This window comes from Salegentibacter maritimus (assembly GCF_016236915.1).
GTDB classification, from domain to species: domain Bacteria; phylum Bacteroidota; class Bacteroidia; order Flavobacteriales; family Flavobacteriaceae; genus Salegentibacter; species Salegentibacter maritimus.
In genome coordinates this window covers 115,343-173,013 of sequence record NZ_JAEHOK010000006.1, presented here as the reverse complement: position 1 = coordinate 173,013, position 57,671 = coordinate 115,343, and the positions used below count along the sequence as shown (strand labels likewise).

Below are 57,671 nucleotides of genomic sequence, written 5' to 3'. Positions count from 1 at the left end.
AGACGAGAATGTTATAAAAAGCTTACTGGAACAAGGAGCCCGGATAGATGTTTTTGGAGTGGGCACCAACCTCGTTATTGGCAGCCCCGATGCCGCCTTAGACGGGGTTTATAAATTGGCCTACTCTCACGGAAAGCCAAGAATTAAAATATCAGAGAGCATCGCCAAGGTTACGCTTCCGCATAAAAAACAAGTGTATCGCTTAAGGGATTCTGAAGGGAATTGCGTAGGGGCAGACCTGGTGAGCCTTTTTGAAGAGGAGGAGATTGAAAATATGATCCACCCTTTTGAGCCTTATAAGCAAATGAAGGTGGGGGCTTTACAAAAAGAACCGCTACTTAAGCCGGTAATGGAAAAAGGAAAGAACAAATTAACACCTAAAACGCTTCAGGAAATTGCTGAGTATAGTAAAAGAAGGCTGGCAGAGCTTTCTATAGAATATAAACGATTCAATAATCCGCATATTTATAAGGTAGGGATTAGTGAGGCCTTAAAAGAGGAACGTGATAAATTGATTGCTGCTTACCAAAAATAGTATACATGAAAACACTAATTATTGTAGATCCGCAAAACGATTTTATGCCCGGTGGTTCCCTTCCGGTTCCGGGGGGAGATGAAATTATACCGATCATAAATAAACTTCAGGAAAAATTTGACCTGGTAATTGTCTCCCAGGATTGGCACCCAAAAGGGCACGCTAGTTTTGCCAGCAGTCATAATGGGAAAAATGAGTTTGAAACCATAGACCTTCATGGAACCCCACAAGTGATGTGGCCAGACCATTGTATACAAAATACCGGGGGAGCCGAATTTCATAAAGATTTACAAACGGCTAAAATTGAAGCTATTTTTAGAAAAGGAACAAGTTTAGAAATAGACAGTTATAGCGCATTTTATGATAACAGGCATTTAAAATCTACGGGGCTTTCCGGCTATTTAAAAGAGAAAAATGCAAAAGACCTCTATTTCTGTGGGCTTGCCGCCGAAATTTGTGTGTATTTCACTGCTAAAGATGCTATAAAAGAAGGTTTTAAAGCTACTATTATAGAAGATGCTACGAGAGCGCTAAATGCGGAAGACTTTGAAAAAGCAAAAGTAGCATTAAAAGATTTGGGAGGTAAAATTACCACTGCTGCGGCTATTGAAAGTTAATGTAATATACATAGCCTACATTAATCCAAAGAATATAGTCGTTAAACTTATTTTGAGGAGCATTAATGTTTAGTCCGTCAATCCAGTCACTTCCGTAATATTGTCCCCGGGCTTCCAGTAAAAGGTCGTGCCTAAATCCCAATCGATAGCGAACTCCAAGGCCGGCTACGATAGAATAGGTGGTGCCGCGGTCAAAATTCATTCCACCAATAAAAGTTGGAAATACGTTGTTGGGGTCGGTTAGTGGGCCTAAATCAGAATAGGCATCTGCTTTATAAGATACAAAATGTCCTCCCAGGCTTATGTAGGGTGAAAACATATATCCCGAATGGGTGAAATCCCGAATTCTAAAGGGATGGTATTCCAGGTGGATCCCACCTTCAATAATCTCACTTTCTCCGTGCATAGCTCGCAACAATTCACCTCCCCTTGATGGTTTACTGGCTACGGGACCAAAATGCTCTAGTTTAGAATAAAAGTAATCCAATTCATTTCTAATTCTAAAATGGTTGATAAAAAAGGAGGCCGTTTGCGAATAATGGCAATCGGTTTTATAAGCAAAATTTATATAATGGGAAATTCCTATTCCGTAGCCCGCGTTATTCAGGTTGTTTCTTACGTTCCAGCGTTCACCGTAATCTGTAAAAAATGAAGCCGGACCTGCCTTAACGGCAATTTCGTGCGCAATTCCAAATTGGGAAAATCCCTTCACCTGAAAGAGGAATAAAAAAACACTAAAAGTTAAAAATTTTTTGTAATTGAACATTACCTCAGGCTTGGACGAATAACAAATATATAAAAACTACATTAAGAAAAATTATAATATATTCTGTTTCTAATTTGCTACATTAAGGCCGTTAATATGGTTTGAAAAGATGAAAATTTGAGGTCAGGTTTTAGATAACCTATATATTTGCAGACTAAACACAGTTTTTTTATAAATTATTTGAACTATTACACAGTATGGAACAAAATATAAAAGATTTTCTCGATAAAGTATCGGAAAGAAATCAAAATGAACCGGAATTCTTGCAGGCAGTGCACGAGGTTGCTGAAACTATCATTCCTTTTATAGAAAAGAATAAAAAGTATCAAAACAAGCAATTGCTGGAGCGCATGGTAGAACCGGAACGAGTTATTATGTTTAGGGTTACCTGGTTAGATGATGAGGGTAATATTCAGGTAAATCGTGGCTTTAGGATTCAAATGAATTCAGCCATAGGACCCTACAAAGGAGGACTGCGTTTTCATCCTTCGGTAAATCTAAGTATACTGAAATTTCTAGCTTTCGAGCAGGTATTTAAAAATAGTTTAACCACATTGCCCCTTGGTGGTGGAAAAGGTGGATCTGATTTCGACCCTAAAGGAAAATCAGATAATGAAGTGATGCGTTTTTGCCAAAGTTTTATCACAGAGCTCTATCGCCATATTGGTGCCGATACCGATGTTCCTGCTGGTGATATTGGCGTTGGTGCACGGGAAGTAGGATATATGTTTGGGCAATATAAAAGGCTACAAAATGAATTTACCGGAATCTTAACCGGAAAAGGGCTTTCTTATGGTGGTTCTCTTATTCGTCCTGAAGCTACAGGTTACGGGAATGTATATTTTGCACAAAATATGCTTAGTACAAAAGGAGCGTCTTTTAAAGATAAGACCGTTGTAATATCGGGTTCTGGTAACGTAGCTCAATATGCCGCCGAAAAAGCCCTTGAATTTGGTGGGAAAGTAGTGACCCTTAGTGATTCTGGTGGATATGTGTATGATAAAGATGGCATAGATAAAGAGAAGCTTCAGTTTGTTATGGAGCTTAAAAATGAAAGACGTGGTAGAATTAGCGAATATGTAAAGGAGTATCCTTCTGCAGAATATTTTGAAGGTAAAACTCCGTGGGAAGTTTCCTGTGATGTAGCACTTCCTTGTGCAACGCAAAACGAACTGGAAGAAGCAGATGCAAAGAAATTGGTAGCCAATGGTTGTATTTGTATTGGTGAAGGAGCCAATATGCCCTGTACGCCCGAAGCCGTAGAAGTGTTTAAAAACGCCAAAATCCTTTTCGCCCCGGGTAAAGCTTCTAATGCCGGTGGGGTTGCTACTTCAGGATTGGAAATGAGTCAAAATGCAATACGCTACAATTGGACTTCAGAAGAAGTAGATGAAAAGCTCCACGAGATTATGAACAATATTCACGAGCGTTGTGTAGAATTTGGAACAGAAGAAGACGGTTATATAGACTATGTAAAAGGCGCTAATATTGCTGGTTTTGTAAAAGTGGCCGATGCTATGCTCGCTCAGGGCGTAGTGTAAATCACGCTCATTAAAAGTATAAAAAAGAGGCTGTCTGGAACGTTCTTAAAATCGTTACCCTGAATTTATTTCAGAGCCTGCTCTGAAATTTATTCGGAGGTCTAATTTACTGATAATCAAAATATCTTAGAAGCTGAAACAAGTTCAGCTTAACGAAACTAGACATTTCAGGCAACCTCTTTTATTTATCTTCGAAAAGCATAAATTTTTTAAAAATGCTTGTTACTACCCCGGCAATTATAATTAGTGCCTTAAAATATGGCGAGGCCGATTTAATTGTGAAAGCCTATACGTATAGCGATGGTTTAAAAACCTATATGTTAAAAGGCGTGCTTAAATCTAAAAAAGGCAAATTTAAAGCTTCGCAATTTCAACTGCTCACCCAATTGGAAATTGTGGCCAACCATCGCAATCAGGGGAAGATGGAATATCTTAAAGAGGCCAAAGTTAAGCACACTTATACAAGCTTGCATACCAATATGGTAAAGGGTGCTATGCTTATGTTTTTGGCCGAAGTCTTAAAAAATGCCATTCGTGAAGAAGAAGCCAACCGCGAATTATTTGAGTATCTGGAGACTTCTTTGATGTGGTTGGATTTGCATGACCAAATAGCTAACTTTCATCTCCTTTTTCTTTTAAACCTTACGCGATACCTTGGTTTTTATCCCGATGCCGATGCCAGGGAACTCGATTATTTCAATCTTTTGGAGGGGGTTTTTGAGTGGAATAGCGTAAATAATTATTGTATAGATGGCCAAAATGTAGCGGTTTTAAGGCAGTTGTTAGGCATACATTTTGATGACTTAAATACTTTGAAATTGAATCAACAAACCAGGGCAAACTTCCTAAATATGCTACTTTTGTATTACGGGTTGCACATAGAAGGATTTAAGAAACCAAAATCGCTTGCCGTTCTCAATGAAATTTTTAGCTAAATGCAAAATTCAATTCTAGGAGTAATTCTCCTTTTTTTTATGCTTCAAAGTAGCTATGCGCAGCAGGTGCAGGTTTTAGATGAAGAAACTCATGAGCCACTGGCAGGTGTGGCTTTGTACAATACCAATAAATCTAAAAGTGCCCTCACCAATTTTAAGGGGATCGCTAATATTTCAATATTTGATAGGGATGAGCTTATTCATTTTAAGCACGTTAACTTCGGGGAGCACAGTATTAGAAAATCTCAAATATTACAGAATAAAAACAAGGTTTATTTAAAAAACGACGGTAACGAGCTGGAGCAAGTAGTACTTTCGGTGGCAAAATTTGAAATGGACAAAGATGAGGTTCCGCAGAAGATCCTTAGTCTTTCAGCAAAGGATATTATTATGGCCAGTCCACAAACATCGGCCGATCTTTTGGAAAGCAGTGGGCAGGTTTTTGTTCAAAAAAGTCAGTTGGGTGGTGGGAGCCCAATGATTCGTGGTTTTGCTACTAATAGGCTTTTAATAACAGTAGATGGCGTTCGTATGAATACCGCAATTTTTAGAAGCGGAAACCTTCAAAATATTATATCAATAGATCCTTTAGCCATAGGAGATACCGAGGTGATCCTCGGGCCGGGATCGGTAGTTTATGGTAGTGATGCCATAGGTGGGGTGATGAATTTTTATACCTTAAAGCCAAAATTTTCATTTGGCGATAATACTTCCGTATCAGGTAGCGCATACGCTCGATACGCTACTGCCAACAACGAAAAAACTATACACGCCGATGTTAATATTGGTCGTGAGAACTGGGCATTTTTAAGCAGTGTTAGCTTTTCAGATTTCGATGATTTAAAAATGGGGGCACACGGTCCTGATGAATATTTGCGCAACGAATATGTTGTACGAAGAGATGGGCAAGATGTGGCAATTTCAAATGACGATCCCAGAGTACAGAAGCCTACGGGTTATGAGCAAATAAACCTGCTTCAAAAGGTGAAATTTATGCCTCATAAAGATTGGGACCTTAATTTAGGACTTATCTATTCTGCCACTTCTAATTTCCCAAGATTCGACCGACTTTATAGAAAGCGGGATGGCGCATTGCGCAGTGCGCAGTGGTACTATGGGCCACAAGAATGGTTTATGGCGAATTTTAAAATCAATAAAAAAGGAGATGGGGCATTATATGATAAAGCCCAAATGACCGCAGCTTACCAGTTTTTTGAAGAAAGTCGACATAATCGCGATTTTGGCGAAGATTGGTTGTACAACACTACAGAAAATGTAGATGCCTATTCGCTTAATTTAGATTTTGAAAAGACCTTTAGCGATAGCCGTTTGTTTTACGGGGTAGAATATGTTTTTAATAAGGTGAACTCCACAGGTTTTGCTGAAAATATTTTAACAGATGAAGAGCAAGTTACCGCTTCCCGATACCCCGATGATGCCACCTGGCAGTCTATAGCTGCTTACACTACTTATCAATGGAAAATTCAGGAAGACCTTTCTTTTCAATCGGGGCTTCGATATAATCATATTCTGGTAAATGCCGATTTTGATGAGAATTTATACGATTTTCCATTTAAGAAAGCCAATATTAATACCGGAGCTTTAACCGGAAGCGCGGGAATTAACTGGCAACAAAATAGGTTCATCGGCTGGCGGTTAAATCTCTCTACCGCTTTCAGGGCACCCAATATAGATGATGTAGGGAAAATTTTTGATTCTGAACCCGGTGCAGTGGTAGTGCCAAATCCAGATTTAAAACCAGAATACGCTTACAGCAGTGAACTTGGTTTTGACTGGAAGCCGGCAGAAAATATCAGTTTTATTGCTACTGCATTTTATACCTATTTGAATGATGCCATGGTGCGCAGGGATTTTAATCTAAATGGGGAAACTGAAATTGACTACCAGGGAGAGCCAAGTCGCGTACAGGCTATTCAAAATGCCTCGAAAGCCTTTGTATACGGTTTTGAAACCGGGGTAGAGATAGATTTTTCTGTGGCTTTGCGATTAACCTCTCAAATTAGCCTAACCGAAGGTAAGGAAGAACAGGAAGATGGTTCTGCCGCGGCCTTACGCCATGCAGCTCCTATCTTTGGAAATACCCATTTGATTTGGCATAAAAAAAAGCTGAAATTCGATCTTTTTGCTGAATACAATGGGCAGTTTGACTATGAAGATCTGGCTCCTTCCGAACAGGGAAAAACCTATTTATATGCCATAGATGATAATGGAAATCCTTATTCGCCTTCCTGGTATAGTCTTAATTTTACCGGCCAATACGAGTTTAGTGAAAAATTGCTGGCAACCGCTTCCCTGGAGAACATTACCAACCAACGCTACCGCACCTATTCTTCGGGAATTGCCGCAGCAGGTAGAAATTTAGTTTTATCGCTGAGGTATAGTTTTTGAGATTTTACCTGATCATTAGGATATAAATAATTTATAACTACTAAAAAAGAGGAATTCATAATTTAATATATTGTTTATTTTGAAGTCATTAAAAAATTAACATTATTTAATTGGTTTTTCTGAATGCCTTCCCATATATTTGGTTTGTCGATAAAAGTGCGCAGTTTATCGATTATTTTAATCAAATTATTAACTTTAAATTTCAAATCTACGAAAAAATTAGTTTTACCACTTGCAATGGCATTTATGATGTCCCCAATGTTAAATGCATCAGTAGCAGTTGACAGAATATGTCACGAAATGGCCAAAGTGCTTGCGGAAGACAGTGGAGCCCAAGGTGATGATTATGCAAGAGAGTATATGGAGCATTACGAATATTGTGAAGAAAATATGAATTAATTTAACTTATCCTGGGCGGTTTTCGCCCAGGTTCTATATAAAAAAATATTATGAGGTTTTTTAATGATAATTTTAAAGTTTCAAAGCAAATCTTAATTTTTTTTCTTGTATTATTCGTATTTCCATTATTTGCCCAAGATATTGAATCTATAAAAGTTGAGTATAAAGTGGATGTAGCTGCAAGTCAAAATAAATATATTCCTATGGAATATAAAAAAGAGGTGCAAGCAAAGAATGATGCCATACGAAATCTAACTTTTGTTTTAACGGCAAATGCAAAAAAAACGAAATTTAAAGGTTTAGATAATATGCCAATAGATTCAGAGAGAGTAATGAGAGGAGCTAAGGCTGCTGTGGGAGGAGGATTTGTCTATTTTAACGATAAAGATAAAAAAATAAAAACGGGAGATGTATTCGGGAAAAGAATGACTATCATCCAAAATAATGATCAATTTCAGGATTGGAATATAACTGATGTGAGTAAGAAGATACTAGGATTTAATTGTTATAAAGCGAAAACGAGTTATAAGAGTTTTGATAAAAATGAAGATGAAATGCTTATAGAGGTAGAAGCCTGGTTCAGTCCCGAGATTCCTCTTTCTTCCGGGCCTTTTAATTATGATGGTCTTCCCGGTGTAATCCTTGAATTTTCTAAAAATCCTAAATATACTTTTAAAGCTAGCAAAATAGAGTTTAATTCAAATAATTTCGATTTAACTGAACCCAAAGCCAAAAAGACTATTGGTCAAAAACAGTATGAGGAAAAGGTAAAGAAAGTTTTAAAGGATATTAGGGAACGAGGATAGATATTTAATAAATCCAAAAATAGCTTAAACCAATTTTTGGTAACTCAATACGCGAGAAATCTTCTTAAATTATCAATTATTGAAACAATCTAAGCATTTATTATTCTTAGTAAGCTTATTGACTGTTATGGCAACCTGGGGGCAAAACCAGTTGACTGGCAAGGTCACAGATTCTCTAAATGAACCTCTATCTGGAGCAAACCTTATAGCAATTCCTGTAAATGATGCCCTTTCTATGGAATTCTCAATAACCGACGAGCGGGGGCGCTACCGTTTAAACCTTAAAAACGACAGTGCGTATGTACTTGAGTTAAGTTATTTGGGTTACAAAAAGATCTCTGATACGTTGAGGCTTGCCAAAGACACTCCCAGGAATTTTAAAATGGAGTCCAGTAAAGAAAGCTTAGACGAAATCCTTATCAAACAAAAAATGGCCGTTTTGGTTAGGGAAGACACCATTACTTACAGGGCCCGGGTTTTTAAAACCGGTGAGGAAAGAAAATTAAGGGAGGTGCTCAAGAAGTTGCCGGGTGTAGAAGTGGACCGTGAAGGAAATGTTACCGTAAATGGTAAAAAAGTAGATAAGCTTATGGTAGACGGTAAAACCTTCTTTACCGGAGATACTAAGTTAGCCATAGAGAATATTCCGGCTGATGCTGTAGATGAGGTAGAGGTGTTGGATAACTATAGTGAAATTCCATTTTTAAAAGGACTTGAAGACAGCGATAAAATGGCGATGAATATCAAACTCTCTGAAGGAAAGAAAAAGTTTGTCTTTGGGGATATTGAGGCCGGTGGTGGCCCTGAAGAAAGATATGTGGTACATCCCACCCTTTTTTACTATAGTCCGAAAACTTCTGTAAATGTAATTGGTGACTTTAATAATATTGGAGAGCGCTCTTTCTCTATGCAGGATTATATAAATTTTGAAGGCGGCATTCTCGCCCTAATGGATAACCCCGGCGGATTAGATATTTATAACGATGATTTTTCCCGGTTTCTTAGAAACGATGATTTTGTTTATAGTAAGAATGAATTCGGGGCTTTCAATATCGTACAGCAAATCACCGATAATTTAGACGTAAATGCCTACACCATCGCTTCCAACAACAAGATGGAAATGCTGCAGGAAAATGATATCACTTATGTAAATAACAACGGTCTAGATGAATTTCGGGAAACCCGCACCAATAATAATTTATTCTTCTCCCTGAATAAATTGCAATTAAGTTTTGTGCCCAATGTTGAAGAAGACCTTACCTACGATGCTTTTGTAAAAACTTCCCGCGCAGATGGACTGGAACAAATTACTTCAGAAACCCCTCAAAACACAACTTTTGTGGATACTCAAAATGAACCAGATGCTATAGATTTTACCCAAAATTTAAAGTACAGCAAGCAGTTTTCTTATAAACACACCACAACTGCTACGGTAAATTATAAATTTAGTAAAGACAATAATTACCGGAACTGGTTTTTTAACCGGCCACTATTTAGCGGGATTTTACCATTAGTAACCGAAGATGAAACATTTGAACTCCTTCAAAATACTTCTTCCAGGCTAAACAAAGCAGCTTTAGAATTGAAGCATTACTGGGTTTTAAACAATACCAATCATATTTATCCTGTGGTGGGCGTAGATTTCTTAAATCAGCACTTCACCACCCTGGATGCACAGGTTTTAAATAGTGGCGAGGTAAACGATTTTACCGAAGCAGGCTTCAATAACGACCTGGATTTTAGGTTTATGGACCAATATTTCGGGTTTCAGTATAAAATGAAACTGGGAGATCTTATTATTAAACCGGGACTTTTCTATCATTTTTATATGTGGGATATTGATCAATTAGGCGAACAAATCACCAATAAAACCAAGCCGGTTTTACTTCCGGAATTTGAAGGGCAATATGAAATTCATAATTCAGAAAAACTTAAACTTAAATATAAGTTGAATTCTCGTTTTTCAGATGCTTCAACTTTCGCCAACAGGTTGCGCCTAACAAGTTTTAATAGGCTATACCAGGGGAATGAAGACCTGGAAAACCAGCTTTATCATTCTGCGTCCTTAAGCTATTATAAATTCAGTTTGTTTAAAGGTGTTTTTATCAATGCTAATTTTAATTATACCAATCGCCTGAAATCGGTACGGAATACTACCATAATTGAAGGAATTGACCAGATTACTACTGCAATTTATACCGATTTGCCTGAAGAAACCTTTAGTTTGAGTGGTTCTTTTTCCAAAAAGGTCAACGATTTTAAATTCACATTACAGACAAACGGCAATCTTTCTAATTACTCCCGAATTATCAATGAAGAAATCCTGGATTATGAATCAAAAAAATACGGGTATACTTTTAAAACAGAAACATCTTTCAAGGATCTACCCAACATAGAATTAGGAGTGGAACATCGATTTAATGAATTCGGCAACGATAATTTCAATAATAGCTTTGAGCAAATTAATCCCTATGCCATCCTGGAATACGATTTTTGGAATGCCTTTATTTTAAAAGCCGATTATCAGTATAATTATTATGAAAATAAAAACACGGGCGACATCAATCGTTTTGAGATAGGCAATTTTTCATTGTATTACAGTAAAGAGGATAGTCCGTGGGGTTTTGAAATAGCTGTAAACAATGCTTTTGATGTGGGCTATAAAAGAAATAATTCTTTTAGTCAGTTTATCATTAGAGACCAACGAATCTTTATTCATCCCCGAACTGCCTTCTTGAAGATATCTTATAAACTTTAATTTATTATCATCCAAGCCCCATAGGTTTCCAAAACCTGTGAGGTTTTTACTTTTTTTTTGAGTTAGCTTTTTCCGTTTTTCTGACCTACTCTTTTCTTAAAATTGATTATTTTCGCGATTCATTGGAAATTTTGAAAAAATGAGCAATAAGTTCCCTGAATATAAAGGACTTGACTTACCTAAAGTAGCAGAAGAAATTTTAAGTTACTGGAAGGAAAACGATATTTTTGAAAAGAGTGTTTCTACTCGGGAAGGCAAAGAGCCGTTTGTGTTTTTTGAAGGGCCGCCTTCGGCAAATGGACTTCCGGGAATTCACCATGTAATGGCGCGAGCTATTAAGGATATTTTTTGTCGATATAAAACTCAAAAGGGCTTTCAGGTAAAACGTAAAGCCGGTTGGGATACCCATGGTTTGCCTATAGAACTTGGGGTTGAAAAGGAATTAGGTATTACCAAAGAAGATATTGGTACCAAGATTTCTGTAGAAAAGTATAATGATGCATGTAAAAATGCGGTAATGCGTTACACCGATGTATGGAACGATCTTACCGAAAAAATAGGGTATTGGGTAGATATGGACGACCCATACATTACCTACAAATCTAAATATATGGAAACAGTTTGGTGGCTGCTTTCCGAAATTTATAAGAAAGACCTTATTTACAAGGGCTACACCATACAGCCATATTCTCCAAAAGCAGGAACTGGCTTAAGTTCTCACGAGCTTAATCAGCCCGGGACTTACCAGGATGTGACCGATACTACGGTAACTGCCATGTTTAAAATTACAGATGCCTCTAAAGCTGCCGTAAAAAAAGAACTGGAAGAAGCATTTTTAATAGCCTGGACTACCACACCCTGGACTCTACCGTCTAACACGGCATTAACCGTAGGCCCTAAAATTGAATATGTTTCAGTAAAAACCTATAACCAGTACACCTTTAAGCCAATAACCATTTTGGTTGCGAAGGCACTGGCAAAGGCTCAATTCGATAAGAAATTTAAAGAAGTTGAAACCGAAGAAGAGCTAAAAGCCTATACCGAAGGCGATAAAAAAATACCGTTTTTAATCGGGGAAACTATTTTAGGAAAAGACCTTGTAGGGATAAAATACGAGCAGTTATTGCCGTATGCTTTGCCCTCAGAAAATCCAGAAAATGCTTTCCGCGTTATTTCGGGGGATTTTGTGACTACAGAAGATGGTACCGGAATAGTACATACTGCGCCAACTTTTGGTGCAGACGATGCCCTGGTGGCCAGGCAGGCTAGTCCGCAGGTTCCGCCATTATTGGTAAAAGATGAGCATGGAAACCTGGTTCCCCTGGTAGATCTTCAGGGTAAATTTAGACCCGAAATGGGCGAATTTGCCGGTAAGTACGTAAAGAACGAATATTATGACGAAGGGCAGGCTCCGGAGAAATCTGTAGACGTTGAACTTGCTATTAAACTGAAAGAAGAAAATCGTGCTTTTAAAGTAGAAAAATACGTTCACAGCTACCCAAATTGCTGGAGAACCGATAAGCCTATACTTTATTATCCTTTAGATTCCTGGTTTATAAAAGTAACAGAATTTAAGGATCGTATGCACGAGCTTAACACGGGTATAAACTGGAAACCAAAATCTACCGGCGAAGGTAGGTTTGGCAACTGGTTGGCCAATGCGAACGACTGGAATTTGTCCAGAAGTCGTTACTGGGGAATACCTTTGCCAATTTGGAGGACCGAAGAAGGTGACGAAGAAAAGATTATTGGGTCTATTGCCGAATTGAAAGAAGAAATGACAAAGGCTGTAGCAGCCGGATTTATGGAGAAGGATATTTTTGAAGCCTTTGAGCCCGGAAATATGAGTGAAGAAAACTACGATTTGGTAGATCTTCACAAGAATGTAGTAGACCAAATTACGTTAGTTTCAGACTCGGGGAAACCAATGAAACGTGAGGCCGATTTGATAGATGTTTGGTTTGATTCTGGTTCTATGCCCTATGCACAATGGCATTACCCGTTTGAGAATAAAGAAAAAGTAGAAGCAGGAGACCGCCAGGCCGATTTTATAGCCGAAGGGGTAGACCAAACCCGCGGATGGTTTTATACCCTACACGCAATTGCTACCATGATTTTTGATGATGTAGCCTATAAAAACGTAGTTTCTAACGGACTTGTCTTAGATAAAAACGGACAAAAAATGTCTAAACGTCTAGGAAATGCAGCAGATCCTTTTGAGACGCTTGCCGCATACGGGCCAGATGCCACCCGGTGGTATATGATCTCTAATGCTAATCCCTGGGATAATTTAAAGTTTGATATTGAAGGAATTGCTGAGGTGCGACGTAAATTCTTCGGTACGCTCTATAACACCTATTCATTTTTTACTCTATATGCCAATATTGATGGCTTTACCTATAAAGAAGAAGATGTGCCTTTGGCAGAAAGGCCCGAGATAGACCGCTGGATTCTTTCAGAGTTACATACGCTTATTGAGAAGGTAGATAAATTTTATGCCGATTATGAACCTACCCGGGCTACCCGGGCAATTTCAGAATTTGTACAGGAAAACCTTAGTAATTGGTTTGTGCGCTTAAGTAGAAGAAGGTTCTGGAAAGGAGATTATCAGCAAGATAAAATTTCGGCATATCAAACTTTATATACCTGTTTAATTGAAGTAGCGAAACTAAGTGCACCTGTGGCTCCTTTCTTTATGGACAGACTTTACAAAGACTTAAACAATAGTACACATAAAGAGAACTTTGAATCGGTACATTTGGCTGAGTTTTCAAAGTATGATAATAAGTTTGTTGATAAATCTTTAGAGCGCAAAATGGAGAAGGCGCAAACTATTTCATCCCTGGTGCTTTCGCTTAGAAAAAAGGAGATGATAAAAGTACGCCAACCGCTTCAAAGGGTAATGATACCGGTGCTTGACGAACAGCAACGTGAAGAAATTCAGGCAGTTGAAGATTTGATAAAATCTGAGGTTAATGTAAAAGAGTTGCAGCTTATAGACGATGCTTCAGGGCTATTAATTAAGCAGATAAAACCAAATTTTAAAGTGCTTGGCCCGAGGTTCGGTAAGGATATGAAGCTGATAGTCAATGAGATAAATAATTTAACATCTAAAGATATTGCAACCATAGAGCGAGAAGGGGAGATTGCTGTAAATCTTAACGGAGAAATGATTAAATTAGCTACAGAAGAAGTAGAGATTACTTCCCAGGATATTGAAGGTTGGTTAGTTGCAAGTAGTGGTAATATTACTGTAGCTTTAGACGTTAGTATTTCTGAAGAATTAAAAATGGAAGGTATTGCCAGGGAATTGGTGAACAGGATACAGAATATAAGAAAGGATTCTGGATTTGAGGTAACAGATACTATTGAAGTGACCCTACAAAGAGACGGTATAGTCGAGAATGCCGTTAACCAAAATATAACCTATATCAAGAATGAGACATTAACTGCAAGTCTCGAATTTGCAGAGGTAGTAAACGAAGGAGTCGAAGTGGCTTTTGATGACATTACTACTAAAATGTTGATTAAAAAACATTAGAATTATGGAAACTGAAGTAAAAGAGCGGTATAGCGACGCTGAGCTAGCGGAGTTTAAGGCCCTTATAAAAGGGAAAATTACCAAAGCACAGGAACAGTTAGAGATTTATCAAAATGCTTATAAAAATGATGGGAACAACGGTACAGATGATACTGCCCCTACTTTTAAAGCTTTTGAAGAGGGTAGTGAGACCATGAGTAAAGAGGCAAACTCGCAATTGGCTATTAGGCAGGAGAAGTTTATTCGTGATCTTAAAAACGCACTAAATCGTATTGAAAATAAAACCTATGGTATTTGTCGTGTAACCGGAAAATTAATCGCTAAAGAGCGTTTAAAGCTGGTGCCACACGCTACCTTGAGCATTGAAGCTAAAAATATGCAGAAATAACAACTTCTTGCATAGCAATTATACAGCATCCCTTGGCTTATGCTTGGGGATGTTTTATTTAATTATAAATCGGTTTTCTGTAAGCTGATTTATAACCGGTTAAAAACTAAATAAAAATAGTATTTTAGCGGCTTTATTTAATCTTATAGAGTTCATGTCCTTAAAAAAAGCGAGTATTATAATCGTTTTGGTACTTTTAATAGACCAAATTTCAAAATTTTATATTAAAACCAATTTTGCGCTTGGCGAGGAAGTGCCGGTTTTTGATTGGTTTAGGATTCTTTTTGTAGAAAATGAGGGTATGGCCTGGGGTACAAAAATTCCAGGCGAATATGGTAAGCTTTTTCTAACACTTTTTAGATTGGTGGCCGTTGTAGGTATTGGTTATTGGTTGTGGGACTCGGTTAGAAAAAATGGTTCCAGGATTTTAATTACCGCAATAGCCTTAATTTTTGCAGGGGCTATGGGTAATATTATAGACTCTGTTATATATGGTATTATCTTTAACGATAGTTACGGTCAGGTAGCCGAATTTATGCCGGCAGAGGGTGGCTACGGCACCTTATTTCATGGAAAGGTGGTAGATATGCTATACTTTCCATTATGGCAGGGTAACCTGCCCGAATGGATTCCTTTTTGGGGAGGAAATTACTTTACATTTTTTGAGCCTGTATTTAACATAGCCGACACCGCCATTAGTGCCGGGGTAATATTGCTGCTGCTTTTTAATAAACGTGCTTTTCCAAAAGAAGAAGAAACAAAAAAATAAAGTTAAGCCGCAGCGTGGCCGTTACGGTGAAAAATTTTCTCGAATTTTTTTAGCTCTATAGGTTTGATTAAATAATCTGTAACCAGGTTAAAAGATTTTGCCCGTTCCAAATCCCTCGGATCTATAGAAGAGCTTACTACATAAAGGGTTATTTTTTTGTCAAAAATATTCTTGATTTTAATGAATTCATTTAAAAACTCCCAGCCATCCATTATAGGCATATTAATGTCAAGAAAAATGATGTCGGGTAGTATTTCTTCGTTGGCATTTTCAAGGATCAATTTGAAATGATCTAAAGCCTCTTTGCCATTTTTGAAAATAAGGAGATTATTTGATAGCTTTTTGATCTCAATAATCTTTTTAACCAGGTTTACGTATATTTTGTCATCGTCAATAATACACGCCAATTCTACTTTTTGCCCCATGAGAATTAGTGTTTAGTGTTAAAACTTAATTTTAAATGTAGTGCCTACATCTATAGTGCTGGTTACCGAGATTGAACCGCCAAGTGTTTCTACCTGGTTTTTAGTTATAAAAAGCCCAATACCTCGTGAATCCAGGTTCTCATGAAAGGTTTTATACATCCCAAACATCTTATCACCATATCGATCCAGGTCAATGCCCAACCCATTATCACTAATCTCCAAAAAAGGAGTTTCGTTTTTCATATAGGTTTGTATAAAAATCACCGGTTTTCTTCCAGGATGTTTATATTTTATAGCATTTGTGATTAAATTTAGTAAAATACTTTCAAGATATTCAGGGATATAGCTAATTTCTTTTAGGTTGTGAAATTCAGCTACGATTTTTGCATTTTCTCGATTTATTAGAGATGAGGTTGAAGCCATTACCCCACTTAATGCTTTTTCAAAGGATATAATTCTGCGTTCTTTTCGTAAAAGTGTTTGCTTGTTTACAATTTCATTTAATTGATTTATAGCCGAATCCAGATTTTCTGAAATATCTGTCACATTAGGAATTAACTCTACTTTGTCGGTATCGGTTTTCGCTTCTTTTAATAATTCTGCAATAAGGCATAAATTGCTGCTGTGGGAGCGTAAACTATGGGAAACTATATGTGCAAAATTAAATAGCCTCGAATTTTGGGTGGCTATGATATCCAGGGAATTCTGTAAGTTAAGTTCATTGATCTTTTGTTTATTGATGTCCTGAAAAACGCCCCTGATTCCTATAATTTTTTGTTCTTCGTTATAAACCGGTTTTCCTGTGGCGCATATCCAAAAATCCTTATGATAGAGGTTTCGCATTTTTAATTCCAGTTTAAACGGAATTCCATATTTCTCGCATTTCTCAAAAGCCGACATTACTGTTGCATGCTCCTGGGGTGCGTAGAACTTAAAATGTTCTTCATAGGGGGGCTGATAATCAAGGGGGCAGTCAATAATTTTTTTGGTAACATTATCCCAATAAATATTGCGATTTACGATGTCTATATACCATCCCCCGGTATTGGTCATTTGTGCGGTTTCATGGTAATAGAAAAAGTTTTCTTCAATGGTATATTGGTCGCGCTTGCTTTGGTGTATGTTTACAAACAGCAACACAGCGGTTTTCCTATTATTGTCTTTGTTTATAAGGTTTCGGCATTCAAACCAACGATATTTACCATTGCTAAGTTTTAGTTTAACTTCAATGCTAAAGGCTTCATTCTCTTCGGTTAGCTTTTCAAAATAAATTCTGAAATCGTAACGATAGTCGCTATGTAAAATTTCTTTTAGAAAATAATCAAAATTAGATTCGGAGAGTTCCGGTTTCCCAACCAGCGTGTTAAAATGTTCTGACCAGCTTACCTCTTTATTCAGAAGATTAATCTTCCAGTAAGCAATATCAAAATCTTCAAGAATACTGTTTAATTGAATGTCGTTTAACATTAAAGAAACAAGAGTTTTGTTAAAAATAACATAAAACTTCTTAATTCCCTAATTTTTAAAGCTATATATCTTATTTGGTGTAACGCAATAATCTAGTGGTACATCGCTGTTGAATACTTCTTTAAATTCGGGCTCGGCTTTAAAAAATGAGAGCCCAATTTTTAGTACATCTGGTTTACATTCCTTAAGAAAATTGTCGTAAAATCCCTTACCATAACCAATACGGTGCCCTGTTTCATCAAATGCCAGTAATGGCACAAAAACCACATCAAGCTGGTTTGGGGCAATGGCAATACCTCCCTCAGGTTCTGGGATATTCCATTTATTTTTCTTTATTACACTATTGTCGGTTAGTAAAAAATGATCTAATGTATGCTCCTGAATATTGGTTTTAGACAGCACCACATTTTTGTCTTTGCCTTGCAGAATATGTAAAATATATTCGGTAGCAATTTCTTTTTGTTCGGCTATATTAAGAAAAAGATGATAAAATTCTTTTTGCCAAATGGGTAGCTGTAAAAGGTTGTTGGCTATTTCCAGGCTTAATTCCTCTATTTTTTCTTCAGAAAGCCCTAGGCGTAAGTTTTTGTATTTCTTTCGGAGTGCTGTTTTATTCATCTTTAGTTGGGGCTGAAATATGAAAAATAGCATCGCCCTGGTATACAATAGGCGATTCGTTTATATTGATTACGTAGCCGGTATTAACGGCTTTTATTTTATGCCTAAATTTACCATAGGGGTCGGTAATGGTTCCAATATATTCACCTTTTTCTACATGTTTCCCGCAAGGAATTTTTATATGTAATAATCCGCTGTATTTGGCGCGCATCCAAATACTGTTTTCAATAACCACGGTATCGCCAATGGGATCTGGATATTCGAATTTTGGCTGTAACATTTCTAAAAAACTCAAAATACGCATCACCCCTTCTACTCCAAATTTTGCGATTTCTTTATTGCTGTCTCTAGATTTTCCGCCCTCAAATAGGAGTACAGGAATTCCTTTTTTGGAACAGGTTTCACGATAGGATTTTGTGATTGTTTTAGAGTGAATGGTAAATGGAGCGCTAAAAATACGGGCATATTTAATGCTTTGTTCATCCCCACGCTTTACCCTTATTTGTGGGGCATTAAATCTGCTGGCACCTCCGGTATGAAAGTCTAAACAGAAATTGGCCAGGGGGAGTATATTTTTAACAAATTGAAATGCAAAACGGCTGGCCAGCGATCCATTTTTTGTTCCGGGAAACATTCGGTTTAAGTCGCGCCCATCGGGAAATTCTCTACGTAAATTTAAAAACCCAAAAATGTTGACTACGGGAATACAAATAATAGTCCCTTTTTGAGGTTTGTTGATTCCTTTAGAAATAATTTGCCGAACAATTTCTACCCCGTTAATCTCATCGCCGTGAATTCCGGCGGTAATGAGTACCACAGGTCCCGGCTTTATAGAGCGTTCAATAATTACCGGAACTTCTACAGAGGTTGTCGTGTAGAGTTTGGCCATGTTGAAGTTGATCGTGGCACTTTTTCCGGGTTTTACTTTTTCGCCCAGGATTTCCAGGACATTATCACTGGTTATTCTTGCCATCTACTAAACGTTCCGTTCTATATATCTTATAATAGATTTAGCGATATCTTTCCCGGTGGCTCTTTCAATACCTTCCAGTCCTGGAGAAGAATTAACCTCAAGAATTAATGGGCCGCGGGCACTTTGAAGCATATCTACTCCGGCAACACCAAGTCCCATGGCTTTAGTAGCTTTTACGGCTGCTATTTCTTCTTCGTCGGTAAGTTCTACTACCTCTGCGCTTCCACCACGGTGTAAATTAGATCTAAATTCTCCATCTTTACCCTGTCTTTTCATAGCGCCTATTACGTGGCCATCTACCACAAAGGCCCTAATATCTGCGCCTTTTGCTTCTTTGATGAACTCCTGAACAATTACACGAGCTTGTAAGCCATTAAAAGCTTCAATAACAGATTCTGCAGCATTTTTGGTTTCTGCCAAAACTACACCTACTCCCTGGGTTCCTTCCAGTAGTTTTATAACCAAAGGTGTGCCGCCTACTTGCTTTATAACCCCCGAAACATCTCTGGAGTAGTTGGTGAAAACCGTTTTTGGAAGTCCAATTTTAGCTCTGGAAAGCACTTGTAGGCTACGCAATTTATCGCGACTTCTAATAAGAGATTCCGATTCGGTGGTGGTAAAGGCCCCCATCATCTCAAACTGGCGTACTACTGCGGTTCCATAAAAAGTGACCGAAGCCCCAATTCGTGGTATTACCGCGTCTACGTCTTCTATATAGGCTCCTTTGTAATATATATTGGGTTTGCGCTTTTCAATTACGATATCGCATTTTAGCGGATCTACTACTTCTACTTCGTGTTTACGTTTGGTAGCTGCTTCCACTAGTCGTTTGGTAGAGTAAAGATGGCTATTACGCGAAAGGATTTTTATTTTCATTGTTGTTTAAGATTGTAAGAAACGTCAGTTAATTCGGTATCTACTATGAATTTTTTGGTAAGGAATTTTCGGCCAATTAATACTGGAAACCTCATTTCCTGTCGTGAGGACAAAGAAAGTGAAATTTTGTAGACCTTATTAAAAATTTTAATAGTAGAGTTTATTTGATATCTTTTTTGAATCATGCCGTTGCTACTGCGCACAAAAACAATATCATAATCGGTAAAAGTAAATTTTTTTCCATTGTAGAGAGGATGTTCTTCATCCAGGAACATACATTCTAAAACCCCATCTTTCTCAAGGATATTCTCGCAATGAATTGATGAAGTATAAGCCCCTGTGTCAATTTTAATAGCGATATCTTCCAGGTGCAAAGCAGGGAAGTCTGCCTTGTCGAAACGCCCAATTACTGTTTTCTCCATACTGCAAGTTAGTAAAATACCCATGCAATCTTTTTATAGAAATTATAAAATTTATGGCTTTACCTTTTTAAATAAGTATATCGGGCAGGTTTCTTTGCTTTTTATTTAATATAAATTTAACAATTGTAGGCGGCCGTAATTTTTAGAGCTACCCATAATAAATTCTACCTTTGGGAAGATGGAAACGCCTGCTTTAGAAGTACAATTACAAACCTTGCCCAGTAGTCCTGGTGTTTATCAATATTACGATAAAAACCAAAAAATTCTTTATGTAGGGAAGGCTAAAAACCTAAAAAAAAGAGTAACCTCTTATTTTACCAAGCGTCACGATAGTCATCGTATTGGGGTAATGGTAAAAAAGATAAAGGAGATAAAGCATATTGTGGTTGAATCTGAAACCGATGCTTTGCTCTTGGAAAACAATCTTATAAAAAAGCATCAGCCACGGTTTAACGTGATGCTTAAAGACGATAAAACCTATCCGTGGATTTGTATTAAAAATGAGCGATTTCCAAGAGTTTTTCCAACCCGAAAATTGGTAAAGGACGGCAGCGAATATTATGGGCCGTTTACCAGCTTTAAAACGGTAAATACATTACTGGACCTTATTAAGGGTTTGTATAAGCTTAGAACCTGCAATTACGATCTCTCTGAAGAGAAAATAAGAAACGGAAAGTATAAAGTTTGTCTTGAATATCATTTGGGGAACTGTAAGGGCCCTTGTGAGGCAAAACAGGCTGAGGCCGAATATAACAGTAACATTGAGGCAATTAGGCAGATTGTAAAAGGTGATTTTAAAGAATCTTTGCAACAATTTAGGGAGCAAATGAAACAGCACGCTGAAAAGATGGAGTTTGAAGATGCCCAGCGCATTAAAAACAAAATTGATGTGCTGGAGAATTACCAGGCAAAATCTACCGTCGTGAATCCAAAAATTACGAATGTAGATGTGTTTTCTATAGTTTCAGATGAAGGTTATGGTTATGTGAATTTTCTTCAGCTTTCCCATGGGGCAATTATTAGGTCGCATACCATAGAAATGAAGAAAAAACTCGATGAAACCGATGGGGAGTTACTGGAATTGGCAATTACCGAAATACGGCAGCGTTTTAGTTCTAAATCAAAAGAAATCTATGTTCCTTTTAAAGTTGATGCAGGAGAAGATGTAAAGGTTACCATCCCAAAACTGGGCGATAAAAAGAAAATCGTAGAATTATCGCAGCGAAATGCCAAGTATTACCGCCAGGAGCGTTTTAAACAGATGAAGATTGTAGATCCAGATAGGCATGTAAAGCGCATTATGGCACAAATGAAAGAGGATCTTCGGCTTCAGGTAGCGCCCACTCATATAGAATGTTTTGATAATTCCAACATACAGGGAACAAATCCCGTAGCCGCCTGTGTGGTTTTTAAAAATGGAAAACCAAGTAAAAAAGATTATCGTAAATTTAATATTAAAACCGTAGAGGGCCCCGATGATTTCGCATCTATGGAAGAGGTAGTCTTTAGACGCTATAAACGTTTGTTGAATGAAGGCGAGGATTTGCCCCAGTTAATTATTGTTGATGGTGGCAAAGGCCAGCTTTCTTCTGGGGTAAAAGCCCTGGAAGCTTTAGGGCTGCGTGGAAAAATTGCTATTATTGGTATTGCGAAACGTTTGGAAGAGATTTTTTATCCGGGAGATAGTATTCCTCTTTATTTAGACAAGAAATCTGAAACCCTAAAGATTATTCAACAGTTGCGTAATGAGGCGCATAGGTTTGGAATTACTTTTCATCGTAACAAAAGAAGTAAAAGTGCGTTAAATACAGAGTTGGAAGAGATAAGCGGAATCGGTGAAAAGACAGTGATAGAATTACTGAGACAATTTAGATCGGTAAAACGAATAAAAGAAGCCTCAGAGAAAGAACTGGCCGAAGTTATTGGGGTTTCTAAAGCCGCGATTATCTACAAGTATTATAAGTCTAAAAAAGAAACTTAATAAGCTTTTAAAATTATAGATAGATGAAAAAACTACTGCTTTTAATTTTTCTGCTTTTAGCCCTTCCCGGTTTTGCCCAGGATGAGGAAGATTTAAAAGTTGGTTTGGTTTTAAGTGGTGGTGGTGCAAAAGGCCTTGCTCATATTGGAGCTCTAAAAGTTATAGAAGAAGCTGGAATTAGAATAGATTATATAGGCGGGAGTAGTATGGGGGCTATTGTTGGGGGGCTTTATGCTTCAGGGTATACCGCGCAACAATTAGATTCTATATTTCATGAGACCAATTTCAATATCCTAATCCAGGATAATATTCCGCGTAGCGCTAAATCTTTTTATGAAAAAGAAGATTCCGAAAAATACGCACTAAGCCTCCCTTTTGATAATTTTAAAATAGGTTTACCATCGGGGCTTTCGCGAGGGCAAAATATTTACAATTTAATGTCCCAACTCACAATGCATTTAGGAAACGTAGACGATTTTAGCAAATTGCCTATTCCGTTTTTCTGTATAGCTGCAGATGTGGAAACCGGGGAGGAAGTGATTTTAGATGAAGGTTCTTTTGCGCAAGCTGTTTCTGCGAGCGGTGCCATCCCTTCTGTTTTTAGTCCCGTAAAAATAGATGGAAAGTTGTTGATAGATGGTGGGGTAGCGAATAATTACCCGGTAGAAGAACTTAGAAAAAGAGGGGCAGAAGTAATTATTGGAGTAGATGTGCAGGATAGTTTGGTAGATAGGGAAGAATTAAGTAGTGCGTTTGATATCCTTACCCAAATTAGCAACTTTCGTACTATAAACGATATGAAAGAGAAAATTCCCAAAACCGATATTTATATTAAACCCGATATAAGTCCGTTTTCGGTAATGTCTTTCGAAAAAGGGAAGGCAATTATAGATACCGGTGAGGTTGCTGCTTTAAAAAGAGTAGACGAACTTAAAAAGTTGGCAGAACGGCAAAGCCTTAAACGCCAGAATGTAAAGATTTCTGCTATAGATACTTTTCAAATAAGCACCTTAACCCTGGAGGGGAATAATGCCTATCCGCGTTCGTATATTATGGGGAAATTACGACTTAATTATTTTACAGATTTCACCCTTAAAGACTTAAATAGTGGGATTAATAACCTCTCGGCTTCCGGGAATTTTAATAGGATTAATTATCGGTTAATTCCTAATAACGACGATGGGCTTTATACGCTGGCCATGAAGATGGAAGAGAGCGAAAATAAAAGTCTTTTGCGTTTGGGCTTACATTATGATGAACTATATAATATTGGAGCCTTGATTAATTACACCCGCAAAAGTTTGCTGTTTTCAAATGATGTGGCCTCCCTGGACCTGGTGATTGGTGACCAATTTAGATATAATTTCGACTATTACATAGACAAAGGTTTTTATTGGAGCATAGGGATAAAATCACGTTATAATAAATTTGAACATCCGGTTTCTTTTGATTTTGCCAGAAAAAACGCCCAATTAGAAGATATTGGTATAAATAGAATAGATGTAGATTACCGTGACTTTACTAACCAAATATATGCGGAGACTTTGTTTAAACAGGTTTTTTCATTTGGTTTGGGGGCAGAGCATAAGTACCTGAAAATTGCATCTGAAACTTTAGTAAATCCCGATACTGCTCTTAATGAACAAATCCTATTCGAAAACAGTCATTTTTATAGTGTGTTTGGGTATTTAAAATATGATTCTTACGATAATAAATACTTTCCTTCCAGGGGAGTTTATTTTGATGGAGACTTTCACGTATACCTGTTTTCATCAGATTATAATAATGATTTTGCCGAATTTTCGATAGCTAAGGGAACTTTGGGATATGCCTTCTCTCCTTTTAATAAATTTTCAGCCAGAATAGTGACTGAAGCAGGGTTTAAAATAGGAAATAATGGGGGGAGCACACTTGATTTTTCCCTGGGTGGCTACGGAAATAACCTCATCAATAATTTTGTTCCGTTTTACGGATATGATTTTATAAGCCTTTCGGGTGATAGTTATATTAAAGGTCTCCTGGAGTTTGATTATGAAATTTTTAGAAAAAATCATGTGATTTTAGGGGCTAATATTGCCAATGTAGGTAACAAGTTGTATTCTTCCGGAAACTGGTTTACCGCTCCAGATTATACGGGTTATGCATTAGGTTATGGTATAGATACTTTTGTGGGGCCTCTGGAGTTAAAATATACGTACTCGCCCGAAATTAAAGCTAGTGAATGGTTTTTTAGTCTTGGCTTCTGGTTTTAATAAGATCCCTATAAGGATTTAATGCCTTTTTGCTGAAAATATTTTAAATTCTACAATCCTGTTTTTAGAGATGTTTTAAGAATGTTTCTTTAAAAATTCCCGATATTTGTTTTAAGGTAAAATTATGCCGAAAAAAATAACAAATTCTCAATATTCTTTTAGAAATTGCGATTTAAATAAAAATATCAAATTATGCCTTTTTATCACAAACTCGGTAAAATTCCTCATAAACGCCATACGGTTTTTAAAAAGCCCGACGGAAGTCTTTATTACGAGCAGCTTTTTGGTACTATTGGTTTTGACGGCATGTCTTCTAATCTTTACCATGAGCACCGCCCTACCCAGGTAAAAGAAGTAAAAGGGAGTTATAGTGTAAAACCAAAAATAGCTGTAGGCAACAATATAAAGTCTTATCGCTTTAAGGGGTTTCAGGTAAAGCCTAATCCAGACTATCTTGAAAGCCGAAAAGTGGTTCTTACTAACAGCGATGTAGATATTGCTTTGGCTTCTCCACAAGGATCTACAAAAGACTATTTTTATAAAAATGCCGACTCAGATGAATTGCTATTTGTCCATAAAGGAACAGGTAAATTAAGAACCCACCTTGGTAATCTTGATTTTAAATATGGGGATTACCTGTTAATCCCAAGGGGTACTATTTATAAAATAGATTTTGATGACGAAGATAATCGCTTGTTTATTGTTGAGTCCAGAAGGCCAATATATACCCCAAAACGCTATAGAAACTGGTTTGGGCAACTTTTAGAGCACTCGCCTTTTTGTGAGCGCGATTTGAGGCAACCTCATGAGTTGGAGACCAATGATGAGAAAGGCGATTTTATTATAAAAGTGAAAAAGCAGGGCGAAATATTCGATATGGTTTATGCTACCCATCCATTTGATGTGGTGGGCTACGATGGGTATAATTATCCTTATGCTTTTTCTATTCACGATTTTGAACCCATAACCGGTAGAATTCATCAGCCGCCACCGGTGCACCAAACTTTTGAAACCGATGCTTTTGTAGTTTGCAGTTTTTGTCCGCGTAAGTACGATTATCATCCGGAAAGTATACCGGCACCATATAGTCACAGTAACATAGATAGTGATGAGGTGCTTTATTATGTAGATGGCGATTTTATGAGCAGAAACGATATTGAGGCAGGGCATATCTCTTTACATCCGGCGGGAATTCCACATGGGCCTCATCCCGGAGCTGTAGAACGAAGTATTGGGCAGGTTGAAACCGAAGAGTTGGCGGTAATGGTAGATACCTTCAAGCCACTTATGCTTACCGAAGATGCTATGGAGATAGCCGATGAAACCTATTATAAATCCTGGTTAGAATAATGGGTGTAGATTTTAAATAACAAAAAATTGAAAACAGCATTAAAATTTTAAAAATGACAACCGATAATACATCATTAAAATTAGAAAAGGTAATGCAGGATGCTGAAGATTTTCTTCCAATCCTGGGAACAGATTTTGTTGAACTTTATGTGGGTAATGCCAAGCAGGCGGCTTATTATTATCAGCACGCCTGGGGTTTTCAGCCGGTAGCTTATTCTGGTCTGGAAACAGGTAGAAAAGATAGTGTTTCTTATGTACTACAACAAGGTAAGATTAGAATTGTGCTCACCTCTCCCTTACAGCCAGATGGCGATATAAATGCCCATATCAATAAGCATGGTGATGGTGTGAAAATGGTGGCGCTTTGGGTAGATGATGCTAAAAAGAGTTATGAAGAGACTACAAAACGTGGAGCAAAGTCTTATGTAGCTCCTTATGAAATGGAAGATGAGCATGGAAAAGCCGTAATTTCCGGAATTCATACATATGGGGAGACCATTCACTTATTTGTTGAGCGAAAAGATTATGAAGGTCCTTTTTTGCCGGGCTATAAGGCTTATGCTACGAAAGCAGAAGCAAAAGATACGGGCTTAAATTATATAGACCATATGGTTGGAAATGTAGGCTGGAACGAGATGAATAAATGGGTAGATTTTTATGCTAAAGTAATGGGCTTTGCGCAAATGGTCTCTTTTGATGATAAAGATATTTCTACAGATTATACGGCCTTAATGAGCAAGGTGATGAGTAATGGGAATGGTAGGATTAAATTTCCGATAAACGAACCTGCTGAAGGAAAGAAAAAATCCCAAATTGAAGAATATATAGATTTTTACCACGGGGCAGGTGTGCAGCATATTGCGCTTGCAACAGATAATATTATTGAAACAGTAACCCAGCTTAGGGATCGTGGTGTGGAATTTTTATATGTTCCAGACACGTATTACGACACTTTGTTAGAAAGGGTTGGTGAAATTGATGAAGATCTTGAACCCTTAAAAGAGTTAGGGGTATTGGTAGATAGGGATGATGAGGGTTATCTTTTGCAAATTTTTACCAAGCCTGTTTTAGATCGTCCAACTATGTTTTTTGAGATTATTCAGCGAAAAGGAGCTCAATCTTTCGGAAAAGGCAACTTTAAAGCTTTATTTGAAGCGATAGAAAGGGAGCAGGATTTGCGAGGAACTTTGCAATAATCACAAAAAATGGAAGTAAATTATTGTTTTGTGTTAAAAATAAATACCTTCTAAAAGTTTTGTGTTAAACTTGATTTTATTGTTGCTAATACTCTACTAAATGTGGAATTTTGCGCTCGCATTTTTGGAGTGGTTACCAATAATGTAATAAATTTTTTTCATAATTTAAGTTTTAGTTGGTTAATAAGACAAAAACCCCTTCATTAATTTGATGGGGTTTTTTGTTTTAATACATTTGGAATAGAAATTGTAAATATACTTAGCCTAATCAATCTGAAATTCAGTATTTAAAAATTTGGTATGAAAAAAAGTCTATTTACAATTTTTCTCTTTCTTATTACAGGCTTTGTACTTCAGGCGCAACCACAAACGGCATTTGGTGCCGGAGAATGGTTTAAGTTTCGTATACATTATGGTCCTTTCAACGCAAGTTATGCTACATTAGAGGTAGATGAAACCAGAATAAAGGGAGAGTCTGTCTATCATATAAAAGGTAGGGGGAAGTCTACCGGATTATTGCATTGGTTTTTTAAAGTAGATGACGATTACCAAACTTTTATAGATAAGCAAGATGGGAAACCTTATAAGTTTATCCGTAAAATTGATGAAGGTGGTTATACAAAAGACCTGGAAATAGACTTTGATCATAGCGATAACAAGGCCTATGTTTTTGATAGAAAGCATAATGAGCATCATACCTACACTACCAAGCCAAATGTGCACGATATGTTATCGGCATTTTATTATATTCGCAACAATATTAAGAACGACGAGCTTAGGCCCGGAGATGAAATGCGACTCAATCTTTTTATAGATGATGAGAATATGGATTTCAAATTGAAATTTCTTGGTAGGGAGGTGATTAGAACCAAATTTGGGAAAGTTGCTACTTTAAAGTTTAGACCTTATGTAATGGCCGGAAGGGTTTTTAAAGAGAAAGAAAGCCTTACTTTTTGGGTAAGTGACGATGCAAATAGGCTTCCTCTTAAAATAGAAGCAAATCTTGCGGTTGGTTCTCTCGATGCCGATTTAGATGCATACAAAGGTTTAAAGCATCCGTTTAAAATAATTATGAAATAGTACATGGAAATAAAGCCGGAAATTGCAGAGCGCATTTTTGCATTAGAGGAAAAGTTTAAAAATTCAGGTCAGGATTTGGCTTCCTATTTAGATGGGCTTTTACATGATAGGTATCTTACGTATTGGGATTATTTAAGTATAGATACCCTTTTGAGTTTACAAAAAACCCTAACTCATTTTCCCGATGAGAAAATTTTTATTTCCTATCATCAAATTACAGAGCTATATTTTAAGCTTATAATCCATGAGCAGCGGCAAATAATTGAAAAAGAATCGCCAGATGCCGATTTTTTAATTGAAAAATACAATCGTTTAAATCGCTATTTTAGAATTCTAACCGATTCCTTTGATGTGATGATAAAAGGGATGGAGCGTAAACAATTTCTAAAATTTAGAATGTCTTTATTGCCGGCAAGCGGATTTCAATCAGCACAATTTAGAATGATAGAAATGTATGCTACGCCCCTGGAAAATTTGGTTTCTTATGAGCTTAGGGATAAATTTTCAGAAGAAAATAGCCTGGAGGAATTGTACGAAAATATTTACTGGAAAGAAGGAGGTATAGATCTTAAAACCAGGGAAAAGACTTTAACACTTAGACAATTCGAAAAGCGCTATACGCCGCGTTTCTTGCGAATAGCTTCAGAGTATAAAGGAAGAACTCTTTTTCATAAATATAAAGAACTGCCAGATTCGGTTAAAAATAATAAGTTTTTAAAGGAAGCATTGCGTAATTTTGATACCTATGTAAATGTAAACTGGCCCTTAATGCATATGGGGGCAGCTTATAGGTACTTAAATAAGGATAGAGAGGCGGTTGCAGCTACCGGCGGTACAAATTGGAAGGAATTTTTACCACCTACATTTCAAAAAAATAGTTTTTTTCCTTATTTATGGAGTGAAGAAGAATTGGAAAATTGGGGTAGAGAATGGGTAAACCATATGTTTAATACAGAAAAGAAAAACTACTAGAAAATTGAAAAAATTAAGTTTCCTACTAATATTGATATTGGCTTTTACAGCCTGTGAAGATAATACAAAAGAAACGGCGTTAAATGCTGAGAAAGCCGAAAAAAAGGCGCCCAAGCCTGTAAAAAAGGAGTTCGGCTTTATTTTGGATGACTATGAGGTGGTAAATGGTGTTATAGAATCGGGAGATAGTTTTGGTTACCTTTTAGATCAGCACGGAGTAGACAGGGGGAAAATATATCAGATTTCAGAGAAGGTAAAAGATACCTTTAATCCCGCAAGGATCACGGCCGGTAGAAAATACATGATTCTTAAATCAAAAGATTCGGCCAGGACGCCTCAGTATTTTATCTATCAAAACGATAGGATAAACTATACCGTGGTGGGCATTGGCGATAGCATTAGTGCAGCACGTAAAAAGAAGCCTGTTACTATAAAAAAGAGGGAGGTTTCCGGTGTGGTGAGTTCTTCGCTTTCAGAAGCAGTTGCAGAACAGGGATTGAGCAATTTGTTGGTGTATGAGCTTTCTGATATATATCAATGGAGTATCGACTTTTTTAAGCTCCAGAAAGGAGATCAATTTAAAATGATTTATTCTGAAAAATATATAGATGATACTATTTTTGCGGGAATAGAAAATGTGGAGGCCGCTGTTTTTAAACATGAAGATAGGCCTTTTTATGCTTTTGCATACAAGACAGATTCGGTGACCGGGCAACCTAGTTTTTACGATGAAGAAGCTAAATCTTTGCAAAGTTTCTTTTTAAAAGCGCCCCTAAATTACAGCCGAATCTCTTCAAGATATACGAAAAGGAGGTTTCATCCTGTTCAAAAACGTTGGAAAGCTCACCTGGGAACCGATTATGCGGCAGCACACGGAACACCCATTGTAAGTACTGCCGACGGAACGGTAATAGCTTCCAGTTATACTTCAGGTAATGGGAACTATGTTAAAGTAAGGCATAACGATAAATATACCACCCAGTATTTGCACATGAGCAAACGAAATGTTAGAAACGGCCAACGTGTGAAACAAGGAGATGTTATTGGTTTTGTTGGGAGTACAGGCCTGGCTACAGGGCCTCATGTGTGTTATCGTTTTTGGGTTCATGGAAGGCAGGTAGATCCTTACCGCCAAAAACTGCCAACTGCCAAGCATATAGAGCCAGAGCATAAGGACAAATATCTTGCAGCGATTGAAGATTTGAAAACCTCATTAGACGGAATCCCTTATAAAGAGATTTAGAAAGCAAGAACTAAGTTCTCATGATAGATGAAAGCTTCTATTTTTTCGGTTTAAAGATCGAAAGTATAGAAGGTGCGTGTAATTTTAAGATAAATAAAAGTTTAGGCAAAGCCGAAAAATTAAATAAAAATGAAAAATATTAATCCAACCCAAACCACAGCCTGGAAAAAATTAGAAAAGCATTTTAGCCAGGTGGAGCAATTGAAACTTAAAGAGTTATTTGAGAAGGATTCTGAGAGAGCTTCAGAGTTCTCTATTGCCTGGGAAGATTTTTATCTGGATTACAGTAAAAATAGAATTACAGCGGAAACCAGGGATTTGTTGTTGGAGTTGGCAGAAGACTGTGATCTTACTGCTGCAATAAATTCTTATTTTGGTGGAGATGCGATTAATAGAACTGAGAACCGTGCGGTTTTGCACACAGCACTAAGAGCCCCTGCTGATGTTAATATAGAAGTAGATAACCAGAATGTGGTCCCTGAGGTGCAGGAAGTGAAAAGGAAGATTAGCAATTTTTCTGAAAAAATTATAAGTGGGGAGAAAAAGGGGTATACCGGGAAGGCTTTTACCGATATCGTAAATATTGGAATTGGAGGCTCAGATCTTGGTCCCGTAATGGTTACCGAGTCGTTGAAATATTATCATAATCATTTAAAGGTTCATTATGTATCTAATGTAGACGGCGATCATGTTTATGAAACCATAAAGAATTTAAACCCTGAAACTACTTTATTTCTGGTAGTTTCAAAAACCTTTACTACTCAGGAAACCCTTTCTAATGCCACAACAATTAGAAACTGGTTTAGAAAAACAGCGCCAAAAGACGCAGTATCTAAGCATTTTGTGGCTGTTTCTACTAACCTAAAAAAGGTAGAGGAGTTTGGTATTGCTATAGAAAATGTATTCCCCATGTGGGATTGGGTTGGAGGGCGTTTTTCGCTATGGAGTGCCGTGGGACTGTCTATAAGTTTGGCGGTAGGTTATAATAATTTTGAAGCCCTGTTGAAGGGTGCTCATAAAATGGATGAGCATTTTAGAACTTCAGATTTTAAAGAAAATATTCCGGTTCAGCTTGCATTGTTAAGTATTTGGTACAATAATTTTTACAGGGCAGAAAGCGAAGCGGTAATTCCTTATACACAATATTTAAACAGGCTTCCGGCTTATTTGCAGCAGGCCATTATGGAAAGTAATGGAAAGAGTGTAGATAGAAATGGAAAAAAAGTAGATTATCAAACCGGTACCCTTATTTGGGGTGAACCTGGAACCAATTCTCAGCATGCTTTTTTTCAATTAATCCACCAGGGAACTAAATTGATCCCGGCAGATTTCATTGGGTTTAAAGAGTCTTTGCATCAGGATAATGACCATCATAACAAACTAATGGCTAATTTCTTTGCTCAAACCGAAGCCTTGCTTCAGGGGAAAAGTAAAGAAGAAGTTAAAAAAGAATTGGAGGCCCAGGGCCTATCTACAGATGAGATAGAGCAGTTGGTGCCTTTTAAGGAGTTTGAGGGGAATAAGCCTACTAATACTTTGCTAATAGATAAACTAACCCCCGAAAGTTTAGGGAAAATTATCGCTATGTATGAACATAAAATCTTTGTACAGGGGGTGATTTGGAACATCTATAGCTACGATCAATGGGGTGTTGAACTGGGTAAGCAGCTTGCGAGTAAAATTCTTGCGGAAATCGAAGATAAATCGGTTAAAAATCACGATTCTTCTACTAAAAAGCTTTTAGAGGTGTTTTTTAAGTAAAAATAACCGTTTTGTTAACAATTTGTGCAAATCATTAGTTTCCAAAGAATCAAATAGTTAAAATTTTGTTTTAGTTTTGCAGCGAAAGAGATGTTAAAGTTAAATTTATTAACATTCTGATAAACCGGGATTTGAAAGATTTGACTTCATTTGCATCGAAATTTAAACTCAAAACAAACAAATTTTAAACATGAGGAAATTATTAGCATTAGCGTTGTTTTTAACATCAGCTACAATTTTTGCTCAAGGAACTATTACCGGTACGGTGATAGATTCTGAAATGGACGGTCCATTGCCTGGGGCTACGGTTATGGTAGTAGGTACCAGCAATGGGACTACTACGGACTTTGATGGGAATTTCTCCCTTGACGTTTCGTCAACTACAGGTAAGATTAACATAACTTTTATTGGTTATGAAAGAAAAACTGTCAGATTTAATGTGTCTGGTGGAGAAACCCAAAACTTGGGCACGATCTCTTTAGGGGTTGATGCTGGTGCTTTGGCTGAAGTTGTAATTACTGGTGTAGCCGATTTAGCAAAAGATCGTGAGACTCCTGTGGCTGTATCGACTATTAAAGCAGCTGAAATTCAGGAGAAATTAGGTTCTCAGGAATTCCCTGAAATACTTAATAACACCCCTTCAATTTACGCTACCAAACAAGGTGGTGGATTTGGAGACGCTCGTATTAATATTAGAGGTTTTGATACCAACAACTCAGCCGTGATGATTAATGGTGTGCCAATTAATGATATGGAAAACGGTTCTGTTTACTGGAGTAACTGGGCTGGTTTAAGTGATGTTGCTTCTGCTATACAGGTTCAAAGAGGACTTGGTTCTTCTAAATTAGCAGTATCTTCTGTAGGTGGAACCATAAATGTCCTTACCAGAGCTGCGGATAAATCTGAAGGTGGATTTGTTACCGCCACTACAGGTAATGACGGATACTTAAAAACTATTGCTTCTTATAATACTGGATTAATGGAAAGTGGTTTTTCCACTACCGTGTTATTGAGCCAAACTCAAGGTGATGGTTATGTAGATGGTACGAAATTTCAGGGGTATAATTACTACTTGGGTTTTGGTTATAGACCTAACGATAAACATGACTTTCAGTTTACCGTAACGGGAGCTCCACAATGGCATCATCAGCGTAGTAGAAGTAGTTCAATAGAAACTTATCAACGTTATAGTGATAATGATGAGCCTAATATTAAGTATAATGAAGAGTGGGGATACAGAAATGGAGAGGAGTATTCTTTTAGAAAAAACTTCTATCACAAACCAATTATGTCTTTAAACTGGGATTTTGACATTAATTCTAAGACTCAGCTTTCTACTTCAGCTTATGCATCGTTTGGTCGTGGTGGTGGAACAGGCGAGATAGGAAGAATAAACGGAAGAAGACAATTCGCCTTACCTCGTACTGAAGATGGTTTGGTTAGGGTAGACGATATTATTGCTTATAATAGTGGTCAGGCTGTACCAGATTTTGGGAGCGACGATAACCCAACAGGACAAAGAGCTTTGACTGATGGAATTTATCTTAATCAAGGGAATGGAGATAGATCTGCTGCCAATGGTATTAGCCGAAGAGCTTCAATAAATTCTCATAACTGGTTTGGAGTACTATCTAACTTAAGCAACCAGTTAACAGATGAACTTACTTTAGATGTAGGTATTGATTTAAGAACTTATAAAGGAATTCATTATAGAAGAGTTAATGATCTACTTGGAGGAGATGCTTATCTTCAAACAGATAACATTAATAATGATCCAGATCCTGTACAAAGAGAAACATACTCAGCTGAGCCCAAATTCTGGGTGTTTTCTGATATAGATTCAGAAGAAAAGATCGATTATTATAATGACGGTTTAGTAAGATGGGCTGGTACTTTTGGACAGTTAGAATATAATAACGAAATTATTTCAGCTTTTGTTCAAGGTTCTATTTCAAATCAAGGTTTTAAGCGAGTGGAATACTTTGGAGAACTTGAAGGAAATCAGGAGACAGATTGGGAGAATATTATTGGAGGTAATATAAAAGGTGGTTTAAACTGGAATATAGATGAAATGCATAATGTATATGCAAATGCAGGCTACTATTCAAAACAGCCACTTTTTGATGCAGTTTATATTAATTTTGGAAATAATCTAAACCCAGATCTTCAAAATGAACAAATAATTGGAACCGAGATTGGATATGGATTTAGATCTAGTTTATTTAGTGCCAATGTAAATATTTACAGAACATCCTGGGCAGATAGGTTCGAGGATGTGGGAGCTGTATTTAATGCAGAAACTCCTCAGGAAATAAGAGGTAGAGCCAATTTGTATGGAATTACTCAAGTACATACTGGTCTTGAAATTGATTTTACTGGAAGAGTGTCAGATAAATTAAGGTTTAAAGGTATGTTTTCTGTAGGAAATTGGGAGTATGAGGGAGATGTTGAAGCAACTTACTTCGATAACGATCAAGAACCAATTTTAGACGAAAATGGAAATCCACAAACTGCAACTTTGGCTTTGGACGGAGTAAAAGTTGGAGATGCACCGCAACTTACTGCTAGTTTTGGTGCTGACTATGAGATAATTGAAGGTCTTGGAATTGATGCTAATTATAGATATATAGATAATCTTTATGCTGATTTCGATGCAACTGATGCATTAGGCGACGATAATTTTAAGGCATTAAAGCTACCTTCTTATGGGTTGGTAGATGCTGGAGCTTCGTTTAGACTGCCAATTGGGAAAGATAATAATAGTCTTAACTTTAGACTTAATGTCAATAACGTTTTTGATACTATGTATATTTCTGAGGCAGACACTAATCTTTTAGCTGGAGCTGGAGATGAAACTTATAACGGAGTTAATGTGAATAACAGAGTTTATTTCGGATTTGGAAGAACCTGGAATGCGGGAATAACCTTTAACTTCTAGTTAATAGAATAAAAGATCACAAAAAAGGCCGTCTAAAAGCAATTTTTAGACGGCCTTTTTATTTTGAGTGGTTTCTTAGAATAACATTAATTATACCGCGTTTTACACTCTTTTAATTTCTATTAAGAAGCCTTTTTAATATGATAAAGAAAACTATTCTTTAGTTTTTTCTTAATTCTTACCTTCTTCCTGCTGTTTCCTATCGGCTTCTTTTTCAACAAATTTTTGATGTTGTATTTCACCACCAATATCACGAGATCTTTTGTAGATGCTTTCAAAAACCTCTGCCTTGCCGTACACGGTAATAACATCAAGTGGCAATATTTTCGAATTTCCTGTAGGGGAACCTAAATAGCCTTCGCCTTTTCTATCTATCCCAAGAACTGTTATGCCTTCTTTTCTCAGGTCTAATTCTATTAAAGTTTTATTGGCTAGCCAACTGTCTTTTTCTACTCGCATTTCGCTTACATGATAATTATCGTGTAAGTGTAATACGGCCGCATAATCCTGTACATTTATATCGGTGTATTTTTTTAGCATTCTATTAATCACTTTAGATAGTCCGCGGTCTACCCAATCGCTTCTAATGGCCCACCATAATATAGCCAGGCCTACCACTACAATTAGTAAACCGTATAGCCGGGAAGCATTACTGTCTGGCAGCACAAAAGTTAAAATTAAGGAAGACATAGCGGTTACAATACCGGCATTACCAATAAGCATAAGGCTGTAAATAATCTTTCTACGAACCGGGTGGTTCATTATTTTCTCAGTTTCTGATGAAGTGAAACCCGAGCCGGTATATGCAGAGCGTGCCTGAAACCTTGCTATTTGGGTAGAAAGTCCCGTGTGCGCCAAAGCAATAGCTGCAATGCGTGTAATTAAGGCTGAAAGGGTGATGATAAAAAATAAGGTAACAGCGGCAATCATAATTAATCTTTTACATGACTATTGTATCAATAAAAGATAAACTATTTTCTGATTTTTCTTAGCATATTCAGGAGTTAATATTTTCTAATTACCTGTTACCTTTTTTAGTTCTACGAGCCTAATCTCTACTGGTTAAAACTCTTTTGCTATTCGAGTTTTATTTATCAGTAAACTTCCTCGGGCTATTACACCCTTTGGCGGTGCCAATAAAGTTTCCAGCCTTGATAATTTTTAGCCTTATTCTAGAAGCTTATTATAAAAACAAATTTCTTAGTTATACTGTGATATCAATTTTGAACCTGGAAAATTATAGGTAATGAATAGTTTACATTAACAGGTTTTCCACGTTGTTTTCCCGGTTTCATTTTTGGTAAAGATTTTATAACTCTTTTGGCTTCGTCTTCAAGTTGTGGATGTGGTGCCCGTGCCTGTATGTTTACTATTTCTCCTTCGGTATTAATTTGAAAAAGAATGTTGATGCGGTTTACCCCTGATAATTCCAATTCGCTACCCAGCTCTTTATTAAAATTTTTATTTACGTAAGCAGTTATTTTTTCGGTCATACAGGCTTTTCTTTTGCTATTGTCTTTTAAGGCTTCGCAGCCCGGAAATATGGGGACATCTTCCAGTAAGATAAAAGGTACTGTTTCGGGTTCTTCTACGTTTTCAGGTTCAACTATTTCCCCGGGCTCTACAATATCGTCCAGGTTTATCTCGCTAGACTCAATCTCGTCTTCCTCAAGCTCGGGATCGTCTTCAACAACATCTATTACATCGGGAATTACCGGAGGCTTGGGAGGTGGTGTGTTTGCCAGTTCTGTAATAGGAATTTCTTCGGTATCCAGCGCATCAAAATATACTTTTTGTGAGCTGATGTCTTTTTTATCATAAACTTTCCATTCTATTAGCAGAAAACTGGCCAGCAAAGCAAGGATAAGTCCGAAGGATAAAAACAAATTTGATTTTTTTCGAAGATCGGCTTTTGGATTTTTCTTGGGTTTCATAAGATAGATTATTTAACAGTTAGTACTCGAAAATTAAAAGTGTAATAGAAAGGCTGGTTGACTGATTATGTATCAATTAAAATGCCATAAGAGTACATAAACATCATTTTTATGTGTTTGGTGTTGTTTTTTGATTAATTTATAAATGCTGAAGTGTGGTATAAACTAACCTATAATTGAGTAGCTTTGTTATAGAAAATCCTATATTTACTAAAAAATTATTTTTATGTATCCAACAGTACAATTCATACATTCTTATTGGGCCTATTTAGTGCTTATTGTTTTATTTGTTGCCTCCTTAAATGCAATTATTGGGTATGCTTCAAATAAAGAGTACGGAGCCACCAACTTTAGAATTGCTCTTTTTACGCTTATCACATCCCATATTCAGTTTTTAATAGGAGTGGTCTTATATTTTACTTCCCCTTATTTTTCTGTATTATTAGAAAAGGGTATGGGTACGGTTATGCCAGATCCTACACTTAGACTTTACATCATGGAGCACCCTTTAATGATGATTATTGCGTTAGTGTTGATAACAATTGGGTATTCTAAGCATAAGAATAAACTTACCTCAAAGCCAAAATTTAAAACCCTGGCTATATTTTATACCCTTGGATTATTGGTGATGTTGTCCCGAATTCCATGGAGTGCCTGGTTTTAATAAACAGTTGTTTTTCCCCGATAAGCTAGATTTAATGCCGGGCGGCTAAGCGCGAAATCTAAAAGAAATTTTATTATATACCTCGTGAGCCTATCGCGGGGTATTTTATTTAATTCTTAATAGATAAAATATAAGCAACTTGTTTTATAAGATAGATATACACCGGAAAATGGTCACTATAACCGCCCTGATATCCCGAATAACCATAGCTTCTAAAGGGATAACCTTTGTATTGTCCGTTTTTAGTGATAAGATATTTTTTATTAAAAATGCCTGCTTTATAAAATTGAAAGCCGGAATAATCCTTAGTTGTTAATGCGCCCGACACAAGAATTTGATCAAATAAATTCCAGCCATCGCGGTAGGCAAGTGTCCCCATTCCCTTTTTCAACATAGGCTCCATAGGATTATATAACTGATGCGGATTTAGGCCTGTTGCATCAGCTTTGGTTTTCAGGACTTCTTTAAAGCTTTTATTGGTAGGGTCATCATTAAAATCGCCCATGCTTATTACCCTGGCTAAAGGTTCTTTTTTAAAGATGGAATCAAGAATGATTTTATTTAGTGCCGCCGCTTTTTCCCGTTTGTAACTGCTTGCTGTTTCTCCACCACTTCGGGAAGGCCAGTGATTTACAATAAAATGTAACTTTTCATCATCTATATTACCACTAACTACCAGCTGATCCCTGGTATAAACCCTTTTATCGGGCTCTTTGCTGTTGTAGATCAATAATTCGTGAGAAACTGAATTTTCTAATTTAAAAATATCCTTTCGGTATAATAAAGCAACATCAATTCCACGGCGATCTGGAGAGTTATAATGTACAATACCATAGTTGTATTGTTTTAGTTTAGGTTCATTGATTAAGTCTTCTAAAACTCCCCGGTTCTCCACTTCACAGACGCCTACAATTGCTGGAGGCTGATTTGTGGTTTCAAAGCCTATTTCAGTAATAACCCTGGCTAGTTTTTGCACTTTATCCTGGTATTTCTCCTGCGTCCAAACATCATTTCCTTTCGGGGTACGATCATCATCAAAAGTGAACGGATTATCTTCGGTGTCAAATAAATTTTCAACATTATAAAAGGCAACACTTATAATTTTATACTCCTTTTCCTGTGAGAATCCTCTTTCAACTCCTAAAAGGAATAACAGACAAAAAACAAAAAGGGGAAAAATACGGGTACTCATAGTCTTACATTAACGCTAAATTATTGTTGTAAAGTGTTGATATTTTGATTTTTAACTCTTAAATATCTTAACTTATATTGAATATGACACTACCTGGCTATGAAATTTTTAATTTTTATGTTCTTTTTTGCATTGGGGTTTTCTGGCTCTTTAGCACAGGAAATTTCGCTGAAAGGAAAGTTGGTAGATGCGCAAACCTATAAAGAATTATCGGGTGCCAAAGTTCAAATCGAGGAAAGCTTTTTTGAAACCCTTTCTGCTGAAGATGGCACTTTTATACTTACCGGCAAAGATCTCCCAACCGGCGAACATATTTTAAAAATAAGCCTGGCCAATTACAAACTACTTAGAATCCCGGTAATTATCGAAAAAGCAGGGATTAAAGATATGGGACTTATTCTTATGCAGCCTGTTGTAGCCGACTATGCCAATCAAATAAGTACTATAAGTCTTTCTGATGCCGAGCTAGATGAGGATGAAGCATATATAGAGAACCTCTCAGGCTTTTTACAGGCTTCCCGCGATGTTTTTCTTAACGCGGCAGCTTTCGATTTTAGTCAGACTTTCTTTAGGCCTCGCGGACTTGATAGCGAACACGGGAAGGTTTTGATTAATGGTGTAGAAATGAATAAGGTTTATACCGGCCGACCCCAATGGAGTGCCTGGGGCGGATTAAACGATGTGCAGCGCAACCAGGTTTTTTCGATGGGTCTTAGCCCTTCTGAAGTTGGTTTTGGCGGATTGGCCGGAACTACCAATATAATTATGCGGGCTTCAAAATACGCCAAAGGTGGTAAAGCTTCTATCGCAGCGGCTAATAGGAGTTATAATGGCAGGTTCATGGCAAGTTATGGTTCAGGAGAGTTGAAAAATGGCTGGGCTTATGCAGTTTCAGCCTCCCGAAGGTTTGCAAAAGAAGCTTACGTAGACGGGAGCCTGTACGATGCCAATGGTTTTTTCCTTTCGGTTGAAAAAACTTTTAATGAAAAACATAGTCTTAATTTTGCCGGTTTTTATACGCCGAATATCCGCGGAAAGTCTTCTCCCAATACTGAAGAGGTTTTCGAATTAAAAGGCCGAAAGTATAATGCTTACTGGGGTTACCAGGATGGAGAGGTTAGAAATTCCCGGGTTAGGGAAATAAAAGAACCCGTGTTGATGTTGAATCATTATTGGGATGTTTCTGAGAAAATAAGAATCAATAATAATTTCGCTTTTCAGTTTGGAAAAACCGGCAATTCAAGGATAGATTTTGGAGGGACCAAAAAGGTAGAAATTAATGGCCAGTCGGGTTATGTGGGTGGCGGCACCAATCCAGACCCTACTTATTATCAAAAATTACCCAGCTATTATTTGCGCTTTAAAGACAATCCTAATTATGAAGCAGCTTACCTGGCGCAACAAGAGTTTAAAGAGAATGGACAATTTGACTGGCAACAGCTGTATTATGCGAATAAAGCTGCCGGGTATACCTTATACGCATTGGCTGAAGATAGAAACGATGATCTAAAATTTGATTTGAACTCTATTCTTTCAGCTAAAATAAATGAGCATATAGACCTAAATGGGAAACTGGCCTTTGCTTATTTGAATTCGCATAATTTTGCCTCAATTAAAGATATGCTGGGCGGTGACAACTTTCTTGATGTAGATTTCTTTGCTGAAGGAGACCGGGAAACCTCCCTTGAAAACAGGGCGCAAAGCGATCTTCAAAATCCAAATAGAAGTGTAACCGAAAATGAGGCCTATAAATATAATTTTCGGTTTTATGCGAATTCGGCCAAAGCCTTTGGCCAATTAAAGTTCGATTACGATCGCCTTGATTTTTATGCTGCCACTAAGGCTTCCCAAACATCTTATCAGCGAGATGGTTTGTTTCAAAATGGCAATTATCCCGATAATTCCCTGGGCAAAAGTGAACAATTGAATTTTACCGATTTTGGAGGAAAAATTGGTGCAAACTATAAAATTACCGCAAAACACTTGTTGGGTTTTAATGCAGCCTGGTTTTCTAAACCGCCCAATCTTAGAAATTCCTTTTCAAATTCCCGACAAAATAATGAGGTTGTAAAGGGTCTTAAAAGCGAACAAATTCAGAATATAGATTTTAGTTACCGTTATAGATCTCCAAATATTAAAGCCAGAATCTCTGCTTATTATACCCAAATAAAAAACGCCACCGAAATCTCTTTTTATTATGCCGATGGGCTGTCAGGCCTGGGAAGAAATAGCACCACGGCTTTTGTTCAGGAGGTTTTAAGCGGAATAGATAAACAATATATAGGTTTAGAAATGGGGATTGAAGCAAAAATAACCCCGGCTATAAAATTAAAGGCAGCCGGGGCATTGGGGCAGTTTACTTATAACAATAACCCAAACCTGTACTTAACTTCAGACGATTTTAATGAGATTGTAGATTATGGAACTTCTTATTTAAAAGATTACCGAATTGCCGGCGGGCCTCAAAGAGCCGCCCAAATTGGTTTTGAATATAGGGATGCCGATTATTGGTTCTTTGCCACTACAGCCAATTTCTTTTCCCACGCATTTTTAGATATAAGTCCTTTAACAAGAACGGCAAATTTTAGGAATGACAGCGATGGCCTCCCAATTTTAAATTTCGACGAAAATATTGCCCGGGATATGCTAAAACAAGAACAGTTTAAGGATTATATGTTGGTGAATGCCATAGGTGGTAAATCCTGGCTGGTAAAAGGAAAATTTATAGGTTTTTTTGTAAGTCTGAATAATATTTTTGATAAACTCTATAAAACGGGTGGCTTTGAGCAATCCCGAAATGCCAACTACCGAACCTTAAAACAAGACCGGGAGAGGGAAATCCCCATTTTTGACCCAAAATACTGGTATGGAACCGGTGCTTCTTATTTTGCTATGGTCTATATACGATTTTAATACTGCTGCGATGAAAAAACTAAAAATAATAAACCTGGTCTTTTTGGGTGTGTTTCTGCAAATTTCATGTGTAAAAACCGATGATTTTCAATTGCCAGGAACTGAAATTAAGGAGGTGAATATAGAAGGTGATATTACCGGGATTTCAGCCGTAAAAAGCAGTTTTAAGCCTGAAAGCGAAGAGATTTATGTGTTTTCTGAAACCAATACCTGGATGGAGGCTTATGTGGTTTCTAGCGATGAAGGAGGTAATTTTTATAAAGAGTTGGTGTTACAGGATAAACCCGAAAATCCTAATGCGGGAATCCTTTTATTGGTAGATGACAATTCGCTGTTTGAGACTTATAATTTTGGCCGTAAAATCTATGTGAAATTAGATGGGCTTGCTTTATGGTCTAATAACGGAGTACACCAGGTAGGGTTTCAAAATAGGGGAGATGTGGTAGCGATCCCGCCCTCCAGAATAGACGATCACATTCTTAGAACTACTGAAACAGCTGAAATTGTTCCGCTTCCATTAGAAATTTCAGAATTTAAGGAAATGCACGAAAACTTATTTATTGAAATTCAGGATGTTCAATTTAACCGAAATCTATTAAGAGAGAATCATCACTATACTTTTGCCGGGGAAGTGACCGATGAATATGATGGGGAAAGGCAATTGGAGAGTTGTAGCACAGGTGGCAGTACAATGCTTGGTACAAGTACTTTTTCCGGATTTAAATCTTTGTATTTACCAAAGGAATCAGGGAGTGTAAAAGGCGTGCTAACGCGTAATTTTTTTGATGATTATTTTGTGATCGCTGTAAATTCCCCCGATGATTTAAGTTTTAATGCTGAACGCTGTGATCCTGAGTTTTTACATTGCTCAAACAATACTTCTGAAGGTATAGATGTTATTTTTGAAGAAAATTTTACCAATATTACCAGTCTTGCCTCTTTGGAAAATTCAGGGTGGATCAATATCAATATAAACGGAGGTAAAAAGTTTGAACCCGGAACTTTTGATGGTAACAGGTATGTGCGAATTTCGGCTTTTAATACTGAAGAAACTCCACTGGAAGCCTGGTTGGTGAGCCCGGCAATAGATTTAAGTACTGTGTTAGACGCCCAATTATCTTTTGAAATTATGGCTTCTTACGATAACGCAACTATTTTAAGTGTTTTAATTGCCGAAGAATTTACCGGTAATGTGGTTAGCACTACCTGGAAAACTTTAGATGCGATAATTCCTATAGGCCCCACCAATCAATACGGTAGGGGATTTGTGAAAAGTAAGATTGATATTTCTTGTTTAAAGGGTCAGGTTCATTTTGCTTTCAGGTATTTGGGCGCCGCACCAGATAAAAGCACTACTTATGATATTGATAACATTCGGGTAACCGGGAATTGAGTAAATTACCATTTGTTAAAACAATAATGCCTTAAAGGGCAAAAAAATGATTTAGCCGTAAATGAGTGTTAATCTTCTATTATCTAGTAAATTATCACATTCGTTTAATTTTAATATATGAAGCAAACTTTACCCTACCTGTTTTTACTATTTTTCATTTCGGGATTTTCTCAGCAATCCCAGGATTTGTCCGGTAAGTGGTTTTGGAAATCACCAAATGGTCAAAACACGATGGAGCTACAGCTTACATATGAAAATCAAAACAGAATTAATGGAAACCATTGTGTGGTTTTTAATAAGGAAGGGAAAACCGACTGTAGGAATAATGAGGTCGGTACTTTTAGTATTAATCTGGTGAAAATTGCTAAAGGTATTTACGATGGAACTATAGAAAGTGCTGTAAGTCTAAGCTCCGGAAAAATACGTTTACAATATATAGAAAGTGAAAAGACAATACGGTTTTATTTAAAAGAAGTGCCTCCCGGAGAATTTTACATACCAAAGGAGGCTTTCCTTATTCAATAACTTTATTTTTGATAAGCCTGGCTATATGGCGACCAAATCTCGTAAATAGGATCTCCTTTAGAACTTTTGCCTCGATGATGCCATTTGCCATCTTTTACTTCATATTGAAATTCTAAACTGGCCCCTACGCGACTTACATCTCTTGAGAAAAACTCGATGTTTTCTGTATATTTTCCGTTTTCTGCAGTATAGGTGCCTCCACCCGATCCGTTAAATTCTTTGGTAGCCGAATTGAAGGCAACCCATTGAAACCTGCCTCCACTTAAAATCTTAATAGTGCGTCTGTCACCGGGAGTCATGGTATTCATCGTTCCGTTTCTTTGGCGACCCGTAATTACCCAGTTTCCGGTTAGAGCATCACTTTCTTCAGATATTCTTTCCCATACTTTGGTAGCTATTCCATCAGAAATTTCTAAGATATGCTCTCCTTCCCATGAAATATTAAATTCTTGTTCAGTGCCAATATTTTCGGAATTGTAAGTGTCAAAATCCCTTATTTCGGTAAGGGTTTCATCATCTAAGTTAAGTTCCCCACCTGCTGCTCCTAAAAACTCATCATTAGCCAGACTTTTAGAGCCCAGTGCAAAATAACCGTCCTGAACTATTTTAATCACCTCACGATCGGTGACCTTTTCTCCGTTCTTTTGAATTAATTTCCAGGCACCATCCAGCTCCTGAGCTGTTATAAAACCAAAACAAAATAAGAGAGGGAGTAATGTTAATTTTTTCATAAGCTAATATATTGGTATAACACAATTTACGGAAAAATTCAATAAAAAACCCCGAAATTTTCGGGGCTTACTATTGTTATTTTTCTTCTCCATATTTATCATATTCCGGATAGAGAAAGTTGTTGTATGGAAAGCGGGTAATATGTATTTTGCGAACCGCTTCGTAAACTTTTCTTCTAAAATCTTCCATATTCTCCTTATTCAAAGCCGAAATAAACAACACATTGTCTCCCATTTTGTTCATCCAGGTTTGTTTCCACTCCTTCAGGGTATAATGGGCTTTGGTTTTTTCGGTCACCAAATCATCTTCTTCAATTTCTTCGGCTTCATATTGGTCTATTTTATTAAAAACCATGATGGTTGGTTTATCATTGCTTTTAATCTCACTCATAATCTGGTTAACAGAGGCTATATGATCTTCGAAATTAGGATGGGAGATATCTACTACGTGCAATAGCAAATCGGCTTCTCTTACCTCATCTAAGGTAGATTTAAAAGACTCTACTAATTGCGTAGGTAACTTACGTATAAAACCTACTGTGTCGGTTAATAAGAAAGGTAAATTACGAATCACTACTTTTCTAACCGTGGTATCTAAGGTTGCAAAAAGCTTATTTTCTGCAAATACCTGGCTTTTGCTAATGGTATTCATTAAAGTAGATTTGCCTACATTGGTATAACCTACCAGGGCTACTCTAACCAATTGCCCGCGGTTACCGCGTTGCACTTCCATTTGCTTGTCTATGGTTTCGAGCTTTTTCTTTAGAAGCGCAATTTTATCCCTAACAATCCTACGGTCGGTTTCAATTTCTGTTTCCCCCGGGCCACGCATTCCAATACCACCACGTTGCCGTTCAAGGTGCGTCCACATACCTGCCAGTCTTGGTAATAAATATTCATATTGGGCAAGTTCTACCTGGGTCCTGGCATAACTTGTTTGGGCCCTTTGGGCAAAAATATCCAGGATTAGGGTGGTTCTATCTAAGACTTTACATTTTAATATCTTCTCAATATTCTTTTGCTGGGCAGGAGAAAGTTCATCATCAAAAATAGCGGTACCTACTTCGTTTTCATCAACAAATTCTTTTACTTCGTTCATCTTCCCGGTACCAATAAAAGTTTTAGGATTGGGTTTGTCCATATTCTGGCTAAAACGCTTTATTACTTCCCCACCGGCGGTATAAGTAAGGAACTCCAGTTCATCCAGGTATTCTTTTAGTTTATCATGCCCCTGTTCTTTGGTAACGATACCAATTAAAACAGCTTTTTCGTGGCTTAGGTCGGTTTTTTCAATCATAAATACAAAGTTACACAATAGATTGCTACTGCGATTTTGCTGAATTCATTTCAACATATTTTTAACTAAAAACATATAAAAAAAGCTGTTTGAAAAGCTTTTAAAACCGTTATCATGAAGCAAGTTCAGTTTAACGAAAATAGACTTTTCAAACAGCCTCGTATTTTTAATTCTTTAGGCTTAGATGAAATTTCTGAGCCCTGGTACAGTACCTAAAACCCATAATTGAAGCCCAGGCCAAACACCTCTCTAATTTGAAAACCCTTCACGGCATTATCATCATAAATTGCCTGAAAAATAAGATTGGTAGAGAGATAATCGTTAATCTTCATTTTCATGTTCATAGTGTAATCTATATCAACATTTTTAGGATCTTCAAGGTAGTTAGAGTAAAGGTTAAGTAAATTTTCCATGCTTACGTTCTCTATAATCTGAAATTTGGCATATCCTGAAAGCGAGGCACCAAGTTCAAAACGCATAGCTTTATTGGCGTCTACACCAAAATAATCCCCATCTACATACCCTGGTGCAGAGGTGAAATCTTTATCTACAAAAACCATTCTTCCGGTAGCCGGGGCAAGATTTACGTATAAATTTTCACTTTTTTTCCACATCATACCCGGACCAAATTGTAGGTACGCCGGCGATAAGAAGTTGGTATATTCTGTTCTGGTAGTCTCCCCTGTTTCAGCGTCTTCACCAAACTTATACCCTTTGGTTAATTGGGTTCTAAAATTAAGGAAAAGCGAATAATACCAGTTTGAGTCTTGTAGTTGTTTCCCGGCAATAGAGTTAAATTCTAAACGGTCACTGGTTTTTCTGGCAAATTCATCGCTGCGTTGTTTGGTGAGTCCGTAATCTACAAGCAATTTATTGTCCCAGGTAAAATCGTCCTTTAAATAATTGAAATTATAATCGAAGAGTAAGTTCCCGGCAATGTTGGAAGTTCCACCCCCGGTCCATTCGGCGTTAAAAGCCGATTGATTAAATAGTAATGAAATATTCCCTTCTGTAGTCCATCCTTGTTTTTGTTCTTCTTCCTCTTCCTGGGCGCTTAGGTTGAAAATCCCGCCAAATAAAGCGAGGGCAAATACTAGTTTTTTCATATTAATTTTTTGGTTTTTTGTATAAAGGTACAGACGAGCAGGCCTCGCCATACATTAAACTCTTTACCACCGGCTGCAATTTTTCGATAAGTAATAAATAGGCGTTTTTTGGAACCGGTTTATGGGCGCAGCCTTTTACGATTACAGGTTTGTCCTGTAATTCGCTAACATCTAATGTTGAAATAATTTGGGTATAAAGAACGGTTTCCAGGGTTTCTAAATCACCGGTAACTACCTTTTTTGCGTAGGCTTGTAAATAAGTGGCCAATAACATAAAGGCCCAGGCAGGAATTATAGCATCACTGGAACAGGTAAGCGCAATAAACTTGTCTTGATACTGGCTCCAGTCGTGATTTTTGGCCTGCTCCCTAAATTCACTTTCCCGTAAAACGAAACCTTCCAGGAGCCAATCTTTCACATCAAACAATACGCGTTCACCTTCAGGATAATAATCCTCAAGATTAAAGGTTATAAGTTTGCTGTTGGCTACCCGGTTTACAATTTCTTCGGCCATAATAAAGTAAAGGGTTTATGGTTAAAAGTTAATGGGTTTTTAAACTTTTAGAATCTATAAAAGTCCTAATTCCAATTTCGCTTCTTCACTTATTAAATCCTGGTTCCAGGGCGGATCGAAAGTGATCTCTACCTCGGCTTCTTTAACGGTATCTATAGAAGCGACTTTTTCTTTCACTTCCTGTGGTAAACTTTCGGCTACCGGGCAGTTGGGTGTTGTAAGGGTCATAAGGATTTTTACTTCATAATCTGTATTTACCATTACGTCGTAAATAAGCCCTAATTCGTATATGTCTACAGGAATCTCGGGGTCATAAATGGTTTTTAAAACCTTTACGATCTTTTCTCCCAATTCTTGCGTGTCTATTTCTTGCTCCATCTTATTTTAATTGTGTTTGGTATGCCACAGCATACATTTTAAGTTGTTTGACCATACTTACCAAACCATTGGCACGAGTTGGTGATAAGTGTTCTTTTAGGCCAATGTCATCTATAAACTTTGTGTCGGCTTCTATAATTTCAGAGGGATGATGATTTGAAAAAGCCCTTATTAAAATAGCTACAATCCCTTTGGTGATTATCGCATCACTATCGGCCGTAAACACCAATTTATCATCTTTTAATTCAGCGTGAACCCAAACTTTACTTTGGCAACCTTTAATAAGGTTTTCCTCAATTTTATATTTTTCTTCTATAAGCGGAAGTGCTTTTCCAAGCTCTATCATATATTCGTAACGCTGCATCCAGTCTTCGAACATGGCGAACTCATCTACAATTTCTTCCTGTATTTCCTGTATCGTTTTACTCACTGTCTTCTGTTTTTTGCAGGTTTAAAAGCTCCTGATTTTCTGCCGATAAAAATATTAAATCTTTATCGCTAATCTTTACATTTCTAATTTCAGGTAGCACTTTGCCAAAAATCTCTTCATATTCCATTTGGCCCTGGCAAAACATTTTTGTGCCTAAAGGCTGATTAAATTTTACGATAGAGTCCTGGACTTTATAGCTTGCTACAAAATTATTACAACCGGTCTTTCCCGAAAGTCGTTGTTCTTTTCCTTCAAAATTTAGGATAAATCCTTCGGAAGCAATATTTTCCCCATCCAATTCCAGCAATTTGTAATTGCCGTTAAGACCTGCGAGGTCTGCCGGGTTTTCTGAAATTTTTTCTTCTGAATTTCCGCAGGAAATCATTAAAAATGCACTTAGTATAAATAAAAGTTTCTTCATTATTTTTTGTTTAGGAAAGCATGGTTTTTGCTTTTTTAACCGCTTCAATAAAACGCTCAACTTCTTGTTTGTTATTATAGAACGAAAAAGAAGCTCTAACCGTACCGGGAATTTTATAAAAATCCATAATAGGTTGGGCGCAATGGTGGCCGGTTCTAACGGCAACTCCCATTTTGTCTACCAGGGTGCCAATATCGTAAGGGTGTAATCCTTCAATATTAAAAGAAATTACTGCAGTTTTCTCTTTAGACGTGCCGTAAATTTTCATTCCTTCAATTTCCTGAAGTTTTAAAGTGGCATAATCTAACAATTCTTCTTCGTAGCGTGCAATAGCTTCAAATCCTATGTTGTTCATATAATCTAAAGCTGCACCAAAAGCAATACCGCCACAAATATTGGGGGTACCTGCTTCAAATTTATGGGGAAGTCCGGCATAGGTTGTTTTTTCAAAACTTACCGTAGCAATCATCTCGCCACCACCCTGGTAAGGGGGTAGTTTATCGAGCCATTCTTCTTTGCCATATAAAACCCCAACTCCTGTTGGGCCACACATTTTATGTGCAGAAACCACATAGAAATCAACATCCAGCGCCTGGACATCGGCCTTAATGTGCGGTGCTGCCTGGGCACCATCTATTAAAACGGCTGCACCTTTCTCGTGGGCCTTATCTATAATTTTTTTAATAGGATTTATGGTTCCCAAAGCGTTTGAAACATGGTTTAGGAAAACCATTTTTGTTTTTTTAGAAAGCAATTCTTCGAAAGTTTCATAAATGAGCTCCCCCTCTTCGCTCATAGGGATCACCTTTAAAATTGCTCCTGTTTTTTCACAAAGCATTTGCCAGGGAACAATATTGGAGTGATGCTCTAAGGCCGAAACCAAAATTTCGTCTCCTGCCTCTAAAAAGGATGCAAAGCCGTTGGCAACCAAATTTATTCCATGGGTGGTACCTGAGGTAAATATTATTTCGTGTGCTTTTTTAGCATTGAAATGTTGTTGAATTTTTTTTCTGGCAACTTCATATTTGTCGGTTGCTTCCTGGGATAAGCTATGCACCCCACGGTGAATATTTGCGTTGTAGTTAGAATAATAGTCTACAATGGCATCCATTACCTGTTTTGGAGTTTGCGAGGTTGCCGCATTGTCTAAATATACCAGGGGATAACCATTAACTTCCCTATTTAGAATAGGGAAGTCTTTTCTAATTTTTTCAACGTTAAATGCTATGTTATTAGTAGCAATGCTCATTTTAATATGGATTTAAAGATTCTATTTAATGCTACTTTTAAAAGCAATTTATAGATTGAATCCTAATTCTACCCCTAATTTTAGGGCTATAAGTTTATTGATTCTCTTTTTAATTTCCGGAATTTTTACACTTTCCAGTACGTTGTTGGCAAAGGCATACATTAGTAAACCGCTAGCTTCTTTTCTTGGAATACCACGAGACTGCAGATAGAATAAAGCTTCTTCGTCTAATTGACCAATGGTACAGCCGTGGCTACATTTTACATCGTCTGCAAAAATCTCCAACTGAGGTTTTGAGTTTATGGTTGCTTTGTCGTTTAACAAAACATTGTTGTTAGACTGGTAAGCGTTTGTTTTTTGCGCTTCTTTTTCTACAACCACTTTTCCGTTAAAAACCCCCACCGATTTTTCATCAAAAATACCTTTGTAATCCTGGTGAGACTCACAATTAGGTTCTATATGATGCACTAAAGTGTTGTGATCTACATGTTGTTTTCCTTCGATAATGGTAACACCTTTCATGGTAGAATCTATACGTTCTCCCTTTTGATAGAAATTAAGATTGTTTCGGGTTAATTTTCCGCCAAGGGAAAAGGTATGTACCGAACAAAAGCTTTCGGTTTGTTGTTCTATATAGGTATTGTCTATTAAAGAAGCCGATAGATTATCGTTTTGAATCTTGTAATAGTCTACAATAGCGCGTTTATTGGCAAAGATTTCGGTAACCGAGTTGGTAAGTACCGGTTGTTCGGTTAAACTTTGGTGACGTTCAATAATTTGACAATGTGAATTCTCGTCTACCACAATTAGGTTACGCGGCTGCACCAAAACAGAAGATTCATTTCCGGTAGAGAAATTTATAATCTGAATAGGTTTATCGGCTAATGTGTTTTTATGAATATGTATAAAGGCACCTTCTTTGGTAAATGCCGTATTCAACGAATTTAGCCCATTTTTTGGAGCAATTTTGTTGAAATAATTATCAATTACCGGTTTGTAAAGATCTTTGTTTAGCGCCGAAGACATAAGGCAAACATCAATCTTATCGTGTGTAGTACTTGATAAGTGAGAGGAGTATATGCCGTCTATAAATACCAAATCGTAAGTGTCTATCTCGTGAATAAGGTATTTTTCAATATCTCTATATTCTATGGTATTTTCCTTCTTTGGAAAAAGACTGTAGTCTTCTTTTAAAACCGATTTTAGGGAAGTGTATTTATACTCTTCTTGCTTTCGGCTTGGAAAACCCAGGGCTTCAAAATCTTTAATTGCCTGGTTGCGTATTTTATGAAGATCATCATTCGTTCCTGTATACTCTTCTTCAAAAGCCAGAAATGATGATACTAATTTTTCTTTTAATTCCATTGCAGATTCAATTTATTTCCCCTTAAAATAAGGGAATCATAATTTTAGTGTTTTGGTTTTAAAAACGGATTATTTTTAAAGGGCTTTTTCAGCTTTAATCCATTCATAACCTCTTTCTTCCAGCTCTAGAGCAAGTTCTTTACCGCCAGACTTCACAATTTTTCCGTCTACCATTACGTGAACTACATCTGGTACAATGTAGTTAAGTAAACGTTGGTAGTGCGTAATTAGCAGTACCGCGTTGTCTTTAGTTCTAAGTTTATTAACACCATCGGCAACAATTTTAAGGGCGTCAATATCCAAACCAGAATCGGTTTCATCGAGAATAGCTAATTTTGGTTCTAACATAGCCATTTGAAAAATCTCGTTTCGCTTCTTTTCCCCTCCGGAAAAACCTTCGTTTAAAGATCTTGATAAGAACTTACGGTCTATCTCTAAACTTTCTGACTTCTCTCTAATTTTTTTCAACATTTCATTGGCCGGCATATCTTCAAGCCCGTTAGCTTTTCTATGCGCATTAATGGCGGTTTTCATAAAATTAGTAACCGAAACACCTGGAATTTCTACCGGGTATTGAAAAGAAAGAAAAATACCTTTATGGGCTCTTTCTTCAGGGTCCATTTCTGAAATTTCTGTATTTTCAAAAATGATTTCTCCCTCAGTTTGCTCAAATTCTTCTTTTCCGGCAATTACCGAAGAAAGTGTACTTTTTCCTGAACCGTTAGGTCCCATAATAGCATGAACCTCTCCAGGGTTAATGTCAAGATTAATTCCTTTAAGGATTTCTTTATCTTCTATACTCGCGTGTAAATTCTTTATTTTTAGCATAAGTTCTCTGTATGCATCCCTAATAAATGGGATTGGTTTATTATTCTTCTTCGTTTTGTTCTGTAGCCTTTTCGGTTTCCAGAATTTCTAAAATCTCTCGTATTTCTATATTTTCATCCCAGCCGTCCTGGCGCGGATTGGTAATTATCTTCCCTTTTACCTTAACAGCTACCATATCAAAATCTTCTTTTTGAAATGGCTGTACCTGTTTGGCCAATATTTTAGACATAGAGTCTATACTTACGCCATAGATAAAATCGCTACCCCGTAAAATTGCCTCGTCTCCTGCATAGATAAAATCCCCGGTTAGCGTTTGAATGCTATCGGGCACTTTTTCGGTTTCAGGTTGGTTCATTAAATCTTCCCTGCCTTCGTCCTGGCAAGAAAAGGCAGTTAGGGCAATAGCAAGGATGAGCAAAAGCTTTTTCATTCTATCAATTTTCATTTTGCTGTTTATCCTACAGATCCTTCAAGCGAAATTTCTAATAGTTTTTGGGCTTCTACTGCAAATTCCATTGGTAATTTGTTCAATACCTCTTTGCTAAATCCGTTTACAATAAGTGCAATTGCTTTTTCTGTATCAATACCACGTTGGTTACAGTAAAAAATTTGGTCTTCCCCAATTTTACTTGTCGTAGCTTCGTGCTCTACCTGTCCGGTTTTGTTTTTTACTTCAATATATGGGAAGGTGTGCGCTCCACATTTGTTACCCATTAAAAGAGAGTCACATTGTGAAAAGTTACGTGCATTTTGGGCTCTTCCGTTTATTTGTACCAATCCTCGGTAAGAATTCTGCGATTGTCCCGCCGAAATACCTTTAGAAATAATAGTGCTTTTTGTGTTTTTACCCAGGTGTACCATTTTTGTACCAGTATCTGCCTGCTGGAAATTATTGGTAACCGCAATAGAATAAAACTCTCCAATAGAATTATCTCCTTTTAAAATACAAGAAGGATATTTCCAGGTTACCGCCGATCCTGTTTCTACCTGTGTCCAGGAAATTTTTGCACCTTTTTCACAAAGTCCGCGTTTAGTAACAAAGTTAAACACGCCACCTTTTCCGTCTTTATTTCCGGGGAACCAGTTTTGAACGGTACTGTACTTAATCTCTGCATCATCTAATGCAATAAGTTCTACCACGGCAGCGTGTAGTTGGTTTTCGTCACGCATGGGAGCGGTACAACCCTCCAGGTAGCTTACATAACTTCCCGGTTCTGCCACTACCAGTGTACGTTCAAATTGTCCTGTTCCGGCCTGGTTAATTCTAAAGTAAGTAGAAAGTTCCATTGGGCATCTTACGCCCTTTGGGATGTAGCAAAACGAACCATCACTAAATACAGCCGAGTTTAATGCGGCGTAGAAGTTGTCGGTTTTAGGAACTACAGATCCAATATATTTCTTTACAAGCTCGGGATGTTCCCTAATGGCTTCTGAGATAGAACAGAAAATAATTCCTTTTTCGGCCAGGGTCTTTTTAAAAGTTGTGGTTACCGAAACAGAATCCATCACCACATCTACGGCCACACCGGCCAATTTCTTCTGCTCATCTACAGAGATCCCCAATTTCTTAAAAGTATCCAGTAATTCAGGATCTACCTCGTCTAAACTATCATATTTCGGTTTTTTATTTGGTGCCGAATAATAAGATATATTCTGGAAGTTTGGTTTTTCGTAATGTACGTTTGCCCATTCCGGCTCCTCCAGGGTTTGCCAGTAGCGAAATGCTTCTAATCGCCATTCGGTCATCCACTCTGGTTCTTCCTTCTTTTTAGAGATCGCTCTAACGATGTCTTCATTTAATCCCACAGGAAAAGTATCCGATTCAATATCGGTATAAAATCCGTACTCATATTCTTTCGTTTCGAGCTCTTTTTTTAAATCGTCTTCAGTATATGCCATTTCAATTTTTTATAAGTTAAGGTCAAAATCTAAAGTTTGAACCATTAAAGAGAAAAACTCTCTCCACATCCACAGGTTCTTTGGGCATTGGGATTGTTAAATACAAAACCTTTCCCGTTTAAGCCTCCAGAAAATTCTAAAACAGTTCCTGCCAGGTATAAAACACTGCGTTTGTCAACTACTATTTTTACATCATTATCTTCAAAAAGTTTGTCGTCTTCTGTTTTAGCTTTGTCAAATTTTAATTCGTATGACAAGCCAGAACAGCCACCGCTTTTAACACCAACACGCACAAAGTCTTGTAAATTATCAAAACCTTCATCGCTCATTAGCGCTGCAATCTTTTTTTTAGCGCTTTCGCTTACTTTTATCATAGCTAAAAAGATTAATTCTAAATTAGCTACAAATATACTATAAAACTAACGGTTTACCATAGCCTCAGTATATGTTTTAAAAATACAATGATAAGTGTTACCAATTCCTGAATTATAGGATTTGAAATGCTTAAATGATTGAAAATTAGTCTGTTTTGTGTGGTTTTATTTGTTTTTTCTAAAATTGATTTGTTAGCTTTTTTAATCTATGCCTATCTTTAGTATCGCAGTTGAATAATATTCATTTATTTTGCCAAATAAAATATACTCTTATGTTTCAGAATAGTCAGGATATGCGCACAAATCTTTCAGAATTAGGTGAATTTGGTTTAATAGATCATCTAACAAAATGTTTCGAACCTAAATTATCTTCTACCGTAAAAGGTATTGGCGACGATGCCGCGGTATTGAAATTTAATGATAAGCACACGATAGTTAGTACCGATCTTTTGGTTGAAGGTGTACATTTTGACCTTGCCTATATGCCTTTGAAACATTTGGGTTATAAGGCCGTAATGGTAAATGCATCTGATATTTACGCAATGAATGCCAAAGCCACACAAATAACTGTTTCTATTGCAGCTTCCAACCGGTTTCCGGTAGAGGCGCTAGAGGAATTATATTCTGGAATAGAACTGGCTGCAAATTTGTATAATATTGATGTTGTGGGTGGGGATACCACCTCTTCTACTTCTGGATTATTAATTAGTATTACTGTGCTGGGTGTGGCCGAAAAAGAAGATATTGTTTACAGAAGTGGAGCTAAACCAAATGATTTGCTTGTGGTAACCGGTGATCTTGGGGCTGCTTATATGGGCTTGCAAATTTTAGAGCGTGAAAAAGAAGTTTTTAAAGCCAATCCTAATGCACAGCCCGACCTGGATCCTTATACCTATTTAATTGAAAGGCAATTAAAGCCGGAAGCCAGAAAAGATATCCCACCTTTATTAAAGGAACTTGGAGTGAAACCAACCTCTATGATTGATATAAGTGATGGGCTTTCTTCTGAAATTATTCATTTGTGTAAAAACTCGCAAGTGGGGGCTAATTTATTTGAAGAGAAAATTCCGCTAGACCCTGCGGTGATTTCGGTATGTGAAGAGTTTGATATAGATAGTACCACAATAGCTTTAAGTGGCGGTGAAGACTATGAATTGCTTCTTACGATTTCACAAGATGATTACGAAAAAATAAAAGCAAACCCCAATTTAAGCATTATTGGGCATATGACCGAAGAAAAGGAAGGTATGCATTTAATTACACGTGCAAACCAAAAACTTCCCCTTATTGCTCGTGGTTGGAACTCTATGGATAATAAGGATGCAAACGAAAAATAAAATTCTCCAATAATATTACAAAGAAAACTAGGAAGCGTTGGCGTAATGCTTGCGCTTTCTTCTTTGGTGTATTTTGGCAATATAATCGTTGGTTTCCTTAAATTTTGGTGTTAACCGGGCTAAAAAGCCATTTGCAGTATCGGTCATTTCCATTCCGCATTTTTCGCATTTATATTCGTGAACATGATCTGTCACATTTTTGGAAACTCGTAGTTTATGCCCAAAAATGTTGCAAAAAACTTTAGCGAACGAAAATTTTTTGGGGGTTCTTTCCTTCATAAAAGTTTGATTCTGTTTGTTTTGAAAGTTTAAAATTATAAAAAAAAGTTAATATTTCGGTAAAAAGTTAATATTAATCGATCAAATGCAAAATTTCTCGAACTTCTGTTTGATTTTCGATAAAACACAAATGCCCATCCGGTAAACCAATAAACTTGCTATTACAGCGTTTTGCAACAGATTTTATTGTGTTGTAATCCATAACTGGGTCATTTTTTCCTGCCACTACAATTTTTTGACCCTTAAATTTTGCAAAAAGCTCCGTATGATCTGTACGAATTTTCATGCCTTTAATAGCTGCATAGATTCCGGCAGATGAAAATTGTAGGGCATGCTTCTTTAAAATTTCAATTTGAGATTTGAACTTTTTATTATTTTCAGGAGTTAATAAGTTGGATAACGCCATACTAACAAATGCTCTTTTATTTTTTAAAACCAATGCTGCCGCCCTGTTTCGGGTAACTTTTCGTTCTTCTGAATCTGCTTCGGGAGTAGAGTTCAGGAGTGCTAAACTACGAGGTATGTTAGGAAAAATATTTTGGAATTCCAAACTTACATAGCCTCCCATGGAGTGACCGGCAAATGAAGCTTTTGTAATATTTAACTCATCTAAAACCGCTTTTACTGCCCTGGCCATATCGGCCATTGTGTTTATTTCATTAAGGTTTCCTGAATCTCCGTGGCCGGGAAGGTCTATGCAAATAACCTGTCTTTTTTGAGAAAGTTCTGTGATAAAATCTTTCCAGATAATTTTAGACTCTAAAAATCCGTGTAAGAGAACAAGCGGGTTCCCGGTTCCCATACTTGTATAAGCAATAGTTGTGTCTTTATAGGTTGTTTCCATGGCTGTTTAAAATAGAAAAAGCCACGAACTCACAAATTAATTCGTGTATTCGTGGCTTTGGTTTGAAATCGTCATCCTGAACTGGTTTCAGGATCTAATATAATTCTAGTTAGTCTCATGTTAGAAGCTGAAATAAATTCAGCTTGACGGTAAAATAAACTGATCTAGTTGTAAGAATTATTCGATTAAGAATTCATAATTTCTTCAATCTCTTCAATTTCAATAGGAATATTACGCATTAGGTTGAAGGGCTCTCCTTCTTTTTGAATCACCACATCATCTTCTAATCGAATTCCGAAACCTTCATCGGGGAGATAAATTCCCGGTTCTACCGTAAATACCTGGTTAGGTTTCATGGGTTCGGTTAGAATTCCATAATCGTGCGTGTCCAGGCCAATATTATGGGCTGTACCGTGCATAAAATACTTTTTATAAGCCGGCCATTTTGGGTCTTCATTTTGAACATCTGCCTTGTCCAGTAATCCAAGATCCAGTAATTCTGAAGTCATTAATTTACCTACCTCTTTATGGTATTCAGCCCAAATAGTACCGGGCACCAGCCACTTGGTAGCTTCTTTTTTTACTTTGTTTACGGCATTGTAAATTTGTTTCTGACGTTCTGAAAACCTTCCTGAAACCGGGATGGTTCTGGTCATATCACTAGAGTAATTTGCATATTCTGCTCCGGTGTCAAGAAGTATTAGGTCTCCTTCTTTACATTGCTGGTTGTTTTCGGTATAATGCAAAACATTTGCATTATTTCCACTGGCAATAATTGGGGTATAGGCAAATCCGCGGCTACGGTTTCTTATCATTTCGTGCCAGTATTCGGCCTCAATTTCGTGCTCCCATACTCCGGGTTTGGTGAATTTTAAAGCTCTGCGGAAAGCTTTTTCGGTAATGTCGCAGGCTTTTTGCATTAAATCCAGCTCAATAGGGTCTTTGACTGAACGTAGTCTTTGTAAAATAGGATTGCTTTT

Annotated in this window: 51 protein-coding genes (2 of these 51 running past the window's edge); 25 read left to right on the top strand and 26 right to left on the bottom strand. The window is 37.1% G+C overall.

The features are described 5' to 3' along the window. Positions 1-535: the 3' portion of a nicotinate phosphoribosyltransferase gene (locus I6U49_RS06615; protein WP_198628060.1), read on the top strand. Its footprint begins 869 nt before the window's first position; the window shows 535 of its 1,404 coding nt (coding positions 870-1,404); the start codon falls outside the window, past its left edge; it ends in the stop codon at positions 533-535. Positions 536-540: 5 nt separating this feature from the next. After that, positions 541-1,152: a bifunctional nicotinamidase/pyrazinamidase gene (gene pncA, locus I6U49_RS06610; RefSeq protein WP_198628059.1), complete on the top strand. Its 612-nt coding sequence runs from the start codon at positions 541-543 to the stop codon at positions 1,150-1,152. Here the strand turns inward: pncA and I6U49_RS06605 are convergent. Beyond that, positions 1,139-1,918, bottom strand: coding sequence for a THC0290_0291 family protein (locus I6U49_RS06605; RefSeq protein WP_193710036.1), 780 nt, complete (start codon positions 1,916-1,918; stop codon positions 1,139-1,141). The genes pncA and I6U49_RS06605 overlap by 14 nt on opposite strands. Positions 1,919-2,115: 197 nt before the next feature. On the opposite strand from I6U49_RS06605, the gene gdhA reads away from it, so the two are divergent. The 9 genes from gdhA (at position 2,116) to I6U49_RS06560 (ending at position 15,464) form a co-directional block, all read left to right on the top strand. Beyond that, positions 2,116-3,459, top strand: a complete 1,344-nt coding sequence (gene gdhA / locus I6U49_RS06600) for an NADP-specific glutamate dehydrogenase (protein ID WP_198628058.1) — start codon at positions 2,116-2,118, stop codon at positions 3,457-3,459. Positions 3,460-3,674: 215 nt separating this feature from the next. Then, a complete protein-coding gene (gene recO, locus I6U49_RS06595) occupies positions 3,675-4,394 on the top strand; it encodes a DNA repair protein RecO (protein WP_198628057.1) in 720 nt (239 codons plus the stop codon). Beyond that, on the top strand, positions 4,395-6,803 hold the full coding sequence (locus I6U49_RS06590; protein WP_198628056.1) for a TonB-dependent receptor: 2,409 nt from the start codon (positions 4,395-4,397) through the stop codon (positions 6,801-6,803). It begins immediately after the preceding gene. 123 nt (positions 6,804-6,926) lie between these two features. Continuing rightward, the gene (locus tag I6U49_RS06585; RefSeq protein WP_198628055.1) at positions 6,927-7,202 is read left to right on the top strand and encodes a hypothetical protein; all 276 of its coding nucleotides are present in this window, start codon (positions 6,927-6,929) and stop codon (positions 7,200-7,202) included. A 50-nt stretch (positions 7,203-7,252) separates the two neighbouring features. Further along, positions 7,253-8,008 carry a GLPGLI family protein gene (locus I6U49_RS06580; protein WP_198628054.1) on the top strand — a complete coding sequence of 252 codons (756 nt, stop codon included), beginning with the start codon at positions 7,253-7,255 and terminating at the stop codon, positions 8,006-8,008. A 79-nt stretch (positions 8,009-8,087) separates the two neighbouring features. After that, complete coding sequence (locus tag I6U49_RS06575; RefSeq protein ID WP_232804648.1) at positions 8,088-10,766, top strand: carboxypeptidase-like regulatory domain-containing protein; 2,679 nt, start codon at positions 8,088-8,090, stop codon at positions 10,764-10,766. 139 nt (positions 10,767-10,905) lie between these two features. Next, positions 10,906-14,307 (top strand): isoleucine--tRNA ligase, encoded by a 3,402-nt coding sequence (ileS, locus tag I6U49_RS06570; protein WP_198628053.1) that lies wholly within the window; start codon positions 10,906-10,908, stop codon positions 14,305-14,307. 4 nt (positions 14,308-14,311) lie between these two features. Then, on the top strand, positions 14,312-14,695 hold the full coding sequence (locus I6U49_RS06565) for a TraR/DksA family transcriptional regulator (RefSeq protein ID WP_193710042.1): 384 nt from the start codon (positions 14,312-14,314) through the stop codon (positions 14,693-14,695). A 154-nt stretch (positions 14,696-14,849) separates the two neighbouring features. Further along, positions 14,850-15,464: a lipoprotein signal peptidase gene (locus I6U49_RS06560; protein ID WP_193710043.1), complete on the top strand. Its 615-nt coding sequence runs from the start codon at positions 14,850-14,852 to the stop codon at positions 15,462-15,464. A gap of 2 nt (positions 15,465-15,466) precedes the next feature. Here I6U49_RS06560 and I6U49_RS06555 read toward each other — a convergent pair whose 3' ends face one another. From I6U49_RS06555 to I6U49_RS06530, 6 genes are read right to left on the bottom strand one after another with little or no spacing between them, the layout of a single operon-like run. Continuing rightward, a complete protein-coding gene (locus tag I6U49_RS06555; protein WP_193710044.1) occupies positions 15,467-15,889 on the bottom strand; it encodes a response regulator in 423 nt (140 codons plus the stop codon). Positions 15,890-15,907: 18 nt separating this feature from the next. Then, entirely contained in the window at positions 15,908-17,356 is a 1,449-nt protein-coding gene (locus I6U49_RS06550) for a sensor histidine kinase (protein WP_198628052.1), read from the bottom strand. Between the two features lie 48 nt (positions 17,357-17,404). Continuing rightward, entirely contained in the window at positions 17,405-17,974 is a 570-nt protein-coding gene (locus I6U49_RS06545; protein WP_198628051.1) for a 5-formyltetrahydrofolate cyclo-ligase, read from the bottom strand. Beyond that, entirely contained in the window at positions 17,967-18,947 is a 981-nt protein-coding gene (locus tag I6U49_RS06540; protein ID WP_198628050.1) for a succinylglutamate desuccinylase/aspartoacylase family protein, read from the bottom strand. The genes I6U49_RS06545 and I6U49_RS06540 overlap by 8 nt, the downstream gene beginning before the upstream one ends. A 3-nt stretch (positions 18,948-18,950) precedes the next feature. After that, the gene (rimK, locus tag I6U49_RS06535; RefSeq protein WP_193710048.1) at positions 18,951-19,823 is read right to left on the bottom strand and encodes a 30S ribosomal protein S6--L-glutamate ligase; all 873 of its coding nucleotides are present in this window, start codon (positions 19,821-19,823) and stop codon (positions 18,951-18,953) included. Continuing rightward, positions 19,820-20,245 (bottom strand): ATP-dependent zinc protease family protein, encoded by a 426-nt coding sequence (locus I6U49_RS06530; protein WP_193710609.1) that lies wholly within the window; start codon positions 20,243-20,245, stop codon positions 19,820-19,822. The genes rimK and I6U49_RS06530 overlap by 4 nt, the downstream gene beginning before the upstream one ends. Positions 20,246-20,423: 178 nt before the next feature. Between I6U49_RS06530 and uvrC the strand changes: the two genes are divergently transcribed. From uvrC to I6U49_RS06485, 9 genes are all read left to right on the top strand, one after another. Then, complete coding sequence (gene uvrC / locus I6U49_RS06525; RefSeq protein ID WP_198628049.1) at positions 20,424-22,226, top strand: excinuclease ABC subunit UvrC; 1,803 nt, start codon at positions 20,424-20,426, stop codon at positions 22,224-22,226. Positions 22,227-22,249: 23 nt separating this feature from the next. Next, on the top strand, positions 22,250-24,478 hold the full coding sequence (locus I6U49_RS06520; protein WP_198628048.1) for a patatin-like phospholipase family protein: 2,229 nt from the start codon (positions 22,250-22,252) through the stop codon (positions 24,476-24,478). 192 nt (positions 24,479-24,670) lie between these two features. Beyond that, positions 24,671-25,828, top strand: coding sequence for a homogentisate 1,2-dioxygenase (locus I6U49_RS06515; RefSeq protein ID WP_198628047.1), 1,158 nt, complete (start codon positions 24,671-24,673; stop codon positions 25,826-25,828). Between the two features lie 53 nt (positions 25,829-25,881). Beyond that, a complete protein-coding gene (gene hppD / locus I6U49_RS06510) occupies positions 25,882-27,024 on the top strand; it encodes a 4-hydroxyphenylpyruvate dioxygenase (RefSeq protein WP_198628046.1) in 1,143 nt (380 codons plus the stop codon). Positions 27,025-27,324: 300 nt separating this feature from the next. Further along, positions 27,325-28,104 (top strand): DUF3108 domain-containing protein, encoded by a 780-nt coding sequence (locus I6U49_RS06505; protein WP_198628045.1) that lies wholly within the window; start codon positions 27,325-27,327, stop codon positions 28,102-28,104. A gap of 3 nt (positions 28,105-28,107) precedes the next feature. Further along, positions 28,108-29,076: a tryptophan 2,3-dioxygenase family protein gene (locus tag I6U49_RS06500; protein ID WP_198628044.1), complete on the top strand. Its 969-nt coding sequence runs from the start codon at positions 28,108-28,110 to the stop codon at positions 29,074-29,076. A gap of 4 nt (positions 29,077-29,080) precedes the next feature. Then, positions 29,081-30,319: a peptidoglycan DD-metalloendopeptidase family protein gene (locus tag I6U49_RS06495; RefSeq protein ID WP_198628043.1), complete on the top strand. Its 1,239-nt coding sequence runs from the start codon at positions 29,081-29,083 to the stop codon at positions 30,317-30,319. Between the two features lie 129 nt (positions 30,320-30,448). Then, entirely contained in the window at positions 30,449-32,080 is a 1,632-nt protein-coding gene (pgi, locus tag I6U49_RS06490) for a glucose-6-phosphate isomerase (protein ID WP_198628042.1), read from the top strand. A 190-nt stretch (positions 32,081-32,270) separates the two neighbouring features. Then, positions 32,271-35,018 (top strand): TonB-dependent receptor, encoded by a 2,748-nt coding sequence (locus I6U49_RS06485; RefSeq protein ID WP_198628041.1) that lies wholly within the window; start codon positions 32,271-32,273, stop codon positions 35,016-35,018. A 171-nt stretch (positions 35,019-35,189) separates the two neighbouring features. Here the strand turns inward: I6U49_RS06485 and I6U49_RS06480 are convergent, their stop codons facing one another. Together I6U49_RS06480 and I6U49_RS06475 are read right to left on the bottom strand one after the other, a co-directional pair. Then, positions 35,190-35,948: a TrkA C-terminal domain-containing protein gene (locus tag I6U49_RS06480; protein ID WP_198628040.1), complete on the bottom strand. Its 759-nt coding sequence runs from the start codon at positions 35,946-35,948 to the stop codon at positions 35,190-35,192. Between the two features lie 287 nt (positions 35,949-36,235). Then, positions 36,236-36,952: an energy transducer TonB gene (locus I6U49_RS06475; RefSeq protein WP_198628039.1), complete on the bottom strand. Its 717-nt coding sequence runs from the start codon at positions 36,950-36,952 to the stop codon at positions 36,236-36,238. 226 nt (positions 36,953-37,178) lie between these two features. Here I6U49_RS06475 and I6U49_RS06470 point away from each other — a divergent pair, with 226 nt between their 5' ends. Further along, positions 37,179-37,616: a hypothetical protein gene (locus I6U49_RS06470; protein ID WP_198628038.1), complete on the top strand. Its 438-nt coding sequence runs from the start codon at positions 37,179-37,181 to the stop codon at positions 37,614-37,616. A 109-nt stretch (positions 37,617-37,725) separates the two neighbouring features. Here the strand turns inward: I6U49_RS06470 and I6U49_RS06465 are convergent, their stop codons facing one another. Continuing rightward, complete coding sequence (locus tag I6U49_RS06465) at positions 37,726-38,808, bottom strand: endonuclease/exonuclease/phosphatase family protein (RefSeq protein WP_198628037.1); 1,083 nt, start codon at positions 38,806-38,808, stop codon at positions 37,726-37,728. Positions 38,809-38,907: 99 nt separating this feature from the next. Here I6U49_RS06465 and I6U49_RS06460 point away from each other — a divergent pair, with 99 nt between their 5' ends. The 3 genes from I6U49_RS06460 (at position 38,908) to I6U49_RS06450 (ending at position 43,639) form a co-directional block, all read left to right on the top strand. Then, positions 38,908-41,721, top strand: a complete 2,814-nt coding sequence (locus tag I6U49_RS06460) for a peptidase associated domain and porin domain-containing protein (RefSeq protein ID WP_198628036.1) — start codon at positions 38,908-38,910, stop codon at positions 41,719-41,721. A gap of 10 nt (positions 41,722-41,731) precedes the next feature. Next, on the top strand, positions 41,732-43,114 hold the full coding sequence (locus I6U49_RS06455; protein ID WP_198628035.1) for a DUF5689 domain-containing protein: 1,383 nt from the start codon (positions 41,732-41,734) through the stop codon (positions 43,112-43,114). A gap of 117 nt (positions 43,115-43,231) precedes the next feature. Further along, complete coding sequence (locus I6U49_RS06450; RefSeq protein WP_198628034.1) at positions 43,232-43,639, top strand: hypothetical protein; 408 nt, start codon at positions 43,232-43,234, stop codon at positions 43,637-43,639. A 2-nt stretch (positions 43,640-43,641) separates the two neighbouring features. On the opposite strand, the gene I6U49_RS06445 is transcribed toward I6U49_RS06450, so the two are convergent. The 13 genes from I6U49_RS06445 to I6U49_RS06385 all read right to left on the bottom strand — a co-directional run bounded on the left by I6U49_RS06445 (position 43,642) and on the right by I6U49_RS06385 (position 54,231). After that, on the bottom strand, positions 43,642-44,370 hold the full coding sequence (locus tag I6U49_RS06445) for a hypothetical protein (RefSeq protein WP_198628033.1): 729 nt from the start codon (positions 44,368-44,370) through the stop codon (positions 43,642-43,644). 76 nt (positions 44,371-44,446) lie between these two features. Beyond that, the gene (hflX, locus tag I6U49_RS06440) at positions 44,447-45,667 is read right to left on the bottom strand and encodes a GTPase HflX (RefSeq protein WP_193710065.1); all 1,221 of its coding nucleotides are present in this window, start codon (positions 45,665-45,667) and stop codon (positions 44,447-44,449) included. A 212-nt stretch (positions 45,668-45,879) separates the two neighbouring features. Further along, positions 45,880-46,773 (bottom strand): DUF3078 domain-containing protein, encoded by an 894-nt coding sequence (locus I6U49_RS06435; protein WP_198628032.1) that lies wholly within the window; start codon positions 46,771-46,773, stop codon positions 45,880-45,882. 1 nt (position 46,774) lies between these two features. Next, the gene (locus I6U49_RS06430; RefSeq protein WP_198628031.1) at positions 46,775-47,287 is read right to left on the bottom strand and encodes a DUF2480 family protein; all 513 of its coding nucleotides are present in this window, start codon (positions 47,285-47,287) and stop codon (positions 46,775-46,777) included. Between the two features lie 54 nt (positions 47,288-47,341). Continuing rightward, entirely contained in the window at positions 47,342-47,665 is a 324-nt protein-coding gene (locus tag I6U49_RS06425; RefSeq protein WP_193710068.1) for an iron-sulfur cluster assembly protein, read from the bottom strand. Between the two features lies 1 nt (position 47,666). Beyond that, a complete protein-coding gene (locus I6U49_RS06420) occupies positions 47,667-48,044 on the bottom strand; it encodes a SufE family protein (protein WP_193710611.1) in 378 nt (125 codons plus the stop codon). A 43-nt stretch (positions 48,045-48,087) separates the two neighbouring features. Further along, the gene (locus I6U49_RS06415) at positions 48,088-48,516 is read right to left on the bottom strand and encodes an META domain-containing protein (protein WP_198628030.1); all 429 of its coding nucleotides are present in this window, start codon (positions 48,514-48,516) and stop codon (positions 48,088-48,090) included. A gap of 10 nt (positions 48,517-48,526) precedes the next feature. Next, positions 48,527-49,765 carry an aminotransferase class V-fold PLP-dependent enzyme gene (locus tag I6U49_RS06410; RefSeq protein WP_198628029.1) on the bottom strand — a complete coding sequence of 413 codons (1,239 nt, stop codon included), beginning with the start codon at positions 49,763-49,765 and terminating at the stop codon, positions 48,527-48,529. A gap of 48 nt (positions 49,766-49,813) precedes the next feature. Next, positions 49,814-51,130, bottom strand: coding sequence for a Fe-S cluster assembly protein SufD (sufD, locus tag I6U49_RS06405; RefSeq protein ID WP_193710071.1), 1,317 nt, complete (start codon positions 51,128-51,130; stop codon positions 49,814-49,816). Positions 51,131-51,205: 75 nt separating this feature from the next. Next, complete coding sequence (gene sufC, locus I6U49_RS06400) at positions 51,206-51,958, bottom strand: Fe-S cluster assembly ATPase SufC (RefSeq protein WP_198628028.1); 753 nt, start codon at positions 51,956-51,958, stop codon at positions 51,206-51,208. Positions 51,959-51,998: 40 nt separating this feature from the next. After that, positions 51,999-52,403: a hypothetical protein gene (locus I6U49_RS06395; RefSeq protein ID WP_198628027.1), complete on the bottom strand. Its 405-nt coding sequence runs from the start codon at positions 52,401-52,403 to the stop codon at positions 51,999-52,001. A gap of 8 nt (positions 52,404-52,411) precedes the next feature. After that, entirely contained in the window at positions 52,412-53,857 is a 1,446-nt protein-coding gene (gene sufB, locus I6U49_RS06390; protein ID WP_198628026.1) for a Fe-S cluster assembly protein SufB, read from the bottom strand. 44 nt (positions 53,858-53,901) lie between these two features. Next, positions 53,902-54,231: a HesB/IscA family protein gene (locus I6U49_RS06385; RefSeq protein ID WP_193710075.1), complete on the bottom strand. Its 330-nt coding sequence runs from the start codon at positions 54,229-54,231 to the stop codon at positions 53,902-53,904. A 272-nt stretch (positions 54,232-54,503) separates the two neighbouring features. Between I6U49_RS06385 and thiL the strand changes: the two genes are divergently transcribed. Further along, positions 54,504-55,568, top strand: a complete 1,065-nt coding sequence (thiL, locus tag I6U49_RS06380; protein ID WP_198628025.1) for a thiamine-phosphate kinase — start codon at positions 54,504-54,506, stop codon at positions 55,566-55,568. 27 nt (positions 55,569-55,595) lie between these two features. Here the strand turns inward: thiL and I6U49_RS06375 are convergent, their stop codons facing one another. The 3 genes from I6U49_RS06375 to I6U49_RS06365 all read right to left on the bottom strand — a co-directional run. Further along, positions 55,596-55,847 carry a hypothetical protein gene (locus I6U49_RS06375; RefSeq protein WP_198628024.1) on the bottom strand — a complete coding sequence of 84 codons (252 nt, stop codon included), beginning with the start codon at positions 55,845-55,847 and terminating at the stop codon, positions 55,596-55,598. 73 nt (positions 55,848-55,920) lie between these two features. Then, a complete protein-coding gene (locus I6U49_RS06370; RefSeq protein WP_198628023.1) occupies positions 55,921-56,691 on the bottom strand; it encodes an alpha/beta fold hydrolase in 771 nt (256 codons plus the stop codon). A gap of 185 nt (positions 56,692-56,876) precedes the next feature. Further along, positions 56,877-57,671, bottom strand: the 3' portion of a protein-coding gene (locus tag I6U49_RS06365) for an aminopeptidase P family protein (RefSeq protein WP_198628022.1). 498 nt of this gene lie beyond the right edge of the window; the window shows 795 of its 1,293 coding nt (coding positions 499-1,293); the start codon falls outside the window, past its right edge; the stop codon is at positions 56,877-56,879.

Excerpts from the sequence above, each read along its gene's own strand:
- pncA (WP_198628059.1), top strand. The coding sequence starts at position 541 with ATGAAAACACTAATTATTGTAGATCCGCAAAACGATTTTATGCCCGGT.
- I6U49_RS06605 (WP_193710036.1), bottom strand. The coding sequence starts at position 1,918 with ATGTTCAATTACAAAAAATTTTTAACTTTTAGTGTTTTTTTATTCCTC.
- gdhA (WP_198628058.1), top strand. The coding sequence starts at position 2,116 with ATGGAACAAAATATAAAAGATTTTCTCGATAAAGTATCGGAAAGAAAT.
- recO (WP_198628057.1), top strand. The coding sequence starts at position 3,675 with ATGCTTGTTACTACCCCGGCAATTATAATTAGTGCCTTAAAATATGGC.
- I6U49_RS06590 (WP_198628056.1), top strand. The coding sequence starts at position 4,395 with ATGCAAAATTCAATTCTAGGAGTAATTCTCCTTTTTTTTATGCTTCAA.
- I6U49_RS06585 (WP_198628055.1), top strand. The coding sequence starts at position 6,927 with ATGCCTTCCCATATATTTGGTTTGTCGATAAAAGTGCGCAGTTTATCG.
- I6U49_RS06580 (WP_198628054.1), top strand. The coding sequence starts at position 7,253 with ATGAGGTTTTTTAATGATAATTTTAAAGTTTCAAAGCAAATCTTAATT.
- ileS (WP_198628053.1), top strand. The coding sequence starts at position 10,906 with ATGAGCAATAAGTTCCCTGAATATAAAGGACTTGACTTACCTAAAGTA.
- I6U49_RS06565 (WP_193710042.1), top strand. The coding sequence starts at position 14,312 with ATGGAAACTGAAGTAAAAGAGCGGTATAGCGACGCTGAGCTAGCGGAG.
- I6U49_RS06560 (WP_193710043.1), top strand. The coding sequence starts at position 14,850 with ATGTCCTTAAAAAAAGCGAGTATTATAATCGTTTTGGTACTTTTAATA.
- I6U49_RS06555 (WP_193710044.1), bottom strand. The coding sequence starts at position 15,889 with ATGGGGCAAAAAGTAGAATTGGCGTGTATTATTGACGATGACAAAATA.
- I6U49_RS06550 (WP_198628052.1), bottom strand. The coding sequence starts at position 17,356 with ATGTTAAACGACATTCAATTAAACAGTATTCTTGAAGATTTTGATATT.
- I6U49_RS06545 (WP_198628051.1), bottom strand. The coding sequence starts at position 17,974 with ATGAATAAAACAGCACTCCGAAAGAAATACAAAAACTTACGCCTAGGG.
- I6U49_RS06540 (WP_198628050.1), bottom strand. The coding sequence starts at position 18,947 with ATGGCAAGAATAACCAGTGATAATGTCCTGGAAATCCTGGGCGAAAAA.
- rimK (WP_193710048.1), bottom strand. The coding sequence starts at position 19,823 with ATGAAAATAAAAATCCTTTCGCGTAATAGCCATCTTTACTCTACCAAA.
- I6U49_RS06530 (WP_193710609.1), bottom strand. The coding sequence starts at position 20,245 with ATGGAGAAAACAGTAATTGGGCGTTTCGACAAGGCAGACTTCCCTGCT.
- uvrC (WP_198628049.1), top strand. The coding sequence starts at position 20,424 with ATGGAAACGCCTGCTTTAGAAGTACAATTACAAACCTTGCCCAGTAGT.
- I6U49_RS06520 (WP_198628048.1), top strand. The coding sequence starts at position 22,250 with ATGAAAAAACTACTGCTTTTAATTTTTCTGCTTTTAGCCCTTCCCGGT.
- I6U49_RS06515 (WP_198628047.1), top strand. The coding sequence starts at position 24,671 with ATGCCTTTTTATCACAAACTCGGTAAAATTCCTCATAAACGCCATACG.
- hppD (WP_198628046.1), top strand. The coding sequence starts at position 25,882 with ATGACAACCGATAATACATCATTAAAATTAGAAAAGGTAATGCAGGAT.
- I6U49_RS06505 (WP_198628045.1), top strand. The coding sequence starts at position 27,325 with ATGAAAAAAAGTCTATTTACAATTTTTCTCTTTCTTATTACAGGCTTT.
- I6U49_RS06500 (WP_198628044.1), top strand. The coding sequence starts at position 28,108 with ATGGAAATAAAGCCGGAAATTGCAGAGCGCATTTTTGCATTAGAGGAA.
- pgi (WP_198628042.1), top strand. The coding sequence starts at position 30,449 with ATGAAAAATATTAATCCAACCCAAACCACAGCCTGGAAAAAATTAGAA.
- I6U49_RS06485 (WP_198628041.1), top strand. The coding sequence starts at position 32,271 with ATGAGGAAATTATTAGCATTAGCGTTGTTTTTAACATCAGCTACAATT.
- I6U49_RS06480 (WP_198628040.1), bottom strand. The coding sequence starts at position 35,948 with ATGATTGCCGCTGTTACCTTATTTTTTATCATCACCCTTTCAGCCTTA.
- I6U49_RS06475 (WP_198628039.1), bottom strand. The coding sequence starts at position 36,952 with ATGAAACCCAAGAAAAATCCAAAAGCCGATCTTCGAAAAAAATCAAAT.
- I6U49_RS06470 (WP_198628038.1), top strand. The coding sequence starts at position 37,179 with ATGTATCCAACAGTACAATTCATACATTCTTATTGGGCCTATTTAGTG.
- I6U49_RS06465 (WP_198628037.1), bottom strand. The coding sequence starts at position 38,808 with ATGAGTACCCGTATTTTTCCCCTTTTTGTTTTTTGTCTGTTATTCCTT.
- I6U49_RS06460 (WP_198628036.1), top strand. The coding sequence starts at position 38,908 with ATGAAATTTTTAATTTTTATGTTCTTTTTTGCATTGGGGTTTTCTGGC.
- I6U49_RS06455 (WP_198628035.1), top strand. The coding sequence starts at position 41,732 with ATGAAAAAACTAAAAATAATAAACCTGGTCTTTTTGGGTGTGTTTCTG.
- I6U49_RS06450 (WP_198628034.1), top strand. The coding sequence starts at position 43,232 with ATGAAGCAAACTTTACCCTACCTGTTTTTACTATTTTTCATTTCGGGA.
- I6U49_RS06445 (WP_198628033.1), bottom strand. The coding sequence starts at position 44,370 with ATGAAAAAATTAACATTACTCCCTCTCTTATTTTGTTTTGGTTTTATA.
- hflX (WP_193710065.1), bottom strand. The coding sequence starts at position 45,667 with ATGATTGAAAAAACCGACCTAAGCCACGAAAAAGCTGTTTTAATTGGT.
- I6U49_RS06435 (WP_198628032.1), bottom strand. The coding sequence starts at position 46,773 with ATGAAAAAACTAGTATTTGCCCTCGCTTTATTTGGCGGGATTTTCAAC.
- I6U49_RS06430 (WP_198628031.1), bottom strand. The coding sequence starts at position 47,287 with ATGGCCGAAGAAATTGTAAACCGGGTAGCCAACAGCAAACTTATAACC.
- I6U49_RS06425 (WP_193710068.1), bottom strand. The coding sequence starts at position 47,665 with ATGGAGCAAGAAATAGACACGCAAGAATTGGGAGAAAAGATCGTAAAG.
- I6U49_RS06420 (WP_193710611.1), bottom strand. The coding sequence starts at position 48,044 with ATGTTCGAAGACTGGATGCAGCGTTACGAATATATGATAGAGCTTGGA.
- I6U49_RS06415 (WP_198628030.1), bottom strand. The coding sequence starts at position 48,516 with ATGAAGAAACTTTTATTTATACTAAGTGCATTTTTAATGATTTCCTGC.
- I6U49_RS06410 (WP_198628029.1), bottom strand. The coding sequence starts at position 49,765 with ATGAGCATTGCTACTAATAACATAGCATTTAACGTTGAAAAAATTAGA.
- sufD (WP_193710071.1), bottom strand. The coding sequence starts at position 51,130 with ATGGAATTAAAAGAAAAATTAGTATCATCATTTCTGGCTTTTGAAGAA.
- sufC (WP_198628028.1), bottom strand. The coding sequence starts at position 51,958 with ATGCTAAAAATAAAGAATTTACACGCGAGTATAGAAGATAAAGAAATC.
- I6U49_RS06395 (WP_198628027.1), bottom strand. The coding sequence starts at position 52,403 with ATGAAAATTGATAGAATGAAAAAGCTTTTGCTCATCCTTGCTATTGCC.
- sufB (WP_198628026.1), bottom strand. The coding sequence starts at position 53,857 with ATGGCATATACTGAAGACGATTTAAAAAAAGAGCTCGAAACGAAAGAA.
- I6U49_RS06385 (WP_193710075.1), bottom strand. The coding sequence starts at position 54,231 with ATGATAAAAGTAAGCGAAAGCGCTAAAAAAAAGATTGCAGCGCTAATG.
- thiL (WP_198628025.1), top strand. The coding sequence starts at position 54,504 with ATGTTTCAGAATAGTCAGGATATGCGCACAAATCTTTCAGAATTAGGT.
- I6U49_RS06375 (WP_198628024.1), bottom strand. The coding sequence starts at position 55,847 with ATGAAGGAAAGAACCCCCAAAAAATTTTCGTTCGCTAAAGTTTTTTGC.
- I6U49_RS06370 (WP_198628023.1), bottom strand. The coding sequence starts at position 56,691 with ATGGAAACAACCTATAAAGACACAACTATTGCTTATACAAGTATGGGA.